General features: G+C 72.1%; 43 protein-coding genes and 1 tRNA gene (1 of these 44 running past the window's edge). 18 read left to right on the top strand and 26 right to left on the bottom strand.

Annotation, left to right across the window (positions count from 1 at the left end; translation table 11 throughout):
• Positions 1-308 precede the first annotated feature (308 nt).
• Positions 309-1,946: a PucR family transcriptional regulator gene (locus IE97_RS0100010; RefSeq protein ID WP_030147042.1), complete on the top strand. Its 1,638-nt coding sequence runs from the start codon at positions 309-311 to the stop codon at positions 1,944-1,946.
• Positions 1,947-1,959: 13 nt separating this feature from the next.
• Here IE97_RS0100010 and paaE read toward each other — a convergent pair whose 3' ends face one another.
• Genes paaE through paaA form a run of 5 tightly spaced genes read right to left on the bottom strand, consistent with a single transcriptional unit; the run spans position 1,960 to position 5,698 of the window.
• Positions 1,960-3,075 carry a 1,2-phenylacetyl-CoA epoxidase subunit PaaE gene (paaE, locus tag IE97_RS0100015; RefSeq protein ID WP_234310386.1) on the bottom strand — a complete coding sequence of 372 codons (1,116 nt, stop codon included), beginning with the start codon at positions 3,073-3,075 and terminating at the stop codon, positions 1,960-1,962.
• Positions 3,075-3,590 carry a 1,2-phenylacetyl-CoA epoxidase subunit PaaD gene (paaD, locus tag IE97_RS0100020; RefSeq protein WP_030147044.1) on the bottom strand — a complete coding sequence of 172 codons (516 nt, stop codon included), beginning with the start codon at positions 3,588-3,590 and terminating at the stop codon, positions 3,075-3,077. The genes paaE and paaD overlap by 1 nt, the downstream gene beginning before the upstream one ends.
• Positions 3,584-4,411 (bottom strand): 1,2-phenylacetyl-CoA epoxidase subunit PaaC, encoded by an 828-nt coding sequence (gene paaC, locus IE97_RS0100025; RefSeq protein WP_030147045.1) that lies wholly within the window; start codon positions 4,409-4,411, stop codon positions 3,584-3,586. The genes paaD and paaC overlap by 7 nt, the downstream gene beginning before the upstream one ends.
• A 10-nt stretch (positions 4,412-4,421) precedes the next feature.
• Positions 4,422-4,715: a 1,2-phenylacetyl-CoA epoxidase subunit PaaB gene (gene paaB / locus IE97_RS0100030; RefSeq protein WP_003988149.1), complete on the bottom strand. Its 294-nt coding sequence runs from the start codon at positions 4,713-4,715 to the stop codon at positions 4,422-4,424.
• Entirely contained in the window at positions 4,712-5,698 is a 987-nt protein-coding gene (paaA, locus tag IE97_RS0100035) for a 1,2-phenylacetyl-CoA epoxidase subunit PaaA (protein ID WP_030147046.1), read from the bottom strand. Before paaA ends, paaB begins: the two co-directional genes overlap by 4 nt.
• A gap of 162 nt (positions 5,699-5,860) precedes the next feature.
• On the opposite strand from paaA, the gene paaK reads away from it, so the two are divergent.
• Positions 5,861-7,204: a phenylacetate--CoA ligase PaaK gene (gene paaK, locus IE97_RS0100040; RefSeq protein WP_037843808.1), complete on the top strand. Its 1,344-nt coding sequence runs from the start codon at positions 5,861-5,863 to the stop codon at positions 7,202-7,204.
• 12 nt (positions 7,205-7,216) lie between these two features.
• Here paaK and IE97_RS0100045 read toward each other — a convergent pair whose 3' ends face one another.
• Positions 7,217-8,413 (bottom strand): PP2C family protein-serine/threonine phosphatase, encoded by a 1,197-nt coding sequence (locus IE97_RS0100045; protein WP_078603025.1) that lies wholly within the window; start codon positions 8,411-8,413, stop codon positions 7,217-7,219.
• Between the two features lie 116 nt (positions 8,414-8,529).
• Positions 8,530-9,288, bottom strand: coding sequence for an IclR family transcriptional regulator (locus IE97_RS0100050; protein ID WP_030147049.1), 759 nt, complete (start codon positions 9,286-9,288; stop codon positions 8,530-8,532).
• A 168-nt stretch (positions 9,289-9,456) separates the two neighbouring features.
• Between IE97_RS0100050 and IE97_RS0100055 the strand changes: the two genes are divergently transcribed.
• The 7 genes from IE97_RS0100055 to hypE are packed head-to-tail and all read left to right on the top strand — an operon-like array spanning position 9,457 to position 17,370.
• Entirely contained in the window at positions 9,457-11,199 is a 1,743-nt protein-coding gene (locus IE97_RS0100055) for an enoyl-CoA hydratase-related protein (protein ID WP_030147050.1), read from the top strand.
• Entirely contained in the window at positions 11,196-11,783 is a 588-nt protein-coding gene (locus IE97_RS0100060) for a hydrogenase maturation protease (protein WP_030147051.1), read from the top strand. The genes IE97_RS0100055 and IE97_RS0100060 overlap by 4 nt, the downstream gene beginning before the upstream one ends.
• A 38-nt stretch (positions 11,784-11,821) precedes the next feature.
• Positions 11,822-12,565 (top strand): hydrogenase nickel incorporation protein HypB, encoded by a 744-nt coding sequence (gene hypB, locus IE97_RS0100065; protein ID WP_030147052.1) that lies wholly within the window; start codon positions 11,822-11,824, stop codon positions 12,563-12,565.
• Positions 12,562-14,883 (top strand): carbamoyltransferase HypF, encoded by a 2,322-nt coding sequence (hypF, locus tag IE97_RS0100070; RefSeq protein WP_030147053.1) that lies wholly within the window; start codon positions 12,562-12,564, stop codon positions 14,881-14,883. Before hypB ends, hypF begins: the two co-directional genes overlap by 4 nt.
• Before the next feature lie 3 nt (positions 14,884-14,886).
• On the top strand, positions 14,887-15,168 hold the full coding sequence (locus IE97_RS0100075) for a HypC/HybG/HupF family hydrogenase formation chaperone (protein ID WP_030147054.1): 282 nt from the start codon (positions 14,887-14,889) through the stop codon (positions 15,166-15,168).
• Positions 15,165-16,307: a hydrogenase formation protein HypD gene (hypD, locus tag IE97_RS0100080; protein WP_030147055.1), complete on the top strand. Its 1,143-nt coding sequence runs from the start codon at positions 15,165-15,167 to the stop codon at positions 16,305-16,307. The genes IE97_RS0100075 and hypD overlap by 4 nt, the downstream gene beginning before the upstream one ends.
• Positions 16,300-17,370 carry a hydrogenase expression/formation protein HypE gene (gene hypE, locus IE97_RS0100085; RefSeq protein ID WP_030147056.1) on the top strand — a complete coding sequence of 357 codons (1,071 nt, stop codon included), beginning with the start codon at positions 16,300-16,302 and terminating at the stop codon, positions 17,368-17,370. Before hypD ends, hypE begins: the two co-directional genes overlap by 8 nt.
• Before the next feature lie 52 nt (positions 17,371-17,422).
• Here hypE and hypA read toward each other — a convergent pair whose 3' ends face one another.
• The 8 genes from hypA to IE97_RS0100125 form a co-directional block, all read right to left on the bottom strand.
• Positions 17,423-17,779 (bottom strand): hydrogenase maturation nickel metallochaperone HypA, encoded by a 357-nt coding sequence (gene hypA, locus IE97_RS0100090; RefSeq protein WP_003988170.1) that lies wholly within the window; start codon positions 17,777-17,779, stop codon positions 17,423-17,425.
• Positions 17,780-17,785: 6 nt separating this feature from the next.
• A complete protein-coding gene (locus IE97_RS41870; protein ID WP_030147057.1) occupies positions 17,786-17,983 on the bottom strand; it encodes a hypothetical protein in 198 nt (65 codons plus the stop codon).
• Between the two features lie 38 nt (positions 17,984-18,021).
• Positions 18,022-18,228: a hypothetical protein gene (locus IE97_RS0100100; protein WP_030147058.1), complete on the bottom strand. Its 207-nt coding sequence runs from the start codon at positions 18,226-18,228 to the stop codon at positions 18,022-18,024.
• A 42-nt stretch (positions 18,229-18,270) separates the two neighbouring features.
• Positions 18,271-18,867, bottom strand: coding sequence for a DUF5947 family protein (locus IE97_RS0100105; protein ID WP_030147059.1), 597 nt, complete (start codon positions 18,865-18,867; stop codon positions 18,271-18,273).
• Complete coding sequence (locus IE97_RS0100110; protein ID WP_030147060.1) at positions 18,864-19,406, bottom strand: NifU family protein; 543 nt, start codon at positions 19,404-19,406, stop codon at positions 18,864-18,866. Before IE97_RS0100110 ends, IE97_RS0100105 begins: the two co-directional genes overlap by 4 nt.
• Positions 19,399-21,192: a nickel-dependent hydrogenase large subunit gene (locus tag IE97_RS0100115; protein ID WP_030147061.1), complete on the bottom strand. Its 1,794-nt coding sequence runs from the start codon at positions 21,190-21,192 to the stop codon at positions 19,399-19,401. Before IE97_RS0100115 ends, IE97_RS0100110 begins: the two co-directional genes overlap by 8 nt.
• Positions 21,193-21,256: 64 nt before the next feature.
• Positions 21,257-22,345, bottom strand: a complete 1,089-nt coding sequence (locus tag IE97_RS0100120) for a hydrogenase expression protein HypE (protein WP_030147062.1) — start codon at positions 22,343-22,345, stop codon at positions 21,257-21,259.
• A 1-nt stretch (position 22,346) separates the two neighbouring features.
• Positions 22,347-23,942, bottom strand: coding sequence for a hypothetical protein (locus IE97_RS0100125; RefSeq protein WP_030147063.1), 1,596 nt, complete (start codon positions 23,940-23,942; stop codon positions 22,347-22,349).
• Between the two features lie 201 nt (positions 23,943-24,143).
• Between IE97_RS0100125 and IE97_RS0100130 the strand changes: the two genes are divergently transcribed.
• Positions 24,144-25,862 carry an NAD-dependent malic enzyme gene (locus IE97_RS0100130; RefSeq protein WP_051704804.1) on the top strand — a complete coding sequence of 573 codons (1,719 nt, stop codon included), beginning with the start codon at positions 24,144-24,146 and terminating at the stop codon, positions 25,860-25,862.
• Here the strand turns inward: IE97_RS0100130 and IE97_RS0100135 are convergent, their stop codons facing one another.
• Complete coding sequence (locus IE97_RS0100135; protein ID WP_030147065.1) at positions 25,863-26,075, bottom strand: MbtH family protein; 213 nt, start codon at positions 26,073-26,075, stop codon at positions 25,863-25,865.
• Positions 26,076-26,169: 94 nt separating this feature from the next.
• Between IE97_RS0100135 and IE97_RS0100140 the strand changes: the two genes are divergently transcribed.
• A complete protein-coding gene (locus IE97_RS0100140; protein ID WP_030147066.1) occupies positions 26,170-27,270 on the top strand; it encodes an alpha/beta hydrolase-fold protein in 1,101 nt (366 codons plus the stop codon).
• Positions 27,271-27,299: 29 nt separating this feature from the next.
• Here the strand turns inward: IE97_RS0100140 and selD are convergent, their stop codons facing one another.
• Positions 27,300-28,349 (bottom strand): selenide, water dikinase SelD, encoded by a 1,050-nt coding sequence (gene selD / locus IE97_RS0100145; protein ID WP_078603026.1) that lies wholly within the window; start codon positions 28,347-28,349, stop codon positions 27,300-27,302.
• 58 nt (positions 28,350-28,407) lie between these two features.
• On the opposite strand from selD, the gene IE97_RS0100150 reads away from it, so the two are divergent.
• The 6 genes from IE97_RS0100150 (at position 28,408) to nrfD (ending at position 36,961) form a co-directional block, all read left to right on the top strand.
• Positions 28,408-28,502 (top strand) — tRNA-Sec (locus tag IE97_RS0100150).
• A 23-nt stretch (positions 28,503-28,525) separates the two neighbouring features.
• On the top strand, positions 28,526-29,878 hold the full coding sequence (selA, locus tag IE97_RS0100155) for an L-seryl-tRNA(Sec) selenium transferase (protein ID WP_051704775.1): 1,353 nt from the start codon (positions 28,526-28,528) through the stop codon (positions 29,876-29,878).
• The gene (gene selB, locus IE97_RS0100160; protein WP_030147069.1) at positions 29,869-31,650 is read left to right on the top strand and encodes a selenocysteine-specific translation elongation factor; all 1,782 of its coding nucleotides are present in this window, start codon (positions 29,869-29,871) and stop codon (positions 31,648-31,650) included. The genes selA and selB overlap by 10 nt, the downstream gene beginning before the upstream one ends.
• 138 nt (positions 31,651-31,788) lie before the next feature.
• Complete coding sequence (fdh, locus tag IE97_RS0100170) at positions 31,789-35,091, top strand: formate dehydrogenase (protein WP_234331768.1); 3,303 nt, start codon at positions 31,789-31,791, stop codon at positions 35,089-35,091.
• Positions 35,088-36,002: a 4Fe-4S dicluster domain-containing protein gene (locus IE97_RS0100175; RefSeq protein ID WP_030147072.1), complete on the top strand. Its 915-nt coding sequence runs from the start codon at positions 35,088-35,090 to the stop codon at positions 36,000-36,002. Before fdh ends, IE97_RS0100175 begins: the two co-directional genes overlap by 4 nt.
• Positions 36,003-36,040: 38 nt before the next feature.
• A complete protein-coding gene (gene nrfD, locus IE97_RS0100180; RefSeq protein WP_078603028.1) occupies positions 36,041-36,961 on the top strand; it encodes an NrfD/PsrC family molybdoenzyme membrane anchor subunit in 921 nt (306 codons plus the stop codon).
• 22 nt (positions 36,962-36,983) lie between these two features.
• Here nrfD and IE97_RS0100185 read toward each other — a convergent pair whose 3' ends face one another.
• Positions 36,984-37,172 carry a hypothetical protein gene (locus IE97_RS0100185; protein ID WP_030147074.1) on the bottom strand — a complete coding sequence of 63 codons (189 nt, stop codon included), beginning with the start codon at positions 37,170-37,172 and terminating at the stop codon, positions 36,984-36,986.
• A 210-nt stretch (positions 37,173-37,382) separates the two neighbouring features.
• Between IE97_RS0100185 and IE97_RS0100190 the strand changes: the two genes are divergently transcribed.
• Positions 37,383-38,522, top strand: a complete 1,140-nt coding sequence (locus IE97_RS0100190; RefSeq protein ID WP_030147075.1) for a glutathione-independent formaldehyde dehydrogenase — start codon at positions 37,383-37,385, stop codon at positions 38,520-38,522.
• A 90-nt stretch (positions 38,523-38,612) separates the two neighbouring features.
• Here IE97_RS0100190 and IE97_RS0100195 read toward each other — a convergent pair whose 3' ends face one another.
• The 8 genes from IE97_RS0100195 to IE97_RS0100230 form a co-directional block, all read right to left on the bottom strand.
• Positions 38,613-40,313, bottom strand: a complete 1,701-nt coding sequence (locus IE97_RS0100195; protein WP_037843813.1) for an ABC transporter ATP-binding protein — start codon at positions 40,311-40,313, stop codon at positions 38,613-38,615.
• A complete protein-coding gene (locus IE97_RS0100200; RefSeq protein ID WP_030147077.1) occupies positions 40,300-51,222 on the bottom strand; it encodes a non-ribosomal peptide synthetase in 10,923 nt (3,640 codons plus the stop codon). Before IE97_RS0100200 ends, IE97_RS0100195 begins: the two co-directional genes overlap by 14 nt.
• A 58-nt stretch (positions 51,223-51,280) precedes the next feature.
• Positions 51,281-53,068, bottom strand: coding sequence for an ABC transporter ATP-binding protein (locus IE97_RS0100205; protein ID WP_030147078.1), 1,788 nt, complete (start codon positions 53,066-53,068; stop codon positions 51,281-51,283).
• Between the two features lie 2 nt (positions 53,069-53,070).
• Positions 53,071-54,129 carry an iron-siderophore ABC transporter substrate-binding protein gene (locus IE97_RS0100210; protein ID WP_030147079.1) on the bottom strand — a complete coding sequence of 353 codons (1,059 nt, stop codon included), beginning with the start codon at positions 54,127-54,129 and terminating at the stop codon, positions 53,071-53,073.
• 113 nt (positions 54,130-54,242) lie between these two features.
• Positions 54,243-55,085, bottom strand: coding sequence for an ABC transporter ATP-binding protein (locus IE97_RS0100215; protein ID WP_030147080.1), 843 nt, complete (start codon positions 55,083-55,085; stop codon positions 54,243-54,245).
• A gap of 39 nt (positions 55,086-55,124) precedes the next feature.
• Positions 55,125-56,207 (bottom strand): FecCD family ABC transporter permease, encoded by a 1,083-nt coding sequence (locus IE97_RS0100220; RefSeq protein ID WP_030147081.1) that lies wholly within the window; start codon positions 56,205-56,207, stop codon positions 55,125-55,127.
• Complete coding sequence (locus IE97_RS0100225; RefSeq protein WP_030147082.1) at positions 56,204-57,262, bottom strand: FecCD family ABC transporter permease; 1,059 nt, start codon at positions 57,260-57,262, stop codon at positions 56,204-56,206. Before IE97_RS0100225 ends, IE97_RS0100220 begins: the two co-directional genes overlap by 4 nt.
• Before the next feature lie 24 nt (positions 57,263-57,286).
• Positions 57,287-57,671, bottom strand: the final stretch of a protein-coding gene (locus IE97_RS0100230; protein ID WP_030147083.1) for a lysine N(6)-hydroxylase/L-ornithine N(5)-oxygenase family protein. The gene runs 983 nt beyond the window's last position; the window shows 385 of its 1,368 coding nt (coding positions 984-1,368); its start codon lies beyond the right edge, outside the window; its stop codon occupies positions 57,287-57,289.

Below are 57,671 nucleotides of genomic sequence, written 5' to 3' on the forward strand. Positions count from 1 at the left end.
GTCCTCATCGTAGAGGTGGATGCCTTCGCCCCGGACCGCGACCACGGGCGTGGCCTGGCGAAGGTGCGGCGACAGTGCGGTCATGTTCGTCTCCCGGCCGTTCGTCGAGGGCTGGTCAGGGTGGCTCCGGTATCCGAGCATCCGAGCCCTCGCGGAACGTGACAACGCGTGATCCGTCCAGCGGGACCGCGATGTTCGGACGTTGTGTCAGGCGGCGAACCCCTCGGGTACCGTCCGCCCCTCCCGTGGACAGCTCTTGCGCAGGTCAGCGCGGCTTGTCAGAGTGACCGGACGAGCAGGGAGACACCGTGAACGAACACCCCCCGGCGGACGACCGGGACTCCGCCCCGGCCGGTCGCGCGCCCACCGTCGCCGATGTCCTCGCCCTGCCCGTCCTGGCCGCCGGGCAGCCCCAGGTGATCACCGGGCTGGACCGCCTGGACCGGCCGGTGCGCTGGGTGCACATCACCGAGCTGACGGACCCCGCGTCCTTCCTCAAGGGCGGCGAGCTCGTGCTGACCACGGGCATGCCGCTGCCGGACGACGCCGCGGGTGTCCGCCGGTACGTCGACGAGCTCACCGACGTGGGAGCGGCCGCCCTGGTCATCGAGCTCGTACGGCGCTACCACCGCCCGCCCGACGCCCTCGTCCAGGCCTGCCGCGCCCGGCGCCTCCCCCTGGTCACCCTCGCCCGGGACGTCAACTTCCTGGAGGTCACCCAGGTCGTCCACGCCCTCATCCTCGGCAGCCAGGCCGACGCGATGCGCCGGACCCAGCGGATCCACGAGGCGTTCACCGCCCTGACCCTGCGCGGCGCGGGGCCGCAGGACGTGGTGCGCGCGGCGGCGGAGATGAGCGGCCGCACGGTCGTCCTGGAGAACCTGGTGCACCAGGCGCTGGTCTGCGAGCCGTCCGGGAGCACGGTCGAGGACGCCCTCGCCGGATGGGAGCGGCGCTCCCGGGCCACCGAACCCGGCGACCACACCGAGGTGGGCGGCCCGGAGGGCTGGCTCACCGCGCCCGTCACCTACCAGGGCGAACGCTGGGGCCGTCTGGTCATGCTCCGGCTCTCCGCGGGAGGGCCGGACTTCGGGCCGGAACACGTCACCGTCCTGGAGCGCACGGCGATGGCGCTGACCGTCGCCCGGCTCATCCACTCCACGCCCTGGGAGCACACGGCCCACCGCACCGCCCTGCGGGAACTGGCGGAGCAGCGCCGCCACTCCCCCGAGGACGCCCGCGCCCGCTGCGCCGCGCTGGGGCTGCCCACCGAGGACAGCCGGTTCGTGGCGATCCTGGTCGACCTGGGCCCGCAGGCGGCGGGCGGTGAGCTGGAGGCCCGGCTGCACCGGGATCTCCGGTCGGCGGGGGTCGCGGCACTCGTCGGCGAGCTCTCCCCCGGCCGTATCGGCGTCCTGCCGGCCCTGCGGCCCGCCCAGCCCTGGCGCCCCGTGGCCGAACGCCTGAGCCGCACCGCCCTGGGCCTGGACCCGGGGGCGATCGTGAGTGCCGGCTCGGAAGTGGCGGACCTCGCCGACACCGCGCGCTCCTTCCGGGAGGCGGCCCGTGTCCTGGAGGCCACCCCGCCCGGCCAGTCCCTCCCCGCCGACCGCTCCTTCCACGAACTGCCGGACGTCGACCTGCGCCGTCTGCTGTACGCCCTGCGCGAGGACACGCGGATCCAGGACTACACCGAGCGCCGGCTGGGCCGGCTCATCGAGCATGACACCCGGCACGGAACCGACCTGCTGACGACGCTCGGCCACTATCTCGACGCGGCCGGCAACAAGACCACCGCGGCCCGCCACGGCGGCCTGTCCAGGGAGACGATGTATCAGCGCCTGCGCACCATCGAGCGCCTCCTCGACACGGACCTCGAGTCCGGCGAAGGGCGCACGGAACTCCACGTCGCGCTCACGGCGTTGCGCGTCCTGCGAACCGGTTGAGTCCCGGCTCGGCTCAGGAGTCGAAGTCCACCGTCAGCGCGTCGGAGACCGGGAAGGACTGGCAGGTGAGGACGTAGCCCGCGTCGACCTCGGCAGGTTCCAGCGCGAAGTTGCGGCGCATGTCGGCCTTGCCGTCGGTGATCAGGGCACGGCAGGTGCCGCAGACGCCGCCCTTGCAGGCGAAGGGGAGGTCGGGGCGGGTCTGCTGGGCGCCTTCCAGGAGGGTGCGTTCCCGGGGCAGGGCGGAGGTGGTGGAACGGCCGTCGAGGGTGACCGTCACCTGGCTGACGGGTCCGGCGGGGCCGGTCTCGGTGTGCCGCACTTCGCGTACGGGCTCGTCGTCAGCGTAGAACAGCTCCTGGTGGACGCGGTCGGGGGGGACGCCGAGGCCGGTCAGGACCTGCTGGGCGGCGCGGACCATGCCGTGCGGCCCGCACAGCCACCAGTGGTCGGCGGACGGTACGTCGACGAGCGCGTCGACGAGTGCGGACAGCCGGTCGGCGTCGAGGCGGCCGGAGAGCACCTCGGCCTCGCGGGGCTCCCGGGAGAGGACGTGGGCGAGCTGGAAGCGCGTCGGGTAGAGGTCCTTGAGGTCGGCCAGTTCGTCGGCGAACATCACGGTGCCGGTGCGGCGGTTGCCGTAGAGGAGGGTGACCGTCGAGCGGGAGTCGGCGGCCAGGACGGACTCGGCGATGGAGACCATGGGCGTGATGCCGGAGCCGGCCGCGATGAGGACGTGGTGGCCGGGCGTACTGAGGTCGGGGGTGAAGGCGCCGGTGGGTGCCATCACCTCGACGGTGTCGCCGGGGCGCAGGTCGTGCACCAGCCAGGAGGAGAACAGTCCGCCGGGTACGACCCGGACGCCGATGCGCGGCGCCGCGCCGGCGGGTGAGCAGATCGAGTACGAGCGGCGCTCGTCCCGGCCGTCGATCTCGCGCCGCAGCGTGAGCGACTGGCCGGGCGCGAAGGCGAACTCCTCGGCCAGCTCGGCCGGGATGTCGAAGCTGACGGCTGCCGCGTCCTCGCACAGCGGCTGTACGGCGGCGACCCGCAGGGGGTGGAAGACCGGGCGTCGGCGGGTGCGTGCGCGTGCCGCCGCGGCGGGGGCCGGCTCCATCAGGTCCTCCATCAGATCTCCTTGAGGTGCTCGAACGGCTCGCGGCAGGCGAGGCAGCGCCACAGGGCCTTGCAGGACGTGGCGCCGAAGCGGGAGGTCTCCTCGGTGTCGGCGGAGCCGCAGCGGGGGCAGGGCACCGAACGGCGGGCCGGCGACAGCACCAGCGGAACCGGACCGGCGGCGCGCGGCTGCCTGGCGCCGGGCGGGGCGATGCCGTGCTCGGCGAGCTTGCGGCGGCCGTCCTCGGTGATCCAGTCGCTGGTCCACGGCGGGTCCAGGACGGTGCGGATCTCCACGCGCGCGTAGCCCGCGGCACGCAGCCGGGCGGCCACGCCGGCCCGCATCTCCGCCATCGCCGGGCATCCCGAGTAGGTCGGGGTGAGACGGGCGACGACCGTCCCGTCCGGGGCGAGGGACACCTCGCGCAGCACCCCGAGGTCGGCCAGGGTGAGCATGGGCAGCTCCGGGTCGGGCACCTGCTCGGCGATGCGCCGGGCCCGTCGGGCGTCCAGCAGCGTCGTCACCATGCCGCCTCCGGATGGGCGCGGGCCACGCCCTGCAACTCGGCCAGCAGCGGGGCGAGATGCTCGGTGTGGTCGCCGGTGCGGCCCGAGCCGGGCAGGGGACGGTAGACGGGCATGGGCAGGCCGGCGGCCTCGGTGACCTGGCGCAGCACGGCGACTACCTCGTCCCGCACGGCGTACGCGGTGAAGAGCTCGCCCAGGTAGGGGGCGACCTGCTCCTGCGCCTTGCGCATCCGGCGGTGCGACTCCTCGGTGCCGTCCCCCAGCCGCACCGCCCACTCGGCCGCGTACTGCCGGTGGTAGGCCAGTTCCTTCACGCCCTTGGCGGCGATCGCGGCGAGCACCGGGTCGCGGTGGGCGGTGAGCCGCTCGAAGTGCGCGAGGCGCCAGCTGGAGAACACCAGCAGCCGCACGACCGTGAAGGCGAAGTCCCCGTTGGGGAGTTCGGCCAGGCGTACGTTGCGGAAATCGCCGGGGTCACGGAAGTAGGCGTAGGCGTCCTCGTCGCGCCCGGTGCCGTCGGCCTGGCCCGCCCGGGAGTAGAGCATGCGGGCCTGGCCGAGCAGGTCGAGCCCGATGTTGGCCAGGGCCACCTCCTCCTCCAGCTCGGGAGCCCGGGTGGTCCACTCGGCCAGCCGCTGCGCCGAGACCAGGGCGTCGTCGGCGAGGGTGACGCACAGGGCGGCCAGTTCACCGGCGTCCACGCCGTCGGGCACGGCGGTGTCCACGCCGTGCAGGGGGTCCTCGAAGCCGGTGCCGTAGGCCCAGCGGGAGTCGTCCTCGTGTCCCTCGGCGAGGGTCAGGTAGACGTGGTCGTCGCTCATGCCCTCTCCTTCAGATGTGCGGGACGTCGTCGGGGATGTCGTAGAAGGTCGGGTGCCGGTAGACCTTGTCGGCGCTGGGCGCGAAGAAGGGGTCCTTCTCGTCGCGCGTGGAGGCGGCGATGTGCTCGGAGCGCACCACCCAGATGCTCACGCCCTCGTTGCGCCGGGTGTACAGGTCGCGGGCGTGGGTGAGCGCCATGCGGTCGTCGGCGGCGTGCAGGGAACCCACGTGGACGTGGTTCAGCCCGCGCTTGCCGCGCACGAACACCTCGTACAGCGGCCAGTTCTGCTTCTCGGCGGTCATGCCACCGCTCCCTTCTCCGCGCGGGCGGCCTGCTTGGCGGCGTGGGCGGTGGCCGCCTCACGCACCCAGGCGCCCTCCTCGTGGGCCGTACGGCGCCGTTCCATCCGCTCGGCGTTGCACGGACCGTCGCCCTTGATGACCCGCATCAGCTCGTCCCAGTCGGGGGTGCCGAAGTCGTGGTGCCCGCGCTCCTCGTTCCAGCGCAGCTCCGGGTCGGGCAGGGTGACGCCGAGCTTCTCGGCCTGCGGGACGGTCATGTCGACGAAGCGCTGCCGCAGTTCGTCGTTGCTGTGCCGCTTGATCTTCCAGGCCATGGACCGCGCGGAGTTCGGCGAGGCGTCGTCGGGCGGGCCGAACATCATCAGCGACGGCCACCACCAGCGGTTCACGGCGTCCTGCACCATCTCCCGCTGCTCGGGGGTGCCGCGCATCATGGTCATCAGCAGCTCGTAGCCCTGCCGCTGATGGAACGACTCCTCCTTGCAGATGCGCACCATGGCGCGGGCGTAGGGGCCGTAGGAGCTGCGGCACAGCGGTACCTGGTTGCAGATCGCCGCCCCGTCCACGAACCAGCCGATGACGCCGACGTCGGCGAAGCTCAGCGTGGGGTAGTTGAAGATCGACGAGTACTTCTGGCGGCCCTCGATCAGCCGGTCGGTCAGGTCCGCGCGGTCGGCGCCCAGCGTCTCCGCCGCCGAGTACAGGTACAGGCCGTGCCCGGCCTCGTCCTGGACCTTCGCGAACAGGATGGCCTTGCGGCGCAGCGACGGCGCCCGGGTGATCCACTCGCCCTCGGGCTGCATGCCGATGATCTCCGAGTGCGCGTGCTGGGCGATCTGCCGGATGAGCGTCTTGCGGTAGCCCTCCGGCATCCAGTCACGCGGCTCGATCCGCTGGTCCCGCGCGATCGTCGCGTCGAAGTGCTGCTGGAGAACCGGCTCCGTGCCGTCCGCCCCCGGGGGGGTGGAGTGTGTCGTGTCCATCCGTCCCACTTCCCAACCGACCATTCGTTCGGTCCATGGTATGACAACCCGACGCGCCTCGGTAAGACCCTCTGACCCTTGACAGGCGCCGAAGCGATTGGATTACCTGACGCGACAGAAGCTAACCGAATGGTCGGTCGGGCTACAAGGTGGTGCACACAAGTGATTCATACCGCTGGTGCCGCGTCGGCCGGGGAGCGGCGGGGCGAGCCTCTCCCCCAGGACCTGCTGGACGACGGTGAGCGCCTGACGCGCGAGGAACTGCGCGAACTCCAGCTCGACCGTCTGCGGCGGAGTCTGCGCCACGCCTACGACAACGTGGAGACGTACCGGAAGAAGTTCGACAAGGCCGGGGTGAGGCCGGAGGACTGCCGCACCCTGGAGGATCTGTCCCGCTTCCCCTTCACGACCAAGGCGGATCTGCGCGACACCTATCCCTTCGGCATGTTCGCGGTCCCCATGGATCAGGTCCGCCGGGTGCACGCCTCCAGCGGCACCACCGGCCGCCCCACGGTCGTCGGCTACACGGAGAGGGACCTGTCGATGTGGGCGGACCTCGTCGCCCGCTCGATCCGGGCCGCCGGCGGACGCCCCGGCCACAAGGTGCACATCTCCTACGGCTACGGCCTGTTCACCGGCGGCCTCGGCGCACACTACGGCGCGGAACGGGCGGGCTGTGTGGTGATCCCGGCCTCCGGCGGCATGACCGCGCGCCAGGTGCAGATCATCCAGGACTTCCGTCCCGAGATCATCATGGTCACCCCGTCCTACCTGCTCACGCTGCTCGACGAGTTCGAGCGGCAGGGCGTCGACCCGCGCTCCACCTCTCTGCGGGTGGGCGTCTTCGGCGCCGAGCCGTGGACGGAGGAGATGCGCCGTGAGATCGAGGAGCGGATGGACATCCACGCCGTCGACATATACGGCCTGTCGGAAGTGATCGGCCCGGGTGTCGCTCAGGAGTGCGTGGAGACCAAGGACGGCCTGCACGTGTGGGAGGACCACTTCTATCCCGAGATCGTCGACCCGGTCACCGGTGAGGTGCTGCCCGAGGGCGCGGAGGGCGAGCTGGTCTTCACGTCCCTGACCAAGGAGGCCCTGCCGGTCGTCCGCTACCGCACCCGCGATCTGACCCGGCTGCTGCCCGGCACGGCCCGGCCGGCCTTCCGCCGCATCCAGAAGATCACCGGCCGCTGCGACGACATGATCATCCTGCGCGGGGTGAACGTCTTCCCCAGCCAGATCGAGGAGATCGTGCTGCGCACGCCCGGTGTCGCCCCGCACTTCCAGATCCAGCTGACCCGGCGCGGCCGCATGGACCACATGACCGTCCGCGTCGAGCCCCGCCCGGACACGCCCGCCGGCCTGCGCGAGGCGGCGGCCAGAGCGATCGCGAAGGGCGTCAAGGACGGCGTCGGCGTGACGGTCGACGTGACGATCGTCGAACCGGAGACGCTGGAGCGCTCCCTCGGCAAGCTCAAGCGGGTCAAGGACCTGCGCGAGCAGTAGCAGCGGTCACGACTAGCGTGCCTCGGGGACCGCGGCGGGAGCGGTCACCTCGGACACCACGGCAGTCTCGGACGCGACCGGCTTCCGGATCAGCAGGAGCGCCGCGTCGTCGTGCAGCCGGCCCCCGACGTGGGCCAGCAGCTCGTCGTGGAGCGCGCTCAGGGTGCGCGCCGGTTCCCGGGTCACGTGGCGCTCCAGGCCTTCGGTGAGCGGATAGAAGGCGCGGCCGTGGTCGCGGGCCTCGGTGACACCGTCGGTGTAGAGCAGCAGCTGGTCGCCCTCGGCGAACGGAAGCTCCTGGAGGCCGGGCGAGTGACCGGCGAGGTCGCGCAGCCCGAGGGGCGGAGACGGCAGATCGGGCTCGACCGGCGTGACCGTCCCGGAGGCGCGCACCAGCAGCGGGGGCGCGTGCCCGCAGTTCACCACCTCCAGATGCCCGTCCGGCGGATACCCGGCGACCACGGCGGTGACGAAGTCGTCGTGGGCGAGGTTGCGCGCCAGACTGCGCTCGATCCTGTCGACCACGGCGAGCAGGTCGGGCTCGTCGTGGGCGGCCTCGCGGAAGACGCCCAGGACCAGCGCGGCGGTCCCCACGGCGGGCAGCCCCTTGCCGCGCACGTCGCCGACGATCAGCCGCACCCCGTGCGGCGTGGGTATCAGGGCGTAGAGGTCTCCGCCGATCCGGGCCTCGGCGGCCGCGGCGCTGTAGCGCACGGCCGCCTGGAAGGGACCGACGTGCGCCGGTACGGGCCGGAGCAGCGCGTGCTGGGCGGTCTCCGCGACCGAGCGGACGGCCGCGAGCACCCGTTCCCGGCGCCCGCGCAGGACGCTGGCCAGGCCGCTCGCGAGGGTGACGGCCACCAGGGCCGACAGTACAGCGGCCAGTTCACGGTCCGGGACGCCGTCCCGGACCCCGAGCAGCGCGCCCAGCACGGTGGCGAGGAGGCCGACACAGACGACACCGCGTGGCCCGTTGGTCGTGGCGGCCAGCGCGGGCCCGACCGCGAGCAGAGGCAGCCAGATCATCCCCGCTCCGCCGGCGAGGTCGACGAGCAGAACGGCGGTGACGATCAGTACGGGCAGGACAGGCGTGCCCGCGGCCAGCTGCGCGAGGGCGCGTCGGCGGGCCGAGGTCCTGGCACCGGCCACTCGGATGCTGGGCGGCCGCACAGGCCCGTGGTCGTCACCGAGGTCTCGCGCATGACTCATGTCCTTGTCCGTATCCCTCACCTGTACACGGGCGCGCGAGGCTTCGAGCACACCCCTGAAATGTCTGACATATCCAGAAAACGGGGTGAGCCGGGGCAGCCGCAAGGAGCGGGATTTCAGATAGTGAGCGAGAGGTTCCGGGTCACCCGGCTCGCGGTCGGGAGCAGCCGCTCACGGATCTCCGGCAGCCGGGAGAGCCGGTTCGCCGGCAGCGAGACGCCGAGGGAACCGATGGTGTCCCCGCTGTAGACGGGGACGGCGACACAGACCGTGCCGAGGGCGTACTCCTCGAGGTCCGTGACGGCCGGGGCCAGGGGCGGGGTCTCCAGGCGCCGGAGCAGTTCCGGCGGGCTGGTGATCGTGCGGGGGGTGAGGTCGGCGAGGTGATGGCGGGCGAGGTATTCCTTGCGGGCCTCGACGTCCATTTCGCGCAGCACGGACTTGCCGAGCGCGGTCGCGTGCCCCGCGTCCTCGAACCCCACCCACAGGTCGACGCGAGGGGTCCCCGGCCCGTCGACGATCTCCGCGACCCGGATCTCACCGTCCTCGTAGAAGGTCAGGTAGGCGGGGCTGGCCAGTTGGTCCCGCAGCGCGGCCAGCGTGGGCCGGACACGGCTGAGCAGCGCCTGGGCACGGCCCGTGCTGCGCAGCGTCTGGACCTTGTCGCCGAGGACGAAGCCCCCGTCGTCCAGTTTCCGCACGTACCCGTCGTGGACGAGCGTCCGGAGCAGGTGGTAGGCGGTTGCCAGGGGCAGGCCGGTCTCGCGTGCCAGTTGTTTCGCCGGCGCGCCGTTCTGGTGCGCGCTCACCGCCTCCAGCAGCCGCATGGCCCGCTGGACGGACGTGATGAGCGTAGGGCCTTCTTGCCCAGCCACAGGACCAGCCTGCGTCAGGCGTCCGGCGAGGGCAAGCGAACCCTACGGCTTCTTCACCGGGGTGCCGCTGACCGCGCCGCCGGACGAGTAGCCCGGAAGCGGATGACGGGCGCGAAACGCCGCGGTGGTTCTTCTCGGCCCTCTCCCCAACGGCGACCATGCCATGTCATGGACATCTTGCTCGTCGCCAGTGCGTTCAACAGCCTGTCCCAGCGTGTCTACGCCGAACTGTCGGACGAGGGGCACCGTGTGGACGTGGTGCTCGCCTCGCACGGCCCCGACGCGGTCCGGGCCGCTGTTCGGGAGGTACGGCCTGAACTGGTCGTCGCCCCGATGCTCAAGTCGGCCCTGCCGGAGGACGTGTGGCGTGAGCACGCCTGCCTGATCGTCCATCCGGGGCCACCCGGCGACCGGGGCCCGTCGTCCCTGGACTGGGCGATCGCCGAGGAGGCGCCCCAGTGGGGGGTGACGGTGCTTCAGGCCGAGGCGGCGATGGACGCCGGCGACATCTGGGCGGACGGGTCCTTCCCGGTGCCGCCCGTCGGCAAGAGCGACATGTACCGCAACGAGGTCTCCGACGCCGCCTCGGCCGCCGTCCTGCTGGCGGTGCGGCGGTTCGCCGACGGATCGTACAAGCCTCGCCCGCAGAGTGATCCCGGGATCGAGGTGGTGTGGCGCGACTTCTTCCGGCAGGAGCAGCGGCGGATCGACTGGGAGAACGACAGCACCCGTACGGTGCTGCGCAAGCTCCGCGGGGCCGACTCCCAACCGGGAGTGCGGGACGAACTCTGCGGCCGGGAGGTCTTCCTGCACGGCGGGCATCCCGAGGACCGGCTGCGGGGGGAGCCCGGGGAGCTGCTCGCGACCCGGTCCGGCGCGGTGTGCCGGGCCACCCGGGACGGAGCCGTGTGGATTCCGGAACTGCGCCCGCGCAAGAACTCCGGAGACCCGGCCCCGTTCCGCCGTCCGGCGGCCTCGGTGCTCGCCGGCTTCCCCGCCCCGCCCGGATCCCACGGCATGCCGGGTTCCAGCGACCGCCCGTACTGGCTGCCCGAGATCGCCGCCCCGCTCGAACTGCCCCCGGACCGCACCACCTGGGCCGACATCCGCTACCGGCAGCGGGGCGACATCGGCTTCCTGACCTTCTCGTTCCCCGGCGGGGCGATGAGCACCACCCACTGCCGCAGGCTGCTCGCCGGCTACCGGTACGCGCTCAGCCGGCCCACGTCGGTGCTGGTGCTCGGCGGCGCCCGTGATTTCTTCTCCAACGGCATCCATCTCAACGTCATCGAGGCGTCGAGTGACCCGGCGGGCGAGTCCTGGTCCAACCTCAACGCCATGAACGACCTGGTGGAGGCGGTGCTGCGCACCACCGACCGGCTGGTGGTCGCGGCCGTCGGCGGCAACGCGGCGGCCGGCGGCGTCATGCTCGCCCTGGCCGCCGACGAGGTCTGGTGCCGCACGGGCAGCGTCCTCAACCCGCACTACCGGAACATGGGCCTGTACGGGTCGGAGTACTGGACGTACTCGCTGCCCCGGCGGGTGGGCGCGGAGACGGCCGAGCGGCTGACGACCGAGGCCCTGCCGGTGAGCGCCGCGACCGCCGAACGGATCGGACTCGTGGACCGTCTGGTACCGGTCCCGGCCCAGGAGTTCCCGGACGAGGTCGAGCGCCTGGCCGCCGGGCTCGCCGACGACCCGGATCTCACCCAGCGGATCACCGCCAAGGCCACGGCACGTCACGCGGACGAGCTCCAGCGGCCCCTCGCCGAGTACCGACGGACCGAACTCGCCCGTATGCGAGCCATCTTCTTCGACCCGCAGGCGCCGTACCACGCGCTGCGCTCGGCCTTCGTCCGCAAGCTTCTGGCCGGCTCCGCCAGGCCGCTGGCCGCCGGAGACGCGCTGTGAGCGCGCGGCTGCTGATCGCGGGCGTCGGCAACATCTTCCTCGCGGACGACGCCTTCGGCCCCGAGGTCATCCGTGCCCTGGAGCGGCGCCCGCTGCCGCCCGAGGTACGGGTGCGGGACTTCGGCATCCGCGGGATGGACCTCGCGTACGCACTGCTCGACGGCTACGACACGGCCGTCCTGGTCGACGCGGCCGTGCGGGGACACGAGCCGGGCACCCTGTCACTCGTCGAGCCCGGACTCCCCGACCGGGCCGCGGGGGGCGCCCCGCCCGAGGCGCACGGCATGGACCCGGCGAAGGTCCTGGCCCTCGCGGCCCACCTGGGTGATGAGCCGCTCCCCCGTGTCCTCGTCCTCGCCTGCGAGCCCGAGCTGCGGGCGCCCGCCGACGAGGACATCGCCCCGGGCATCAGCGCGACCGTGCGCGAGGCGGTCGGGCGGGCGGTCACGGCCCTGCACACGATGGTCCCGGTGCTGCTCGCCGACCCGGCCGCCACGCCCCCGTTGCGCCGCCCGGACGAATCCGCCGCCCCCTCCCCGGCCGGGCTGCCGGGCACGGTGGGCGACGGCGCCGAGGATCGGTAGCGGAACGATTTCCCTACCGACCCCGAGGAGCGGCGCCCATGTGTGAGTCCATGGACGAGGTCACTCAGGCCGTCCTGGCGAGGAACGACGGCCTGGCCGCGGACCTGCGTGACGAGCTCGCCCGGCGCGGGGTGAGCGTGGCCAACCTGCTGTCCAGCCCGGGCAGCGGCAAGACGGAACTGCTCGGGCGGGTGCTGGCCAGGGCTGTGCAGCGGGGCCTTCCGGTGGCCGCGCTCACCGCCGACCTGGCGACGGAGAACGACGCCCACCGGCTGGCCCGTTCGGGAGCTCCGGTGAAGCAGCTGCTCACCGACGGGCTGTGCCACCTGGAGGCGCGGCAGCTGCGCGGGCACGTGGAGAGCTGGCTGCCCGAGGACACCTCGCTGCTCTTCATCGAGAACGTCGGCAATCTCGTCTGCCCGGCGTCCTACGACCTCGGGGAGAGCCTGCGGATCGTGCTCATGGCGGTGACGGAGGGCGAGGACAAGCCGCTGAAGTACCCCACGGCCTTCGGCTCCGCCCATCTGGTGGTGCTGACCAAGACGGACCTGGCCGGGCCCGCCGGATTCGACGAGGCCGCCTTCGACGCACACGTCCAACGGGTCAACCCGGGGGTAGAGGTCCTGCGGTCCTGCGCCCGTACCGGCGCCGGCGTCGACGCCCTGCTGGAGCGGGTGCTCGCCGTACGGGACGGTGCTCCGGTTCACCGTCCTCCTCTGGCACCCCGGCCGCACACCCACACCCACACCCACGAGGACGCCGAAGCCGGCCTCGTCCCGTGACGGCGCCCGTCACACCGGCGGTACGCCGCCGCGTCACCGTGCGCGGTACGGTGCAGGGCGTGGGCTTCCGCCCGTATGTGCACCGCCTGGCCACGGAGCTCGCGCTCTCCGGGTTCGTGAGCAACACGGCGAGCGGGGTCGTCATCGAGGTGGAAGGCCCGCCCGAGGGTGTCGCCGGTTTCTGCGACCGGCTGGCGGCCGAGCCGCCGCCACTGGCCACCGTCACCGGCATCGGGTTCGAGGACCTGCCCGTCATCGGTGCCGACGACACCTTCAGCATCCGCTCCACCGACCGCTCCCCCGGCCGCACCCTCCTCCCGCCGGACACGGCGACCTGCGCGGACTGCCTGCGGGAGCTGAGCGATCCGGCGGACCGTCGGCACCGGCACCCGTTCGTCACCTGCACGCACTGCGGGCCGCGCTTCACGATCGCCACGGGCATGCCCTACGACCGGGCGGTCACGACCATGGCCGACTTCCCGATGTGCGCCGACTGCGCCCGGGAGTACGGCGACCCCGGCGACCGGCGCTTCCACGCCCAGCCCGTGGCCTGCCCCGGCTGCGGCCCCCGGCTCCGCCTGGTGCCCGCCTCCGGCAGCGGTGTCCGCCCGGCGCGGGACGCCGAGGCCCTGACCACGGCGCGGGCGCTGCTGACCGCCGGGCGGATCGTCGCGGTCAAGGGCCTCGGCGGTTACCACCTGGCGTGCGACGCCACCGACGCACGGGCCGTCGACGCGCTGCGCGCCCGCAAGGCCCGCGGCGGCAAACCGTTCGCGGTGATGTGCGCGGACCTCGACACCGTACGGCGGCTCGCGGTGCTCTCCGCGCCCGAGGAGGCCGCCCTCACCAGCCCCCGGCGCCCCATCGTCCTGCTGCGCCGGCGCGCGGACGGGGCGGGCCTCGCGCCCGGCGTCTGCCCCGGCAGTCCGCACCTCGGTGTGATGCTGCCCTACACCCCCGTGCACACCCTGCTGTTCGGCCTGCCCGGCGATCCGCCCGGGCCGCGCGTGCTGGTCATGACGAGCGGCAACCGCTCGGGGGAACCGATCGTCACGGACGACGACGAGGCCCTGACCCGGCTGGCCGGGCTGGCCGACGCCTGGCTCGCCCACGACCGGCCCATCGCCTCGCCCTGCGACGACTCCCTGCTGCGGGTGCGCCCCGACGGCACCGAGCAGGTGCTGCGCCGGTCCCGTGGGTACGTGCCCCGCCCGTTGCGGCTGCCGGTCCCGGTGCGGCCCGCGCTCGCCGTGGGCGGCGACCTGAAGCACGCGCTGTGCCTCGGGGAGGGCGATCACGCCTGGTTCGGTCCGCACATCGGCGACATGGGCGATCTGACGACCCTGGAGGCGGCCGGGCGGGCGGCGGCGCACCTGCGGTCCCTGACCGGCGTCAGCCCCGAGCTCGTCGCCGCCGACCGGCATCCCGGCTACCACTCGGCGAAGTGGGCCGCCCGGTTGACCGAACGCCCCCCTGTGCTGGTCCAGCACCACCACGCGCACGTCGCCGCCACGATGGCCGAGCACGGCCACGACGGGACGGCGCCCGTGCTCGGCGTCGCCTTCGACGGCACGGGGTACGGCGACGACGGCACCGTCTGGGGCGGTGAGCTCCTGCTCGCCGACTACACCGGCCACATCCGCCTGGCCCACCTCACCCCCGCCCCGCTGCCCGGCGGCGACGCGGGCGTGGCCAACCCGTGCCGCCTGGCCCTGGCCCGGCTGTGGTCGGCGGGCCTGCCGTGGGATCCGGACCTGCCCTGTGTCGCCGCCTGCGCACCCGAGGAACTGGGCATTCTCGAGAGACAGTTGACGCGAGGTGTGGCCTGCGTGGCGACCTCCAGCATGGGGCGGCTCTTCGACGCCGTGTCCTCGCTCGTCGGCGTGTGCCATCGCGCGGAGTACGAGGCGCAGGCCGCCCTGGAGCTGGAGGCCGCCGCGACGGCCGCCTGGGACGCCGACACCTCGGCGTACGGCTTCCGCTTCGCCGCCGGTACGTACGACCCGGCCCCGGTGCTGCGGGATCTGGTCACCGATCTGCGGCACGGCACGCCGGCTCCGGTGCTCGCCGCCCGCTTCCACCGTGCCGTGGCACGGGCCGTCGCGGAGATCTGCGGACGGGCACGCCGGGACACCGGTCTGTCCGTCGTCGCCCTCAGCGGCGGGGTGTTCGCCAACGCGCTGCTGGAGGAGGAGTGCGCGCGCCTGCTGTCGCGGGACGGCTTCGCGGTGCTCCGCCACGGCGAAGTCCCCCCGAACGACGGCGGACTGTCCCTCGGCCAGCTGGTGGTCGCGGCGCACCTACGACAAGAGGAGTGACTCATGTGTTTGGCAGTGCCCGGCAAGGTCGTGGCCATCGACGACAGCGCGGACCCGCTCACCGGGCTGGTCGACTTCGGCGGAGTGCAGAAACAGGCGTGCCTGGAGTACGTGCCCGACGTGCGGGTGGGTGAGTACGTCATCGTGCACGTCGGGTTCGCTCTGCAGCGCCTCGACGAGGAGTCGGCCCTGGCCTCGCTGCAGCTGTTCGAGGAACTGGGGCTGCTGGAGGAGGAGTTCGGCGACGCCTGGGAGCAGGCGGCGAAGGAGGCGGGAACGACGTGAAGTACCTCGACGAGTTCAACGACCCGGATCTGGCCCGGCGGCTGCTGGACGAGATCCGTGCCACCGCGACCCGGCCGTGGGCCCTGATGGAGGTGTGCGGCGGGCAGACCCACTCGATCATTCGGCACGGCATCGACCAACTGCTGCCCGAGCAGGTGGAGTTGATCCACGGCCCCGGCTGCCCTGTCTGTGTCACGCCGCTGGAGGTCATCGACAAGGCGCTGGAGATCGCCTCGCGGCCCGAGGTGATCTTCTGTTCCTTCGGGGACATGCTGCGGGTGCCGGGCACCGGCCGCGACCTGTTCCGGGTCAAGGGTGAGGGCGGTGACGTACGCGTGGTGTACTCGCCGCTCGACGCCCTGGAGCTGGCCCGCCGCCACCCCGACCGGGAGGTGGTGTTCTTCGCGATCGGCTTCGAGACCACCGCCCCGGCCAACGCGATGGCCGTGCACCAGGCGCGCCGCCTCGGGCTGGGCAACTTCAGCCTGCTGGTGTCGCATGTGCGGGTGCCCCCGGCCGTCGAGGCGATCATGACGGCGCCGCAGTGCCGGGTGCAGGGGTTCCTGGCCGCCGGGCACGTGTGCAGCGTGATGGGCACGGCGGAGTACCCGGAGCTGACCGAGCGGTTCAAGGTGCCGATGGTGGTGACCGGGTTCGAGCCGCTGGACATCCTGGAGGGTATCCGCCGGGCGGTCCGGCAGCTGGAGCGCGGAGAGCACAAGGTGGAGAACGCCTATCCGCGTGCCGTGCGTGAGGAGGGCAATCCGGCGGCCGTGCGCATGATCGAGGAGGTGTTCGAGGTCACCGACCGGAACTGGCGCGGGATCGGGCGGATCCCGGCCAGTGGCTGGCGGCTGAGCGACGCCTTCCGCGCGTACGACGCCGAGCACCGCTTCGACGTCACCGGGATCCGCACCGAGGAGCCCGCCGAGTGCCGCAGCGGCGAGGTGCTGCAGGGTCTGATCAGGCCGACCGAGTGCGCCGCGTTCGGCACCACCTGCACCCCGCGCACGCCGCTCGGAGCCACCATGGTCTCCAGCGAGGGCGCCTGCGCGGCCTACTACCTGTACCGCCGGATGAACGCCCCTACGCCGCAGGCCGGACGGGCCGCGCGGGAGGAGATGAACCCCGTTGCCTGAACAACTCACCGAGGTCGTCGACCCGGCCGGCTGGACCTGCCCCGCCCCGCTGCGCGACCAGCCGGTCGTGGTGATGGGACACGGCGGCGGGGGCGCGCTGTCGGCCGAGCTGATCGAGCAGGTCTTCACCCCCGCCTACGGAAACCCCATCCTCGCCGGTCTCGCCGACTCCGCCGTACTCGAACTGGGCGGCGCGCGGCTCGCCTTCTCCACCGACTCCTACGTCGTCCGGCCGCTGTTCTTCCCCGGCGGCAGCCTGGGCGACCTGGCGGTCAACGGCACGGTCAACGACCTGGCGATGAGTGGTGCCCGGCCGGCGTATCTGTCCGCCGCCTTCGTCCTGGAAGAGGGCGTGGAGCTGACGGTCGTGGAGCGGATCGCACGCGCCATGGGGGCGGCGGCCGAGGCCGCCGGGGTCACCATCGCCACGGGTGACACCAAGGTGGTGGAGTCCGGGCACGGCGACGGGGTGTACGTCACCACCGCCGGTGTCGGGCTGGTCCCGGACGGGGTGGACATCCGGCCGCAGCGTGCGCGGCCCGGTGACGCCGTGATCGTCAGCGGGCCGATCGGCCTGCACGGGGTGGCGATCATGAGCGTCCGTGAGGGGCTGGAGTTCGGGGTCGAGGTCGCCAGTGACACCGCGCCGCTGGCGGATCTGGTGGGCGCGATGCTGGCCGTCACGCCCGACGTGCATGTGCTGCGCGACCCGACCAGGGGTGGTCTGGCCGCGTCCCTCAACGAGATCGCCCGTGCCTCCGGGACCGGGGTGCGGCTGCAGGAACGTGCCATTCCGGTGCCGGACGCGGTGGCGAACGCCTGCGGGTTCCTCGGTCTGGATCCGCTGTACGTCGCCAACGAGGGCCGGCTGGTCGCGTTCGTGCCCCCGTCGGCGGCGGACGAGGTCCTCGCGGCGATGCGCGCCCATCCGCAGGGCTCCGGGGCCACGGTGATCGGCGAGTGCGTCGCCGAGCATCCCGGCATGGTCGTGGTCGCCACCGGCCTCGGCGGCACGCGGGTCGTGGACCTGCCGCTCGGCGAGCAGTTGCCGCGCATCTGCTGAACCGCGGGCACGCGAAGGGGCCCCGCCGGCGGGTCGGCGGGGCCCCTTCGCGCTACGCCGGGGCCGGTGACGGCTCGATCCCGGCGATCTCCAGCTCCCGGCCGCTGCGCAGGTCGCTGGAGGGCTGGTCGCAGCGCGGGCACCAGAAGAACGGGGGCATGCCCACCGGGAACTCCTCGGCGCACGGGCCGCACCAGGCCTGCGCGGGGACCTGCTCGACCACGAGCCGGGCCCCGGCCAGGGCGGTGCCGTCGCGGGCCACCTCGAAGGCGAAGCCCAGGGCGTCGGGGACGACGCCCGCCAGCTCGCCGACCCGGACGGTCACGGCCGAGACCGCCTCGGTCCCGTCCGCCCGGGCCAGCTCGTCGGCGCGCTCGATGATCGCGGTCGCGATCGACAGCTCGTGCACGGGCTGTCACGGGTAGCGGCGACCGGCGCGGAACCCGCCGGCCATCCGCCAGATCCGCACTTCGCGCCTCAGGCTGGGCAGCTCCCAGGCCAGGAATGCCAGGGCCACACCGCCCACCAGGGCGGCCTCGGTCATCAGCACCCGCTGCCCGTTCATCCCGCCCCGCCTGCGCGCGACGGGTCTGCGTACTCGTTGGACCTTCATTGCGGCGACTCCCTGCTTGGTCTGTCTCGTCACGGCCTTCATCCCGGCGAGATGTTCGGCATGGACTCCACGAGGGCGTCATGCCGCTTCCAGTGGATCCCCGTGGAGCGGCGCGCGTCGGCGGTGCCGTCCGGGTGGTGCCCCTTCTGCTTCTCGTACCGTCCCCTGTTGCCCTGGTGCATGCCGACGACGTGCCCGGGGGTGTCGGGCTTCGCCTGGGGCCGGCCCACTCTGATGTTGCCCATGGGGTGCTCTCCTTCCTCGCCTCCGACCTGCGGAGTGCGTGCTCATGGCCGCTCTGTGAGGTCCTCGAAGAACCGCTCGACGGCCGGCCAGACCCGGCCGCCGCCGGACAGGCCGCGCCATTCCCGGCGTACGACGGCGACCATCCGGTAGCAGTCGTCGATCGGCACGATCCAGTGCTGGTCGAGGCCGTGGACGGTGTTCACCAGCAGGGCCTCCACCTCGGGTTCCACGCCCGCGAGCTGCGGACACGTCCCGGCCAGCTGCTTCCAGGCCGCCGCCTCCACCTCCCACCGCATGGCGCCCGCGGGGCTCGGACCCTCGGCGGTGACCGTGCCGTCCGCCCGGGGCACGAAGAACACCAGGCCGACCGGCACGCCCAGCACGGCCGTGTCCAGGTGGGGCAGCCGGACCCGGCGCCGGGGCACGAGCCGGTAGTGGCCGTCGCCCGCCCCGGCCCCGGCGAACAGCACGGAGCAGGGGCCGCACACGCAGCACACCTCCTCCCGCCCGGTGTCGTACAGATGGGCGTGCTCGTCGGCGACCGGCGCGGCGCACAGGTCGCACGCCTCCGCCTCGGCCGCCGCCGGGCGGTCGGCCGAGGAGCGGATGAGTCGGGCCAGTGCCCCGTCGGTGGTCACCGTGCGCCCCGGTGCGTCAGCGTCGTCAGCGGCACGAACGCGGGTGCCGGCGTGGTCGGGAGGGGTTCCACCGCCGTCAGCTCCGGCGCCACGGCGAGCACGGCCTCCCGGACCGCGTCGGTGACCTGTGAGGCCCCGTCGCCGCAGCCGGATCCGCACCCGCCACCGGACGTCATGCGCACGCGGCCGACCTGCCCTTCCACCCCGGCCCACTCCACGTCGCCGCCCCGCTCCTGCACGGCGGGCCGCAACCGCTCGACCGCGCGGGCCGCCCGGCGTTCGGCGGGTTCGGGGTGGATGTCGTGCAGCACCATCAGGTGCCCCAGCAGCTCGTCGTCGGCGAGGCGCTCGGCCAGCTGCCCGTCGGCGTGGTCCAGGACGCGGGCCAGGGCCTCGCCGTAGACCTCGGTCAGCAGCCGGACCGTCTCGGTGGCGGGCCCGGGGACGGGCTCCAGCCCTTCCAGCAGCTCGTCGAGCCGCGCGAGCCGGGCCTCGACGTCCGGGTCCGCCAGCCGTGCCGGGGCGGCGGCCTCAGCCATGGTTCGCCCCGTAGGTCGGCGAGTGCAGGGTGGTCAGCGTCTTGCCCTTGCCGACGTACATGTGCACACCGCACGGCAGGCAGGGGTCGAAGCTGCGGACCGTGCGCATGATGTCGATGCCCTTGAAGTCGTCCGGCCCGTTCTCCTCGAAGATGGGCTGGCCCTGGACGGCGTCCTCGTACGGGCCGGGGGTGCCGTACATGTCGCGGGGGCTGGCGTTCCACGGGGTGGGCGGGTACGGGTGGTAGTTGGCGATCTTCTTGTCCTTGATCACCAGGTGGTGGGAGAGGACACCGCGCACCGCCTCGTGGAAGCCGCAGCCGATCGCCTCGTCGGGCACCTCGTAGTTCTCGAACACCTTGGTCTCGCCCGCCCGCACGAGGCCCATGGCCTCTTCGACGAACTGCAGGGCCATCGCGGCCGCGTAGGCCACGAAGTACGGCCGGGCGCGGTCGCGTTCGATGGTGTTGCTCCACTGCGGGATGCGCCACTCGAAGGTCGTCTCCGGCAGCGTCTCGCCCTTGGGCAGGGAGATGCGCACGCTGTGGCCGGTGGCCTTGACGTACGGGGTGTCGACGAGGCCGCTCAGCGCGGTCGACCAGAGCCGGGCGAGCGGGCCGCCGCCGGTGTCGAGGGCGAGGTGGTCCCCGGTGCGCGGGTCGAGCCAGCGGGGGCTCATGACCCAGCTGTACTTGTCGCCGAAGTCGCGCTTCTGCGGCACCGGGACGGTGGTCTGGTTCCACGGGTGGCGCATGTCGACGGGGTTGCCGAGCGGGTCGTGGGTGACGAAGGGCTGCTCGTTGACCCAGTCCTCGTAGTACGAACTGCCCAGCATGATGCGCAGGCCGAGGTTGATGTCGATGAGGTTGTTGGTGACGAGCTCGCCGTCGACGATGATGCCCGGGGTGACGTACATCTGCTTGCCCCAGGTGTTCATCGTCTCGTAGCGGTAGTCGACGGTCATGGGGTCCTGGAAGGCGCCCCAGCAGCCCAGCAGGACGCGGCGGCGGCCGACCTCCTCGTAGCCGGGCAGCGCCTCGTAGAAGAAGTCGAAGACGTCGTCGTTCAGGGCGACGGCCTTCTTCACGAAGTCGATGACCCGCATCAGCCGGCTGAGGTAGTCGGTGAAGGTGGTCGGCTGCGGCATCGTGCCGACGCCGCCGGGGTACAGCGTGGACGGGTGGACGTGCCGCCCCTCCATGAGGCAGAACATCTCGCGGGTGATACGGCTGACCTTCAGGGCCTCTTTGTAGACCTCCCCCTCGAAGGGGTTGAAGGCCCGCATGATGTCGGCGATCGTGCGATAGCCGTGGATGTCGCCGCGGGGTGCCGAGGTGCTCTCGGCGCGGGCCAGCACACCGGGGTTGGTGGACTTGACCATCGCCTCGCAGAAGTCCACGAAGACCAGGTTGTCCTGGAAGATCGTGTGGTCGAAGAGGTACTCGGCCGCCTCGCCGAGGTTGACGATGTAGTCGGCCAGCGGGGGCGGCTTGACGCCGTAGGCCATCTGCTGGGCGTAGTCCGAGCAGGTGGTGTGGTTGTCGCCGCAGATGCCGCAGATCCGGGACGTGATGAAGCCGGCGTCGCGCGGGTCCTTGCCCTTCATGAACACCGAGTAGCCGCGGAACAGCGACGAGGTGCTGTGGCATTCCACGACTTCCCGGTTGGCGAAGTCGATCTTCGTGTAGATGCCCAGGTTCCCGATGATCCGGGTGATCGGATCCCAGGACATGTCCACGAGTTGTGGCGGCTTGCGCTCCGTGGGCCGGGCCTCGGTGGTGGTCATCGGCGGTTCTGCCCCTCGCTGTCGGTGTTCGGTCGGTGGGTGGTGAGGTGCGTGCGGGACGTCATCAGGGCCTCCAGCGCGGGTCGTAGCCGCTGGTCAGCTTGCGCTTGTTGTGGCGCCACCTGGGCTCGTGGTTGACCAGCTCGTTGGTCATGCCGCGCAGGCGGCGGATGACGGCGCCGTAGGGCTTGATGGCCAGGGACGACAGGGTGCCTCCGGGCGGCTCGTCCATGAACGGCATGAACGCGTCGGGGAAGCCGGGCATGGTGCACCCGATACAGATGCCGCCCACGTTCGGGCAGCCGCCGATGCCGGCCATCCAGCCGCGTTTGGGCACGTTGCAGTTGACGACCGGTCCCCAGCAGCCCGTCTTGACCAGGCACTTGGGTGAGTTGTAGTCCTTGGCGAAGCCGGCCTGCTCGTAGTAGGAGCCGCGGTCGCAGCCCTCGTGGACCGTCTTCCCGAACAGCCACTGCGGGCGCAGCATGTGGTCCAGCGGGGGCGGGGGCGCGGAACCGGCCGCGTGGTAGAGGACCCAGACGAGGGTCTCCATGAAGTTCTCGGGCTGGATCGGGCAGCCGGGCACGTTGACGACCGGCAGGCCGCCCTGGGAGGTGTAGTCCCAGCCCAGGTAGTCGGCGAGACCCATGCAGCCGGTCGGGTTGCCGGCCATGGCGTGGATGCCGCCGAAGGTGGCGCAGGTGCCCGCGGCCACCACCGCCCAGGCCTTGGGGGCCAGTTGGTCGATCCACCAGTTCAGGGTCTGCGGTTCGCCGGTCTCCGGGTCGTTGCCGAAGGACGTCCAGTAGCCGTCGCCCTCGATGATGTTCTGGTTGGGGATCGAGCCCTCGATGACGAGGATGAACGGCTCCAGGTCGCCGCGCGCGGCGGCCCGGTAGGGAGCGAGGAAGTCCTCGCCGCCCAGGCTCGGGGAGAGCACCTTGTTGACCAGGTTCACCTTCGGCAGGCCCGGGATCAGGCCGAGCACCAGGTCCTCGATGGACGGCTGGCCCGCGGCCGTGAGGGAGACGGTGTCACCGTCGCAGCTCATGCCTTCGGAGATCCAGAGGATCGTGATCTCGTCGAAGCCCTGCCGGTCCTCTGCGCGGCTGGGTTCCTTGCTGACTTCTTCGGTACTGCTGTGCGTTGTCATGTCACTCGGCCTCCGCTGCGGGGGTCTCGGAGTCGGTCGTGTGCCGCGTCTTCGCCGCGGCGGGAGCCGGTGCCGACGGCTCGTCCGGGTCTCCGGCGGGCTCGAGCGGTTCGAGCTCGTCGGGCCGGAAGTAGTGGAAGCGTCCGTACCAGGTGTGCAGTTCGGACGCGGGATCGTCGTCGAGGGTGACGGCCAGACGCACGCTGCCGTCCACGTCGTGGAAGACGGCGGCGACTTCGGCGGTGCGGCCGGCCAGGAACATGTCCTGGGCGTCGGCACCCCGCCCGCGGGGGCGGAGCCGGACGCGGCCGCCGCGGCCCAGGGGCACGCCGTCCACGAGCACGGTGTCGGTGGCCGGGGACAGGTCGTCGTCGGCGCCTTCCTGCCACCAGGCGGGGCGTGCGCCGGCCGGCGGTGTCCCGGCCGGAGTCTGCGGCGTATCGGCCGGAGTCTGCGGCGTATCGGCCAGGGCCGGCCGGGTGGCCGGTGCCAGCGAACGGACGGCGCCGTGCAGCCGTTCGAAGATTTCCCGTGGCATGGTGTCGACCCGGTCGAGGATCGCGGCCGCGCGCGCGTCGGTGGCCCGCGCTTCGCGCTTCTCCTCGTCGGTCAGCAGCATCGTGCGCAGCGTGAGGATCTCGTCGATCTCCGCGGCGTCGTGCAGGTCGCCGGGGCTTTCGGGGGCCACTTGGGGGTGGTCGGGCAGGATGATCGGTGCGGACAGCAGGATCCGCGCGTCGTCGTCTTCCCCGCCGAGGACCGGGAAGGTGAACTCGTTCCGGCACGAGCGGGCGAGTGTACGCAGGTCCGCCGGCGGATCGATCAGCGAGACGAACTCGACGCCCTCGCCGCCGATGAGGGTGTGGGTGGCGATGAGGGCACGGCGCATGGCCTCATCGCGCGCGGTCCGCGGCTGCGGTGCGGGCCCGCTGTTCGTGGTGCGTACACGCAGCCGGCACAGGTCGTCCGTCAGCCGCTCCGCGGTGATGGTGGTCTCGGCCCTTACCTCGTCACGGCGGCGCACGATCCGCCCGGCGCCTTCGGGAAGTGGCTCGGTGTCCACGCCGGCCGCGGCGCCCACCGGAACGGTGCGTCCGCCCCGCAGGAGTTCGTCGAGGGGTACTTCGGCCTCGTGTTCCCGTGGCACGGCCTCGTCGAAGCTCAGATGCGTCGTGCCGTCGCCGGTGCTCAGCGACTCGACGGCGTGGTGCCGGCCGTCCGGGCCGGTCTCCTCCACCTGCTTGCGCTGCATCTGGAGGTACCGGACCCGCACTCGTACGGACGCGTCGCCGCGCCGCCGGATCCGCAGCAGGCATTCGGTCTGCTGGTACCAGGAGTCGGCGGAGCCGGACACACCCGGGGCGACAGGGCCGTCGGACTCCACCCAGTCACGGGGGAACAGCACCCCGAACTGCCATCGGACACGGTTCTTGGCGGAGGAGCGGCGGTAGGGGTAGAGGAGGTAGCCCTCGTAGAGGACGGCGTCGGCGACGGCGCTCATCTGCGCGAAGGCGTCCGGTGACCGGTCACCCGGCAGTTCCGCGCCGCCTCTCGCGGCAGCGCACGCCGTGCCGCCCTCGGCCGGTCCACCCGCCATCGCGCCTCCTCGTCCAGGTGTGCACGCGCATCCCTTCCACCAAGGTCACACCGTTCACCCACCGTCGCCTCCTGCGGCGCAGCGTCATTGGGCCGTTCGGGGTTGTCGCGGTGCGGGAGCGACGGAGCGGGACTCATCGGTGACCTCCGGATGGCACAGGTCACCCGCACGAACGGGCGGGCCCAGGGAACACGTCACACCATGGATCAGCCGACGAACCACCACCCCCGTACGACCACCAGCCCCGCCGTCACGACCCTGGCCGACCCGCTGGTCAACAAGGGCACCGCCTTCAGCCGTCAGGAGCGTGCCGAGCTCGGTCTCGACGGGCTGCTGCCGCCCGCCGTGGAGACCCTGGACGAGCAGGTCGCCCGCGCCTACGAGGCCTTCCGCGGCTATGACAAGCCTCTCAACCGGCATATCTACCTGCGCCAGTTGCAGGACACGAACGAGGTGCTCTTCTACCGTCTGGTCACCGAGCACCTGGAGGAGCTGCTGCCCGTCGTCTACACGCCGACGGTGGGCGAGGCGTGCCGGCGTTTCAGCGAGATCTACCGGCGGCCGCGGGGGCTGTTCCTGACGTGGGAGGACCGGCACCGCTTCCGGGACATCCTGCGCAACCGCCCGCACGGGCGTCAGGACGTGGACGTCATCGTCGTCACGGACGGACAGCGCATCCTCGGCCTGGGCGACCAGGGCGTCGGCGGCATGGGCATCCCCATCGGCAAGCTCAGCCTCTACACGGCGATCGGCGGCATCCGCCCCGCCCGCACCCTGCCGATCCTGCTGGACGTCGGCACGGACAACGAGGAACTGCTCGCCAACCCGCGCTATCTGGGCCGGCGTGAGCACAGGCTGACCGGTGCCGAGTACGACGAGATGATCGAGGCGTTCGTGTCGGCGGTCGAGGCGGAGCTGCCGGGCACGCTGCTGCAGTGGGAGGACTTCGCCACCGCCCACGCCCAGCCGATCCTCGCCCGCTACCGGGACCGGCTGCTCACCTTCAACGACGACATCCAGGGCACCGCGGCCGTCACGCTCGGCGCCCTGTCCACCGCGGCCGACGTGGCCGGCACCCCGCTGTCCGAGCAGCGCCTGGTGATCCTGGGCGCGGGATCGGCGGCCATCGGTGTCGCCGAGATGATCCGTACGGCCATGATCGACGAGGGCCTGCCGGAGGACGAGGCCACGGCACGGTTCTGGATCCTCGACGTGGACGGCCTGCTGGTGCGGTCACGCGACGAACTGACGCCGCAGCAGCGGAGGTTCGCACGCGACGACAGCGAGGTGGCCGACTGGGACGGCACCGGCCTCGCGGAGGTGGTGCGCCGGGTGGAGCCGACGGCGCTGATCGGGCTGTCGACGGCTCATGGGGCGTTCACCGAGGAGATCGTGCGGCAGATGGCCTCCACCTGCGAACGGCCCGTCATCTTCCCGCTCTCCAACCCCACCTCCCACTCCGAGGCCGAGCCCGCGGACCTCACCCGCTGGACCGACGGCCGGGCACTGATCGCCACCGGCTCGCCCTTCCCTCCGCTGACGGTGGACGGGCGCGAGGTGCCGGTGGCGCAGTCGAACAACGTGTACGTCTTCCCGGCCATGGGGCTCGCGGTGACGGCCGGCCGGGCCACGCGTGTCACCGACCGCATGCTGGTGGCCGCCGCCCGTGCCGTCGCGGAGTGCGCGGTAAGGGCGGCCGACGGTGAGGACGGCCCGGTGCCGCTGCTGCCGCCGCTCACCGGGATGCGGGACGCGGCCCGGGAGATCGCCCTGGCGGCGGCTCTCGCCGCGGTCGAGGACGGGGTCGCTCCGCGGGCCACGGAGGAGGAGCTGCGCGGGGCGATCGCGAAGGCACAGTGGACGCCCCGTTACGAGGACAGCCCCGTGAGTTACGAGGACAGCCCCGCGTCAGCGACGTGATCAGCCGTCGGTGGACGCCGAGAGGGAACGGGGACGCAGGTCGGTCCAGTGGGACTCGACGTACTCCAGGCACGCCTGCCGGGTGTTCTCGTCGAACACGACCGTCCAGCCCCCTGGCACCTCGGCGAAGGACGGCCAGAGGGAGTGCTGGCCCTCGTCGTTCACCAGGACCAGGAACCGGCCTCCGTCGTCGTCGAAGGGGTTGGTGCTCATGCTCAGTGCCTCCTCATGACGTCAACGTTAGGTTAGCCTGGCCTAATTGACAGGAGCTTAGCCGTCGCCGCTCCCCTGCCACAAGGAGACGTTCATGCGCCTGGTCACCGCCGACACGGAGAACGCCTTCGCCGCGTTCGGACTGCCCGGCGCACCCGGCACCGACGCGTTCTGGAAAGCGGTGCGGGGGCCCGTGCCGGCACCTGCCGACGGCGGCGGCTGGGTGACCCTGTTCCTGTGGCGCGGCCGCGCGGCGAGCATCGACTTCGAGAGCTGGTCGGAGCCGGTGCCCCTGTGCCGCTGGGGCCACACGGACTGCTGGTACGCCGAGGTCCGGATGCCCGCGCGGCTGCGGGTGACCTACCGGTTCCTGACGGGTGACGGGGCGTACGCCGACCCGTTCAACCCCGTCGGCGCGGGCGCTGACCGGTCCATCGCCGCGACCCCGGACGCCCCGGCCCAGCCGCACTGGCCCGTCGTCGGCGCGGACGACGCCCTGCCGCTCCCCCGCACCCGGATCCGCTGGGCCAGTGAACGGCTCGGCGGGCGGCGCAGCGTGCGCGTGCACCCGGCCGGCGGTGGCGGACCGGTGGTCCTGCTGCTCGACGGGGACGACTGGCTGTATCTGCACCCGGCCATGACGGCGTTCGACTCGGCCGTCGCCGGCGGCGAGATGCCCCCCGTCACCCTCGTCTTCCTCCCGGCCAAGGACCGGGAGGCCGAGTTCGCGTGCAGGCCCGGGCTGTGGGAGGCGGTCAGGGACGAGCTGCTTCCGCTGGTGGCGGAATCCGGTGTGTCCGCCGACCCGGACCGGCTGGTCGTCGCCGGACAGAGCCTCGGCGGGCTGAGCGCGATGTACGCGGCGCTGGAGTTCCCGGACCTGGTGTCCCGCGTCGCCTGCCAGTCGGGGTCGTTCTGGTGGACGCCCGGCGCCATGGGCCGGCCGGACCCCTTGGACGGCCCGGTCGGCGGCACCATCGCCGCGCGCCTGCGGGAGCACCGTGGACTGTCCGGTCTGCGGGTCGCCTTCGACGTCGGGGAGCACGAGAGGCGGATGCTGCCCCACTGCGAACTGATCGAGTCCCTCACCGCACAGGCCGGCGCGACCGTACGGGTCTCGCGGTCGGCCTCCGGCCACGACCGGGCGGGCTGGCGGCACGCCCTGCTCAGGGATGTCGCCTGGGCTCTCGCCTGAGCCTCCCGGTGGCGGACGGAATCAGCTGGTCAGCGCACGACGAGAACGTGGTCCCCGCGGGGCACCAGTTCCCCCACGACCGGCGCGCCGGGGATCTCACCAGCCACCAGCAGCCCGCCGGAGGTCTGCGCGTCGGCGAGCAGCAGCGCCTCCTCCTCGGTCACCACGGACAGGTCGCTGTGGGCGCGTACCCAGTCCAGGTTGCGCCGGGTGCCGCCGCTGACATGGCCCTCGCGCAGGGCCTGACGTGCGCCGTCGAGGTAGGGCACCGCGGCTGAGTCGATCACGGCGGTGACCCCGCCGGCCCGGGCCAGCTTGAAGGCATGGCCGAGCAGCCCGAAGCCGGTGACGTCGGTCGCGCAGGTGACACCGGCGGCCAGTGCCGCCTCGGCGGCCTCCCGGTTGAGCCGGGTCATGGCCGCGACGGCGTGCGGGAACACCTCGCCGGTGGCCTTGTGCTTGCTGTTGAGGACCCCTGTGCCGAGCGGTTTGCTCAGCGACAGCGGCACCCCGGGTTCCCCCGCGTCGGCGCGCAGGACGCGGTCGGGATCGACGATGCCGGTCACGGCCATTCCGTACTTGGGTTCGGGATCGTCCACGCTGTGGCCGCCCGCCACATGGCAGCCGGCCTCCGCGGCCACCTCCAGACCGCCGCGCAGCACCTGGCGGGCCAGCTCGAAGGGCAGCACGCCGCGCGGCCAGGCCAGCAGGTTCAGCGCGACCAGCGGACGCCCTCCCGTGGCGTAGACGTCCGACAGGGCGTTCGCCGCGGCAATCCGCCCCCAGTCGTACGGGTCGTCGACCACCGGTGTGAAGAAGTCGGTGGTGGCCAGCACCGCCGGGCCGTCGTGCAGCCGCACCACCGTGGCGTCGTCGCCCTCGTCGAGCCCGACGACCAGTTCTCCGGCGGGGTCACGGACCGGCACGCCGTCGCCCAGACCGCGCAACACCTCCTCCAGTTCGCCTGGCGGGATCTTGCAGGCGCAGCCGCCGCCGTGCGCGTACTGGGTGAGCCGGACGCGGTTCCCGGTACTCGTGGTGCTCACAGCCACCTGGGTGCCCACCGTGCCGGCCCGCATTCCTCGTACGGCGCGTTTGCGAAGACGACCGCGAGGTGAGATGACCGTGTTTGTACGAGGAGGCGTATCCGGCCTGGTGACCGGCGCGGTCTTCAAAACCGTCGGACGGCAGGAGCTGCCGTCGGCGGGTTCGATTCCCGTCCGCCTCCGCCACCCCGGGCCCGGGAGGTGCCGCGATGAGCGATTCCCGGCGCCGCATCCCCAGCACCGACTCCCTGCTGGCCGAGCCGCGGCTGGCCAAGGCGACGCGGACGCTGGGGCGCCCGCTGGTGAAGGCGGCCATCACCCAGGCACAGCACAGGGCCAGAGCGGGTGAGATCGCCCCGGAGGACGTGGCCGAGGCGGCTGTGGAGAACCTCCCGGAGCGGGCCGGCAGCCTTCGGCCGGTGATCAACGCCACCGGCGTGCTGGTGCACACCAACCTCGGCCGGGCGCCGCTGTCGGACGCCGCCCAGGAGGCGGTGCGGGCCGCGGCCGGCTGCACCGACGTCGAGTTCGATCTGGTGACGGGCCGCCGGGCCCGACGCGGGCGAGGGGTGATCGCCGCACTGTCCGAGGCCGTGCCCGACGCCGGGGCGGTGCACGTGGTGAACAACAACGCGGCCGCGCTGCTGCTGTGCGCCGTCGCGCTGGCCGGCGACCGGGAGATCGTGATCAGCCGCGGCGAGCTGGTCGAGATCGGCGACGGCTTCCGCATCCCCGAACTGCTGGCGAGCACCGGCTCCCGGCTGCGCGAGGTGGGCACCACCAACCGCACCCGGGTGCGGGACTACGCCGAGGCCATCGGTCCCGCCACCGCCTTCCTGCTCAAGGTGCACCCGTCCAACTTCCGGGTGACCGGTTTCACGGCCGCCGCCGGTGTCGCCGAGCTGGCCGCGCTCGGACCACCCGTGGTCGTGGACATCGGTTCCGGTCTGCTGGCGCCGCATCCGCTGCTGCCCGGCGAACCGGACGCCGCCACCGCCCTGCGGGCGGGTGCCGCGTTGGTGACCGCCAGCGGTGACAAGCTGCTCGGCGGCCCGCAGGCCGGGCTGCTGCTCGGCGACGCCGAGATCGTGGAGCGGCTGCGCCGGCATCCCGCGGCTCGGGCGCTGCGGGTGGACAAGCTGACCCTCGCCGCGCTGGAGGCGACGTTGCGCGGCCCGGAGCCGCCGGTGCGCGTCGCACTCGCCGCCGCCGAGAGCGACCTGTGCGACCGCGCGTCCGCGCTGGTGCGGCGGCTGCGGGACGAGCACGTCCGGGCCGAGGTCGTGCACACCGCCGCTGTGGTGGGAGGGGGCGGCGCGCCGGGGGTGCGGCTGCCCAGCACGGCTGTCGGCCTGCCCGAGGAGTTCGGCCGCCTGCTGCGCACCGGAACGGTCGCCGTGGTGGGCCGGGTGGAACACGGCCGATGCCTGCTGGACCTGCGTACCGTCGCGCAGGCCGATGACCTGGCCGTGCTGGACGCGGTGCTTGCGGCTCATCAGCCGGCTCGGCCGTCGGAGGATCGGCCGGAGGGCGGCGACGGAGGCGACGCGTCGTGCACGTGATCGCCACCGCCGGCCATGTCGACCACGGCAAGTCCACTCTGGTCCGGCTGCTCACCGGGATGGAGCCGGACCGCTGGAAGGAGGAGCGCGACCGCGGCCTGACCATCGACCTGGGATTCGGCTGGACCACCCTGCCGGGCGGCGAACAGGTCGCGTTCGTGGACGTTCCCGGTCACGAACGGTTCGTGCCCAACATGCTCGCGGGTGTCGGCCCGGTTCCCGCCGTGCTGTTCGTGGTGGCCGCCGACGAGGGGTGGATGCCGCAGTCCACCGAGCACCTCCAGGCGCTGGACGCGCTGGGTGTCCGGCACGGGCTGCTCGCCGTCACTCGATGTGATCTGGCGGACCCGGAGCCGGCCAGGGAGCAGGCTCTCGCCCGGGTCGCGCGCACCAGCCTCGGGGCGGTCGACTCGGTGGCGGTGAGCGGGCGGACCGGCGAAGGCATGGGCCGGCTGCGCGCCGCACTGGCCCGGCTGGTGGCCACCTTGCCGCCGGCCGATCCCGGGGCCGACGTCCGGCTCTGGGTGGACCGTGCGTTCAGCGTCACCGGTGCGGGCACCGTGGTGACCGGCACCCTGGCAGCCGGCACCCTGCGGGTGGGGGACCCGCTGGTGGTCGCCTCCACCGGTGCGGCGACGCGGGTACGGGGCCTGCAGACCCTGGGCCAGGACGCCGGCGCGGTACGCGCGGTGGCCCGGGTCGCGGTCAACCTGCGCGGTGTGGCACGCTCCGCCCTCACTCGCGGTGATGCGCTGCTCACGCCGGACAGGTGGCTGACCACGGGCGAGATCGATGTGGCACTTCGGGGCGACGACAGTGGTGAACTGCCCCGCGAGCTCGTGCTGCACATCGGATCCGCCGCGGTCCCTGTCCGGGTCAGGCCCCTGGGCCCGGACACCGCCAGGCTCCGGCCGGCCCGGCCGTTGCCGCTGCGGACCGGTGACCGGGCGTTGCTGCGCGACGCGGGACGGCACCGAGTCGCGGCGGGTGTCGACGTGCTCGACGTGTGTCCGCCCGCACTGGTCCGCCGGGGGGCCGCGCGGCGCCGCGGGGCGGAGCTGGCCGCCCTGGCCGGGCCGCGGCCGCTCCCCCTGGCCGACGCGGTGCTGCGTCGCCGCGGGTTCGCCACCGCCGGGGAGCTGCGCGCGATGGGACTGCCGGTGGTGGGCGAGCCGGTGGGTGAGGGCTGGCACGTGCACCCCGGGGTGTGGCTCGAGCTGACCGGCGAACTGCGCCGGCTGGTCGACGGCTGGCACGTCGACCACGCGCTGGAGCCGGGCGTCCCGGTGGACGCGGTGCGGCAACGGCTGCGGCTGCCCGGGACCTGGGTGGTGAAACCGCTTGCCGAGGCCGCCTCGCTCGTGGTGGTGGACGGGCGGGTCTGCGCGCCCGCCCGGCGCGCGGCGCTGCCCGCATCGGTCGAGGCGGCGGTGGCGGAACTGACCGCCGAGCTGCGCCGGACTCCGTTCGCGGCGCCGGACGCCGGCCGGCTGGCGGCGCTGCGGCTCGGCGCCAGGGAGCTGGCCGCGGCGGTGCGGGCCGGTCGTCTGCTCAAGGTGGCCGACGGTGTCTTCCTGCTTCCCGGGTGCGAGCGGCGGGCCGGTGAGGTTCTCTCCGGACTCCGCCAGCCGTTCACCCTCAGCCAGGCCCGTCAGGCCCTGGGCACCACACGGCGGGTGGCGGTGCCACTGCTGGAGCTGCTGGACCGCCGGGGGATCACCGAGCGGCTCCCGGACAGCACCCGCCGGGTCCGCGCCGGCCGAACGAATTGATCCGTCTTACGGTCTTACCGCCGGGGGACACGGTCCCCGGACGGAACGGCGGGGCAGCCCTGCCCGGGACCGCGTGCGCCCCCGGGCACCGAGCGTTACGTTGGTCGGGCGGAGTACGGCGCGAGGCGGGAGATCGCCATGGGCCTGAGGCAGTGGATCGAGGGCTGGCCGGTGTACCGGCAGCTCGCCGGTGACGACGACCTCGGCCGAGGCGCGGCGGCGCGCTCCCCGCACACCGAGCGGCTGCGGGCCCGCACCGAGCAGGCCGACCGCGTCGTACCTTCCGTGTGCCCCTACTGCGCCGTGGGCTGCGGTCAGCGGGTCTACGTGAAGGACGAGCAGGTCGTCCAGATCGAGGGCGACCCCGACTCGCCCGTCTCGCGCGGCCGGCTGTGTCCGAAGGGTTCGGCGAGCAAGCAACTGGTGACCGGTCCCGGCCGGGTTTACACGGTGCTTCACCGGCGTGGGCACGGCACGGAGTGGGAGCGGCTTCCGCTCGACCGGGCCATGGACATGATCGCCGACCGGGTGATCGAGACCCGTCGGCGGACCTGGCAGGACTCGTTCCACGGCGCCCCGGTCCGGCGCACGCTCGGCATCGCCAGTCTCGGCGGAGCGACGCTGGACAACGAAGAGAACTACCTGATGAAGAAGCTCTACACGGCGCTGGGAGCGATCCAGATCGAGAACCAGGCCCGCATTTGACACTCCTCCACCGTTCCCGGTCTGGGAACCTCGTTCGGTCGTGGCGGAGCCACGACGTTCCAGCAGGACCTCGTCAACGCGGACTGCATCCTCATCGAGGGCTCGAACATGGCGGAGTGTCATCCGGTCGGATTCCAGTGGGTGATGGAGGCCAAGCGGCGAGGCGCGACGATCATTCACATCGACCCCAGGTTCACGCGGACCAGCGCGGTGGCCGACCTTTACGTGCCGTTGCGGGCCGGGACGGACATCGCGTTCCTCGGCGCCCTGGTCAACCACGTGCTGACCAACGAGAAGGATTTCCGCGAGTACGTGGTGGCGTACACCAACGCGGCGGCGATCCTTCGGGAGGACTTCGCCGACACGGAGGACCTCGACGGGCTGTTCTCCGGTTTCGACCCGGACGGCGGCTTCTACGACCCCACCACGTGGATGTACGAGGGCGCGGAACAGGCAGCGGCCGCCGGCGCCCGGGAGCGCTGGGCGGCCCGTGACGACATGACGCCGGCCGGGCAGCACGGGGGTGAGGAGCACCGGCAGACCGCCCGTGCGGAGACCTACGGCAGCGGCGGCCCCGCCCTGGGCGCCACCCCACGGACCGATCCGACACTGCGGCACCCGCGGTGCGTCTACCAGGTGCTCAAGCGGCACTTCTCCCGCTACACGCCGGAGATGGTCGAGGACGTCTGCGGCGTGCCGAGGGATCTGTTCGAGAAGGTGGCGGAGGCGATCACCGCCAACTCCGGCCGCGAGCGCACCACCGCGCTGTGCTACTCGGTCGGCTGGACCCAGCACACGGTGGGGGCCCAGTACATCCGCACCGCGGCCGTCCTGCAGGCGCTGCTGGGCAACATCGGCAGGCCGGGAGGCGGCATCCTCGCCCTGCGCGGGCACGCCAGCATCCAGGGCTCCACGGACATCCCGACGCTGTTCGACCTGCTGCCCGGCTACATCCCGATGCCGCACGCGCACCAGCACCAGGACCTCGACGGGTTCGTGGCCGCGGACGCCGCGACGACGGGTTTCTGGGGCAACATGCGCGCGTACGTCGTCAGCCTGCTCAAGGCCTGGTGGGGCGAGGCGGCCACCGCCGAGAACGACTTCCGCTTCGATTGGCTGCCACGCCTGACCGGGGACCACGGCTCCTACCAGACGGTGCTGAACCAGATGGCAGGAGAGTGCAGGGGCTACTTCCTCGTCGGGGAGAACCCCGCGGTCGGCTCCGCCAACGCCAAACTGCAACGGCTCGGGATGGCCAACCTGGACTGGCTCGTGGTGCGGGACCTGCGGCTCATCGAGAGCGCCACGTTCTGGAAGGACGGTCCGGAGATCGAGACCGGCGAACTGCGCACCGAGGAGATCCCGACCGAGGTGTTCTTCATGCCGGCCGCCGCGCACACGGAGAAGGACGGCAGTTTCACCAACACGCAGCGGCTGGTGCAGTGGCACCACGCGGCCGTCGAACCGCCGGGCGACGCGCGCAGTGACCTGTGGTTCTACTACCACCTCGGCCGCATCATCCGCGAGAAGCTCGCCCGGTCCACCGATCCGCGCGACCGCCCGCTGCTCGCCCTGACCTGGGACTACCCCACCGAGGGACCGCTGGACGAACCGAGCGCCGACGCGGTGCTCGCCGAGATCAACGGCTACGGCCCCGCCGGGCCGCTGTCGACGTCCACCCAGCTGAAGGACGACGGCTCCACCGCCTGCGGGACCTGGATCTACTGCGGGATCCGCGCCGGAGGACACAACCAGGCGGCCAACCGCCGGCCCCGCGGCGAGCAGAGCTGGGTCGCCGCCGACTGGGCCTGGGCATGGCCCGCCAACCGCCGCATCCTCTACAACCGGGCATCGGCCGACCCGGAGGGCAGGCCCTGGAGCGACCGAAAGCGGTATGTGTGGTGGGACGCCGAGCAGCGCCGGTGGACCGGCGAGGACGTCCCGGACTTCGAGGCCGACAAGCCGCCGGACTACCGGCCGCCACCGGGCGCCCGGGCGCAGGCCGCGCTGGCCGGAACCGACCCCTTCGTCATGCAGAGCGACGGACGGGCCTGGCTGTTCGCCCCGGCCGGACTGGCGGACGGCCCGCTGCCCGTGCACTACGAGCCGTTCGAGTCACCGGTGGACAACCCGCTGTACCGGCAGCAGACCAACCCGGCGCTCCAGGCGTACGACCGCCGGGACAACCGCTACAACCCTAGTCGCAGCGAGGTGTTCCCCTACGTGTTCACCACCTACCGGCTCACCGAGCACCACACGGCGGGCGGCATGAGCCGTACCCTGCCCTATCTGTCCGAGCTGCAGCCGGAGTTCTTCTGCGAGGTCTCCCCCGAGCTGGCGGCGGAACGAGGCCTGGAGCACCGGGGCTGGGCCACCATCGTCACGGCGCGCACGGCGATCGAGGCGAGGGTGCTGGTGACCGACCGGATCAAGCCCTTGCGGGTGCGGGGCCGGGTCATCCACCAGGTGGGACTTCCGTACCACTGGGGCCCCAACGGCCTGTCCACCGGGGACGCGGCGAACGAGCTGCTGTCCGTGGTGCTCGACCCGAACGTGCACATCCAGGAGTCCAAGGCGGCGACCTGCGACATCCGCCCGGGCCGGCGCCCTCGCGGTCCGGACCTGCCGGCCTTTGTGGCGCGCTACCGGCAGCGCGCGGGCATCCCCGAGGACGCCCGGCCCCCGGGGACCTCCGAGAACGCGGGACCGGGTGCGGGAGGAGACGCGCAGCCATGACGACCGACGCCAACCGCTTGTCCGGCCCGCTGGCCGACCCCAGCGCGGACGCCGGCTACCCGGAGCCGCATCCGCCGCGGATGGGGTTCTTCACCGACACGTCGATATGCATCGGCTGCAAGGCGTGCCAGGTGGCGTGCAAGGAGTGGAATCTCCTCCCGACCGAGCCGGACGGTCCGGACCTGCTCGGGGACTCGTTCGACAACACGGGCGCGTTGTCGGCCGACACGTGGCGGCACGTGGCGTTCATCGAGCAGACGGTGCCCGCGCGGCAGCCGGTCGATCTGGGCATGCCGGCCCTCGGCCCCCCGGAGCCGGACGCGGCCGGGGAGTCCGGGGAGGCCGGCCTGCGCTGGCTGATGTCGAGCGACGTGTGCAAGCACTGCACCCACGCGGCCTGCCTGGACGTGTGCCCCACCGGGTCGTTGTTCCGTACCGAGTTCGGCACCGTCGTGGTGCAGGAGGACATCTGCAACGGCTGCGGCTACTGCGTGAGCGCCTGCCCGTACGGAGTGCTCGACCTGCGGCCGGGTGACGGCCGTGCGTTCAAGTGCACCCTCTGCTACGACCGTCTCGGCGCCGGCCAGGAACCTGCCTGCGCCCAGGCCTGTCCGACCGATTCGATCCAGTTCGGTCCGCTGGAGGAACTGCGCGAGCGGGCTGATGGGCGGGTGGCCCAGTTGCACGAGCGCGGGGTGCCGGAGGCGCGGCTGTACGGCCGGGACCCGCAGGACGGCGTGGGCGGCGACGGGGCGTTCTTCCTGCTGCTGGACGAACCGGAGGTGTACGGACTGCCGCCGGACCCGGTGGTCACCACCCGTGACCTGCCGTCGATGTGGCGGCACGCGGCGGTGGCGGCCCTCGGTGTGGCGGCGAGCGTGGCGCTGTCCTTCGCCGGGCGGCGCCGGTGACCGCGGGGCGGGCGAGGAGCAGAGGTGAGGAGGAGGCTGTGACACCACGTGGCCGTCGAGAGGGCGCCTTGGTGCCCGATGCGGAGTTCCGTTCCTACTACGGCCGTCCGATTCTCAAGCGTCCCACCTGGAAGGTGCCGGACGTGCCGGGATACCTGTTCCTGGGCGGGACGGCGGGAGCGTCGGCGACCATGGCCGTCTTCGCCGACCTGACCACGCGCCCGGAGCTGGCCGGGGTGGGTCGGCGTGTGGCCGCGGGGGGTGCGCTCGCCAGCGTGGCCGCGTTGGTTCATGACCTCGGCCGGCCCGGGCGCTTCCTCAACATGCTCCGGGTGTTCAAACCGACCTCCCCGCTGTCGGTGGGGTCCTGGATCATCGGACCGTTCTCCGCGCTGGCCACCGCGTCGGCGGTCGCCGAGCTCACCGGGAGGTTCCCGCGGCTGGGCCGGCTGGCGGGCCTCGGCTCGGGCGTGCTCGGGCCGGCGATGTGCACGTACACCGCCGTTCTGCTCGCCGACACCGCGGTGCCGGCGTGGCACGAGGCCTATCCCGAGCTGCCCGTCGTCTTCGGCGGCAGCGCGCTGGCCTGTGGTGCCGGAGCCGCGCTGTGCGTGCCCGGCGTCGACCACCGGCCACCCACCCGGATGGGCCTGCTGGGCGCCGGGATGGAGATCGCCGCCCTGCGCCGGATCGCGCAGCGGCTCGGGCTGGTCGGTGAACCGTACGTCAGGGGCCGGCCGGGGCGGCTGCTGAAGCTGAGCGAGGCCCTGACCGCGGCGGGGGCGGGGCTCTCACTGCTCGGCCGTCGCAGCCCCGTGGCGCCGGCCCTGGCCGGCACGGCGTACCTGGCGGCGGGCCTGTGCACGCGGTTCGGCGTCTTCGAGGCGGGCATCGCGTCCGCTGAGGACCCCAGGTACGTGGTGCTCCCGCAGCGGCAGCGCGATGAGGCGCGGCCCTGAAGGACGCGCCGCCGTCGGCATGTCACCCCTCCGCGGAGTCCTCCGGCCGGATGTCCGCGAACTCCCACCAGGCGAGCGGCAGCCAGTCTCCGTCGACGAAGCCGTCGACGGAGCCTCCGCTGCCGCGTATGGCCACGCGGGTCCCCACCGGATACGTGGTGCCGGACAGGCCGCAGACCGGGACGAGCAGTGAGCCTAGACGTCGTGACAAGACAGTCGATCCTTCCGAAGAGCACGAACAGGCCGAACAGGCCCCTGGGTGCAAATCGTCGCATCATGCACCAGTCTGGACTATGAGGCACAACACACAAGAGACCGGCCGAGCTGCGGGCCGGGGCCTTCACCGCGACGCAGGCAGCGGGTTCCGGTACTGCCGCTCCAAAGCGTTATGTATCCATTACGGGCAGTGGAGGTGCTCAGGATGAGGGCTGTTGTGTACAAGGGACCGTTCGAAGTAGCGATCGAGCAGGTGGACAATCCCAGGATCCAGCACCCGAACGACGTGATCGTCCGAGTCACGTCCACCGCGATATGCGGCTCGGACCTGCACATGTACGAGGGCCGCACCGCCGCCGAGCCGGGCATCGTGTTCGGTCACGAGAACCTCGGTGTCGTCGAGGAGGCCGGCGAGGGCGTGACCTCGCTCAGCCGCGGTGACCGGGTGGTCATGCCCTTCAACGTGGCTTGCGGCTTCTGCAAGAACTGCACGGCGGGCTTCACGGGTTTCTGTCTGACGGTGAACCCGGGCTTCGCGGGCGGCGCCTACGGCTATGTCGCGATGGGCCCGTTCGTGGGCGGCCAGGCCGAGTACGTACGGGTGCCCTACGCCGACTTCAACTGTCTGAAGCTGCCGGAGGGCACCGAGAAGGAGACCGACTTCGTCCTGCTCGCGGACATCTTCCCGACCGGCTATCACGGCAACGAACTGGCCGACGTGCGTCCCGGCGAGAGCGTCGCGGTGTACGGCGGCGGTCCGGTCGGCCTGATGGCGGCCTACTCGGCGATGCTGCGCGGTGCGAGCAAGGTGTTCGTCGTCGACAGGGTGGCGGAGCGGCTGCAGAAGGCCGAGGAGATCGGGGCCGTAGCGGTCAACTTCACCGAGGGCGACGCGGCGCAGCAGATCAAGGAACACACCGGAGGAGAAGGCACCGACAAGGGCATCGACGCCGTCGGCTACCAGGCCCAGGCGTCCGGCGAGGACCGCGAGGAGCCGGCGATCGTGCTGAACTCCCTCGTCGAGACGGTCCGGCCGACGGGCGCTCTCGGCATACCGGGGCTGTACGTCCCGCGCGATCCGGGCGGGCCGGACGAGCAGGCCAAGCAGGGCATGCTGCTGGTCTCCATCGGACGCGCCTTCGAGAAGGGGCTGCGGCTGGGCACCGGTCAGTGCAACGTCAAGCGCTACAACCGCCAGCTGCGTGACCTGATCATCGAGGGCCGCGCGACGCCCAGCTTCGTGGTGTCGCACGAGCTGCCTCTCGACCAGGCGCCCACGGCGTACGACAAGTTCGACAAGCGGATCGAGGGCTACACCAAGGTCGTACTCCACCCGCACGAGTGAGGACTGACTTTCCTCGCTCACCCCGCAGGATCGAGGCCCCCTCGCCGCGTCGATGACGACAGCGAGGGGGCCTCGCCACGGCGCGGACCGTCACCGCGCCACCGCCTGGCAGTAGTCCTCGTCGGTGGCGAGGAGGTTCCGGTGCGTGTCCTCGGTCGTGATGACTCCGTCGTCGAGTACGAGGACGCGGTCGGCCGCGTCCAGGAGGGCCGGGCTGCTGGTGATCACGACGGTGGTGCGGCCGCGGCGCAGCTTCGCGACACCCCGCGCGATGAGCTGTTCGGTGACGGCGTCGACGGCGGTCGTCGGATCGTGCAGGACGAGGATGTCGGTGTCGGCCGCCAACGCCCGGGCCAGGGAAAGCCGTTGACGCTGCCCGCCGGAGAGGTTCGCGCCCCGGTCGCGGACACCGTGGTCGAGTCCGTCCCGGTGGAGAGCGACGACATCCGTCAGCATGGACGCCTCCACGGCCTCGGGGAGTGTCCGGCTGGTGCCTGACGGGTCGATGTTCGTGCGGAGGGTGCCCGCGAAGATCTCGCCGTCGTACGGGTTCACCAGCATGTGCGCGCGAACCGCCTCGACCGCCAGGTCCCCGAGCGGCCGGCCACTGACCCGCACGACGCCCTCGTACGCGTCGGGCGGGACGTTCAGGGACAGGATCGCCGCGAGGTCGGCCGCCGCACGCGGCTGGTAGGCGGCGATCGCCACGAACTCCCCTGCGGACACCTGGAACTTGAGGTTGCGCAGGGTGCCGTACCGGACGCAGTCGAGTTCCAGGTCCCCGCCCGCGGCGGGGTGTTCCGTCCCTGGGGTGGTGACCGGTGGAGCGGTCAGGACCAGTGCCATCCGCGCGGCCGAGGCCCGGGCGATCATCACGTATTTCGGCATCTCCGAGAACAGCCTGAGCGGTTCCATGATGAACTGCGCCAGTCCCACGGCCATGACGAGTTCCCCGATGCTGATCTGCCCGTCGAACGCCAGCCAGCCCGCCGTCAGGGTCACGGCGCCCGCTAGCACCGCGTTGAGGGCCAGCGCGGCCCCCGCGTAGGCGCCGTTCACCTTGGCGACGGTGATCGCCTGCAGCTTCGCCTCCGTGCTGGCCTTCCGGTAGGACCGGAACGCGGCGTGGTTGCCGCCGAAGCCGTGCAGCGGGCGCAGGCCGGTGATCAGGTCGGCGACCTTCGCGCCGGCCCGGGCGACCCGCGCCTGCTGTTCCTGCGTGCTGGAACCGATCCGCCTGGACAGCACGCTGAGGACCGACATGATCGCGCCGGTGCCCACGATCACCAGCAGGCCGAGCCGGACGTCGGCCAGGCCCAGCGCGACCGCCGCCACGGCCACCGCGACCAGCGAGCTGATGAGCAGAGGCACCACCTCGATGATGTCGGCGGTCTGGTCGGCGTCCTCGGTGGCGATGGTCAGCACCTCACCGGACTTGAGGTCGACGTCCCTGGCCACCGGCTGGAGTCCGCAGGCCGCGACCTTCACCCGCCAGCGGTGCGCCTCGGTCGTGTTGGCCTTCTGCAGGACGCGCATCCCGAACCGCCACGACAGCGACACGGTCGTGATGATCACGGCCAGAGCGGCGATGGACAGGCCGAGCGATCCGAGGCCGCGGTCCCGCATCGTGTGCTCGACGATCAGGCCGAGCGCGATCGGGAAGGCCGTCTCACCCGCCTGGTACAGGCCCATGAGGACGGTGCCCCACACCATGGCGCCGAGATTGCGGCGCAGAGCGGTCCGGAGGATGTCGGACCCCGGGCGGGGCCGCTGCGTGTCAGGAGTTGTCATCGAGGTGTCGGGCAATCGCTTCCGGGGTTCGCAGGGTGAACAGGTCTCGGATGGTGATCACCGGACCGTACTCGCGGCGGAGCAGTCCGATGAGACGTACCGCCAGCATGGAGTGCCCTCCCAGGGACACGAAGTCGCTCACCGCGCTCACCTCGTCGTCGTCCAGGTCCAGTGCCTCGGCGAAGAACTCGCACACCACGGTCTCGGTCTCGGTTTCCGGGCCCCGCTCCCCCGCCGTGGTGAGCGCACCCAGCGGCTTGGCCTCCGGCAGCGCCTTGGTGTCAGCCTTCCCGTTCACCGTCAGCGGGATGCTGTCGACCTGGGCGTAGTGCGTGGGGCGCAGGAAGTCCGGCAGCCCGGCGCCCACCTCGGCGGCCACCGTCGCCAGGTCCGCGCCGTCGAGCACGAGGTAGGCGGCCAGCCGGTGGGCGCCGTCGACCTGCGGGTCGGGCTGGGCGACCGCGGCGACGAACCGCACCGCCGGGTGCGCCTCGAACACGGCCTCGACCTCGCCGAGTTCGACGCGGTGTCCCCGGATCTTGACCTGCTGGTCGGTGCGGCCCAGGTAGGTCAGGTTCCCGTCGGGCCGGCGCAGGACCAGGTCCCCGGTCCGGTACATGCGCTCGCCGGGTTCGCCGAACGGGCAGGCGACGAAGCGGTGCGCGGTCTGGGCGGGTTGCCCGAGATAGCCGCGGGCGATGCCGGTGCCCGACACGTACAGCTCTCCGGGTACGCCGTCCGGCAGGGGCCGCAGCCACGGGTCGAGTACGTACACGTCCGTGTTGTCGATCGCCACGCCCACCACGGGGTCCTGGCACTCGAAGGTGCCGACGCCGAGGGTGTTGATGGTGTATTCGGTGGGGCCGTACAGGTTGTAGCCGGCCGTGCCCTCGGTCTGGGCGAGCCGCTGCCACAGCGTCGGGGTGACGGCCTCGCCACCGAGGAGGACCAGTGCGGGCCGCCGCGCCGGGTTGTCCAGCAGCCCCTCGGCGACGAGCTGTTGCGCGTAGGTCGGCGTCACGTTGATGACGTCGATGGCGTGTTCCAGGCAGTACTCGACCAACCGGGGCGCGTCACGCCGCAGCTCCTCGTCACAGATGTGCACCTCGTGGCCGTCGGCGAGCCACAGCAGTTCCTCCCACGACATGTCGAACGCGAACGACACGGTGTGCGCGATCCGGAAGACGCGGTGGCCGTGCTCGGCAAGCACCGGCTCGAAGATGCGGCGCTGGTGGTTGATCAGCATGTTGGTGAGTCCGGCGTACTCGGTCACCACGCCCTTGGGCCTGCCGGTCGATCCGGAGGTGTAGATCGTGTAGGCGGGGTGCCGCAGCCGGTGCGGGTCGTCCGGCGCGAACGACACGAACGGTTCGGCCGCCGGGAGGGGCCGGTCCAGTTCGATCAGCTCGCCGGTCAGCCGCGGGGACACCGCGCTCACCGTGAGGATCACGTCGGGGCGGGCGTCCTCGACGATGGCGGCGATCCGCTCGTCCGGGTGGTCCAGCTCCAGCGGTACGTACGCGGCGCCGACACGCAGCACGGCGAACAGCGCCACGATCGAGTCGAGGGAACGCGGGATGGCGAGACCCACGGTCGTCTCGGGGCCGATACCGCGCCTGGCCAGCACACCCGCCACCGCGCGGCTGCGGTCCCGGAGCCCGGCGAAGGTCATGGCCGAGCCGTGGGCGACCAGCGCGACTCGCTCGGGGGCGCGGTCGGCCGCCTGGTCGAACCGGTCGACGACGGTGTCCGTGCCGATGTCCGTCCGCTCGCCCGGCGAGGGCTCCGGTCCGAGCCCGGGCAGCGCGCCGACCGGTCCGGTCGACCGTGCGAGGTTTTCGAGCACGCGCAGGTAGTCGTCCAGGAGGTGGCGGGCGTTCCCGGTGTCCTCGTCGCGGTACTCGAGCTTGACGGTGAGCCGGTCGCCCGGGGTGACGACCCAGGTGAACGGATAGTGGGTGGAGTCGTCGGCCTGGACCGAGGTGATGCCGTGCCGGGCGTTCATCTCGGCGAAGGCGTCCATGTCCAGGAAGTTCTGGAGGACGAAGAGGTTGTCGAACAGCGTGTCGTGCCCACTGGCCCGCTGGATCTCGCCGAGCCCCAGGTGCTCGTGCTCCATCGCCTCGACCCTGGCCGTCTGCACGGCCGACAGGTACTCACGGACCGTGTCGTCCGGCCGTGGCCGCGTCCACATGGGCACGGTGTTCAGCAGTACCCCGACGATGCCGGACAGCCCCTCGCCCTCCCGGCCGGAGACGGTCACACCGAACACCGCGTCACCGCGGCCCGTGCGGGCGCCCAGCAGCAGGCCGAACGCGCCGGTCAGTACCGTGTTCAGCGTGACGCCGTGCGCCCTGGCCGCTTCCCGCAGCAGGTCGGACTGCTCGACGGACAGCGTGTGCACGAGCGCGCGCGGCAGGTCGTCCGAGAGGGCCGGCGCCGGCCCCGCGAGCAGCGTCGGGCCGGGGAGGCCGGCGAGGTGCTCCGCCCAGAACCGTTCCGATACGGCGGGATCCTTGGCCTGGAGCGCCCGCGCATGATCCTCGAAGCCCGGCGTGGCCGGGGTCGGAGCCGGCAACTCGCCCGCGAGCACGGCCTGATAGGCGTCGAACAGGTCCCGCAGCACGATCTCGCGGGACCAGCCGTCCCACAGCAGCAGGTGATAGCTGAGCAGCAGGCCGTCGCGGTCGTCGGGCAGGCGCACCACGGTCATCCGGATCAGCGGCGGCTCTCCCGGATCGAATCCCGTGTCGCGGTCGCGGACGCGCAGGGCGTCGACCTCCGCCTTCGTGGACAGGGCGATCGTACGGACGCCGACCCGACGGCCCGCAGCGAGCACCTGGACCGGGCTTCCGTCGCCGTCGGTGGTGAAGCCGGCGCCCACGACCGGATGCCGGGCCATCACGTACGCCATCGCCTCGGCCAGGGCGTCGGTGTCCAGCCGCCGGTCGAAGGTGAACCAGCTCTGCGCGACGTAGTGTCCGGCCGTGCCGGCCATCTGGGCCTGGAAGAACAGGCCTCGCTGCAGCGGGGTGACGGGTGCCGTGCGCTCGGCCGTCGCGGCGGCGTCCGCGATGCCGTGCAGTGCGCCGAGCCAGTGCTCGGTGATCTCGTCGGGGACGCCCTCGGCGAGGGTGAACGCCGCGTGCAGGCTGCCGGTGGCCTCGTCCAGCCAGGTGTTGACCTCGACGGCGTACGGGCTGCCCTGGTCGCCGCCGGTGATCCGCAGGGCCTGGGACTCGCTGCCCCGGCCGAGGTGGTTGAACAGAACCTGCGGGCGGGCGGTCAGCAGCGGGGCCGTCTGTGGGTTGAGGTACCGGAGCCCGCCGTAGGCGACGTGTGCGCGCTCGTCCGGCTGGCGGTCGGCGATCTCGCGGGCCGCCGCGACGGGGTCGGTGTGCGCGGTGAGCCGTACGGGCGCGATGGCGGTGAACCAGCCGACCGTACGGGTGTAGTCGTGGTGTTCGAGGGCCGGGACCCGGCCGTGTCGCTCCAGTTCGATCGCGAGGTCGGTGGGCGTCGGCTGGATGCGGGTCAGCGCGGTGCGCAGGGCTCCGCACAGCAACTCGGTGAGACCGATGCCGAGTGCGCTGGGCGCGGTCCGGGAAACGCGATCGCTGACCTCGGGCGCGAGGACGACCGTGGTCTCACGCAGTCCGCCGACGGCGGGCAGCAGCGGGGGCGCCTGGAGAGTGGTGATCCAGTGCCCGAGCCCGTCACTCGCGTGGGCGGTCTGCGACGTCAGAGCATCGGCGTACTCGGCGTAGGACGTGGTCGGCGGCGCCAGGGGCTCCCCGCGCAGGGCGGTGGCCAGGTCGTCCAGCAGGACCAGCCAGGACACCGAGTCGACGGCCAGGTGGTGCACGGTGACCACCAGGGTCCGGGTCGGCTCCAGCCACGAGAACGCGATGACGTCCCCGGACTCGGGGTCGAGGCGTCCTGCGGCCTCGTTCGCCGCCGTCGTGGCATCGGTGGTGTCCGGCCGTACGACGGTGACAGGGTGGGCGGGTTCGGTGCGCAGCGTCCACACGCCGTGCTCGACGCGCAGCCGCAGCCGGAGCGTCGGGTGCGCGGCCACGACGGCGTTCGCCGCGCGCTCGGCGTCGGCGAATCCGGTGCCCTCAGGGGCCTGCAGCGCCCTGGCCTGGGCGAACCGGGCGAGGGATCCGCCCAGTTCGCGTTGGCGCAGGATGATCGGCGTGAGGGACAGCGGGCCGTCCTCGCGATGAGCGGGGGCCGCGGGCCGGGGTGTGCTTGTCGCCAGGTGCTCGGCGAGGGCGCGCGGTGTCTTGAGCAGGAACACGTCCCGGGGTGCGATCGGCAGTCCCTGCGCCCGGGCCCGGTTGATCAGGGTGATGGCGACGATGCTGTCGCCTCCGGCGCGGAAGAAGTCGGTGTCGGCGTTCACGGCGGTGCCGGGCAGCGTCTCGGTGAAAATCCTGGTGAGTGCGGCTACCGTCGCGGTTTCGTCCGCGGGTGCGTCGTGGCTTGTCGCGCCCCGCGGCGGAGCCGCGGTCACATACGGTCCGGCGCCCCTGAGGGTGCGTTCTCCCAAGGCCTTCCGGTCCAGCTTGCCGTTGACCGTCAGGGGTAGGGCGTCGAGCGTGAGCACCCTGCCCGGGATCATGTGTGCGGGCAGCTTGGACGACAGGCGGTCCGTGAGGTCGGTGGGCACGCTGCCCACCACGTGCGCGATCAGGTGATCCCCGGTGTCCGCCACCGTGACGGCCACGTCGACCACACCGTCCAGTTCCCTGATCGCGGACTCGACTTCGCCCAACTCTATGCGGAAACCCTTGAGTTGAACCTGGTCATCGGCACGGCCGGCGAACTCCAGCTCGCCGCCGAGGGTCCGCCGGGCGAGGTCGCCCGTGTGGTACATGCGGGAGCCGTCGCCCGCGAACGGGTTCGCCACGAACCGGCTCGCGGTGAGCCCCGGCCTGCCCAGGTAGCCGAGTGACACCTGGTCGCCGGCGACGTAGATGGCGCCGACCCGGCCCGGCGGCACCGGCCGTAGCCGCTCGTCGAGCAGGTAGGTGACCAGGCCGGGTATCGGGCCCCCGATCGGGCTGACGTCGTCGCCGGAGTCGAAGTCCTCGTCGGTCAGCACCCGGTGGGTGACGTGGACGGTGGTCTCGGTGATGCCGTACATGTTGACCAGTTCGGGCGAGGCGCTGCCGTGCCGCTCGACCCAGCCGCGCAGCCGCCCGAGGTCCAGCGTCTCGCCGCCGAAGATGATCCGGCGCAGTGCGGGCAGCGGCTCACCGGAGTGCCGGTCGGCCTCGATGAACTGGTAGAACGCCGACGGGGTCTGGTTGAGCACGGTCACCCCGCGCTCGCGGACCAGCCGGTGGAAGTCCACCGGGGAGCGGGTCAGGCCGTACTCCGGAACCAGCAGCTCACCGCCGTACGCCAGGGCGCCCCACAGCTCCCAGACCGCGAAGTCGAAGGAGAAGGAGTGGAACTGGACCCACACGTCGTGCGGTCCGAAGTCCATGTCCGGCTGGGTGTTGGCGAGCAGCGTCACCACACTGGAGTGCGGGACGACGACACCCTTGGGCCGGCCGGTCGATCCGGATGTGTAGATCACGTAGGCCGGGTCGTGCCAACTCGTTTCGGGCTCAGGGGACTCCCCGGCCGACACCTCGTCGCCCTGCACGAGCACCCGGGCCGCAACACCCGCCCTGGCCAGCAGCTCCGTGAAGCGGTCCCGCTGCTCGCGGTCGACGAGGACGACCTGCGGAGCGGCGTCGGCGAGGATGTACTCCAGCCGTTCGTCCGGGTACGCCAGGTCCAGCGGCACATACGCGCCGCCCGCGCTGACGACGGCGACCAGGGCGACGACCTGCTCCAGGGAGCGCGGTACGGCGACGGCGACCCGCTTGCCCGGCCCGACACCGGCCGTGCGCAGGGTGGCCGCCAGGTCGCTTTTCGCAGCGGCGAGTTCGCCGTACGTCAGGCTCCGGGTGCCGCCGTCGAGTCCGCACTGCGTGACGGCGGTGGCCGCCGGGTCGCGGCGCGCTGCGGCGTCGAACAGTGCGCCCAAGGTCGTCGGCGTGATCCGCGCGGGGAGCCGCTCGCTCTCGGACGCCAGGTCGTCGACCAGGGCGTCCGGCCGCGTGAGCAGGTTCGTGAGCGTCACGGAGAACGTGCGCAGGAGCGCCCGGGCGCTCGCCTCCCGCAGCAGCGCACCGTCGTAGATCAGGTTGAAGCGGGGGCGGCCGTCGACCGCGCGCTCCACGGCCAGGGTCAGCGGGTAGTGGGGCGCGCCCTCGTTCACGATGTCCGTGATGACCAGGGTGTCGCCGGGCCGCCGCAGACCGGCGGCATCGGTCGCGACGTCGAACACCACCAGGGTGTCGAACAACGGGCCGGCGTCGGCCTGACGGCCGATCCTCGCCAGTGAGACGTGCTGGTGTGGCAGCACGGCGCTCTGATGTTCCCGTACCGAGGCGAGCAGCTCTCCCGCCGTGGTCGTGCCGGCCCAGCCGGCCCGCACGGGGATGGTGTTGATGAAGAGGCCCACCATGTCCTCGATGCCGGGCACGTCGGCGTCGCGCCCGGACACCGTCGAACCGAACACCACGTCCCTGCTGTGCAGGATGCCGCCCAGGGTCACCGCCCAGGCGCTGTGCACGGCGGCACTCAGGGGAACGCCGGCCGAGCGGGCGGCGGCGTCGAGCCCGGCCTCCGCTACGACGGCGGTCTCGGTGAACCGGTCGGACGGGGTGTGCCCCTCGGCGACCAGCGAGGGGCCGGGCAGCTCGGCGAGTTGCTCGCGCCAGACGCGGTCACTCTCGTCGTCGTCCCGTCCGGCGAGCCAGCCGACGTAGTCGGAGAAGCCGCCGACCGGGTACACGGTCCCCGGCGCGTGATACTCGGTCAGCAGCGCGCGGAGCATCGGCGGCACCGACCAGCCGTCGGCGATGATGTGGTGCACGGTCTGCACCAGGACGCTACGGCCGGAGCCCGCGCGGACGAGGGTGTACCGCATCAGCGGGCCGGTGGACAGGTCGAACCCGGCGCGGCGGTCCCGCTCGGCCAGGTCGCGTATCTCCGCGTCGGTGAGGCCGGGGCGGTCCACCGTGGTGAAGGGGGCCTCCACACCGTTCTCCAGCACGGAGACCACTCGGCCGTCGGTGAGGGCCACGAAGCGGGCGGCGAGGTTCGGGTACAGCGTGAGCAGGCGGGTGGCCGCCGCCGCCAGCCGGTCGGCGTCCACCTCGCCCTCCAGGGTGAGGAGTTGCTGCTCGACGTAGGCGCCCGCGGAGTCGTCGTCGAAGACCGAGTGGAAGTACAGGCCCTCCTGCAGCGGGGTCAGCGGCAGGATGTCCCGCAGCGCCGGGCCGTCCAGGCCGTCGACGTCGGACTGGGTGAGCGGCACCAGGGGGAAGTCGCTGGGCGAGTGGCCGCCCCGGTCGAGCGCGGCCAGTCCGGCGAGGGCCGCCCGGAAGTACTCGCCGAGGGTCGTGATGTCCTCGTCGGTGAACATGCCGTCCGGCCAGGAGATGGTGGTGACCAGTTCGTACGCGCCGGTGGCGGCGGGTTCGGCGATGGCGTTGAACTCCAGGGGGCGCGGCAGGCGCATCCGCGGATCGCGCTTCTCGCCCAGCTGCCCGGTGGTGCGGGCGAGTTGCCAGTCCCCCGCGGCGCCCGCGTCGAAGCGACCAAGGTAGTTGAAGAGGACCTGTGGGGCGGGCGCGTCGAACGCGGTATGGGTCAGGTAGCGCAGGGCGCCGTAGGAGACGCCGTTGTCCGGCACGTCGGCGAGGTCTTCCTTGACCCTCTTGAGCGCGCTGGTCAGGTACGCGGGATCCGTGAAGTCGGCCGCCGCGCCGGGGTCCACGAGCACCGGGAACAGGGTGGTGAACCAGCCCACGGTCCGGGACAGTTCCGGCTCGAAGCCGGCGGAGCCCGCCACGAACTGTCCTTCACGGCCATGGCCCTCGAGTTCGATGTGGGCGAACGTCTGGTCCTGACCGAGGTCGCGGCGCCGGCGGGCGAGGGCGACGGCGAGCGCGGTCAGCAGGACGTCGCCCACGCCCGTGTGGAACTTCGCGGGGACCTCGCCCAGCAGCGCGGCCGTGACCTCCGGGCCGACCGAGACGGTCCGCGTCCGCTCCCGCGCGACCGTGTCGGCCGGGGACAGGGCGCGCCTGCCGACCGGTCCGTCCTCCCCCGGCAGGGGGCGCCAGTAGTAGGAAGCGTCCGCGTCGAACGCCGCACGCTCCAGCAGCTGCGTCCAGCGCCGGAACGACGTGCCCACCGGGGGCGGCTCGACCGGCATGCCCGAGGTGAACTGCCGCCACGCCGTGGCCAGGTCCTCCATCAGGATCCGCCAGGACACGCCGTCGATCACCACGTGGTGGGCGACCAGGACGAGCTGCCGTGCCTCGCGGCGCCAGACGGCCCGCAGCATCGCGCCGTCGGCCGGGTCGAGCCCGTCGGTGGCGAGGGCGACGCACTCGTCGAGCGGCCGGTCGCTCTCCTGCCACGAAGCGGTGGCCCGGTCGGCCTCCGGTATGTCGAAGCTCCAGCGGTCGCCGCGCACCAGCCTGGCGCGGAGCATGTCGTGCCGCCGGACCAGGGCGGTGAGGATCTCGTCGAGGGCGTCGGCGCTCAGGTCCGCCGGGGTGTTCAGCACGACCGACTGCACGAAACCGTCGATCGCGTCCGTGGTCTCGCCGAGCCACTGCACGATGGGCGAGCCGACGACGGGGCCCGTGGCGACGTCGCGGTGGTCCACGGGGGAGACGTTGTCCCGGCTCGCCACCGCCGCCAGCGCCCGCACGGTGCTGTGGGTGAAGATCTGCCGTGCCGTGACGTGCAGACCGGCCTCGCGCAGCGCGCTCAGCAGCGAGATCGCCAGGATGCTGTCTCCACCGAGCTGGAAGAAGTCCTGGTCGGTCCCGACCTCTTCGAGCCGCAGCACCGTCGCGACGGCGGCGCACACCGCGCGCTCGTTCTCGGTCGTGGGCCGGGTCAGCTCGCCCGTCCGCGTCGTGGGCTCGGGCAGGGCGTTCCGGTCGAGCTTGCCGTTCGCGGTGAGCGGGAACTCCGTCATGACCACGATGTGGGCGGGCACCATGTACTCGACCATGTGCTCGCCGGCCCACGCCTTGACCTCGTCGGCTCGCAGCTCCTCGTGCCCGGCGGCCGGGATGACGTATCCCACGAGGTAGGTGCCGCCCGCCGTGTTCTTCTTCGCGACGACGCAGGTGTGCCGTACCCCGGGGTGCTCGGCGAGACCGGCCTCGACGTCCTCGATCTCCAGCCGCATACCGCGGATCTTGACCTGGTTGTCGGCCCGACCGAGGAAGTCCAGCGACCCGTCCGGGGCGAACCGCGCGAGGTCACCGGTGCGGTACAGCCGGGAGCCGTCGTCGGCGAAGGGATTGGCGACGAACCGGGAGGCCGTCAGGCCGGGGGCGTTCACGTACCCGCGCCCCAGGAGGAATCCGCCCACGTAGAGTTCGCCGCCGACGCCGACCGGGACCGGGCGCAACTCGTCGTCCAGTACGTAGAGCTGGGTGTTCGGGTTGGCCTTGCCGATCGACGTCGACAGGCGTTCGGCCACGCCCCGGTAGATGACGTGCGAGACGCCGATGGTCGTCTCGGCCGGGCCGTAGCCGTGGTACATGGGGATGTCGAGCTTGGCGCGGAAGCGTTCGTACAACTCCGGGGTCAGTACCTCGCCGCCGCACCACACGTGCCGCAGGCTGTCCAGCTTCCCGGAGTCGCCAGCGATCTCCAGCAGCACGTCCAGCATGGACGACACCAGGTACGTGAAGGTGACGCGCTGGTCGGCGATCACGCTCAGCAGGTGGTGCGGGTCGCGTTCACCGCCGGGCCGCAGCACCACCAGCCGGCCGCCGCTCACCAGGGGCAGGAAGATCTCGTTGATGGAGATGTCGAAGGACAGCGGCGCCTTGAACAGCGACGCGTCGTCGTGGCCGAAGCCCAGGATCTCGTCGACCTGCCACAGCAGGCGCTCGCTGATCGCCTCGTGCCGGATCATCGCGCCCTTGGGCCGCCCGGTCGAACCGGACGTGAAGATCACGTATGCCAGGGCGTCGCCGCGGACGGTGACCTCGGGCCCCTCGGCGGGACAGGAGCCGAACCTCCAGTCGTCCAGGTCGACGCCCACGGCTTCCGGTTCGGCCGGGTCGTGCTCGCCCGAGTCGTTGAGCTGCACCACGACCCGGGCGTCCTCGATGACGACGGCCCGGCGCGGGGCGGGCCACTGCGGGTCGAGCGGCACGAAGGCGCAGCCGGCCTGGAGGACGCCGAGCAACCCGATCACCATGTCGGCGGAGCGGCCGAGTGAGATGCCCACGACCTGTTCGGCGGTGAGTCCACGTTCGGCCAGATGGTACGCCAGCTGCCCGGAGAGCTCAGCCACCTGACGGTAGGTCAGCGTCCGTCGTTCGTCGACGACGGCGACGGCGTCCGGCCTGTTCCGTGCCTGCTCGCGGAAGAGCTCCACGATGGTCGGGCGGACCCGGTCGGCGTGGGTGTCGTTCCATTCGGCCAGGGCCGCGAGCCTCGCCGTCACACTGGACGGACCGATGGTCCCGAGGGGCCGGTCCGGGAAGTCGGCCAGGTCGTCCAGCGCGAGCTGTGCGTCGGCGGGCACGACTCCGTCCGGGACGGCGATGCTCCGGCCGTCCGCGCCGACCTGCCACCCTCCGGGCAGGCCCCCACCGTTGTCGACCCAGCCGAGGACTTCGGTGAAGAGGGTGCCGGGCGTGAGGTCGATGCCGTCGGGGCCGGTGCCCGTCGCCCAGTACGACAGTCCGATGGCGCATGCTTCGGCGATGGTGCGGTCGGCGTGGTCGCCGACGCGCCGGCGTACGGCGGCCAGTTGTGCGGGGGACAGCAGTACGTGACGAGCGGTCGATTCCGTCATCGAGACTCCGCGTTCCTTTCACCGTACGAAAGTCGGCCTCACTCACATCAGGGGTTGATCAGCTGCCCTCTCGCCAGGCCCGCCACAGTCGTGCGTACCGGCCGCCCAGGGCCAGCAGTTCGTCGTGCGTTCCCTCCTCCACCACGCGTCCAGCGTCCAGCACCGCGATCCGGTCCGCCGCCATCGCCTGGGTCAGCCGGTGCGCGACGAACAACGTGGTGCGGCCCGAGCACGCGGCCAGCACGGCCCGCTCCAGCTCGGCGGCGCCCTCGCTGCCCGCTTCCGCCGTCGACTCGTCGAGCACCACGACCGGCGAACGGCCCAGCACCAGCCGGGCGAGGGCGATCTGGGCGACCTTGGTGACGTCCAGGCGCTCCCCGCCCTCGCCGACGGGGGTGTTCAGCCCGTCGGGCAGCGCATCGACCCACCCGTCGGCGCCGACCGTGCGCAGCGCGTCCATCAGCTCGGCGTCCGTCGCGTCCGGTGCGGCCAGCCGCAGGTCTTCGGCGAGCGGCCCGGAGAACACATGGGTCTCCTGCGTCAGGATGCTGACCAAGGAGCGGGCTCCGGCCTCGTCCAGAGAGGCGAGGTCCGTCGACCCGATCCGCACCGACCCGGCTTGCGGCGTCCCGATGCCCGCGACCAGCGCGGCCAGTGTCGTCTTGCCCGCACCCGTCGCCCCGACCAGCGCGAGCGAACCGCCGGCGGGGATCGTCAGGCTGACGTCCCGCAGTACCGGCTCCTCGGCGTCGGGATAGCGGAACGTCAGCCCCTCGACGGTCACCGGATACGGCCCGGTGTGCGGCGACTCGACGGCCGTGTCCCCCACCAGCCGGTCCTCCGTGGGCTCCGCCAGCACCCCGACGAGCCGGGTCAGGCTCGCACCCGACTTCTGTGCCTCGTCGAAGGTGAACATGATGGCGCCGAGCGGGACGAACAGCCGGTGGAACAGCAGCGGGGCCGCCGACACCTCACCCAGGCTGGCGGCATCGGCCTCCAGCAGCGCGTAGCCGACGACGAGGATCAGGACCAGCCCGATGAACTCGGCGCGGTTCTCCCGGCCGACGAACCGGCCGAAGAAGCGGAACACCTCGATGCCGAGGTCGCGCACCCGCCACGACTCCTGGGTGACCTTGTCGCGGAAGGCACCCTCGAGTCGGTACGCCCGGACCGTGTCGATGCCGTTCAGGCCGCTGATCAGGGCCTGTGCCCGGTCGGCCTGGGCGGCCCGCTGCTTCCGGTAGAGCGGGGCGGACCGGGGGAGGTACCAGCGCAGGGCCAGCGCGTAGGCGGGCAGCGCCCCGGCACCGGCCAGGCCGAGCCGCCAGTCCAGTCCGAACATGCCGAACGTGGCGATGACGACCAGCACACCCGCCGAGAACACCGTGGGGATGGCCGTACGGATGCCCTTGGAGATGACGGCCACGTCGTCACCGACCCGGGACAGCACGTCTCCCCGGCCGACCTGCTCGATCCGTGCGCTCGGCATGCCGAGCACCGCCCGGACGGCACCTTCGCGCAGCCGGGCGAGCAGGTCCGCGCCGAGGCGCCCGATCAGGTAGGTCGACACCGCGGTGGCCGCCGCGCCGAGCAGCGCGGCGGCCACCATCAGCGCCCCGATCGTGACCAGGATCGAGCGCGCTTCGCCCTCGACCACTCCGTCGACCACGCGGCCGAGCAGGAGCACGGGAAGGACCTGGAGCGCCGCCCCGGCCACGGTGGTGAGCACGGTGGCGACCGTCAGCCAGGACACGTCGCGGCAGTGCGCCGCGACCCATCGGCCGGCCTCGCGTCCGGTCGCCGTGCGCAGGGCCGCCGGGACGACGCGCGTGTCGGTGGTGCTCACACCTACCCGGCCGACTTGACGAGCTCGTCGATCGCGTACGGCATGGAGAGCAGCGTGCCCTGGGAGATGGCCGCGCCGACCGCCGGTCCCTCGCTGTCCAGCAGGTACGACACCTTGCCCTTCTTGACCGCGTCCAGGTTGGCGAACAGCTTGAACTTCTTCAGTGCTTCCGTGTCCGCCTTGTCGTTGATGACGAAGATGCGGTCGACGTCGACCAGGTCGACGCGTTCGGGTGAGAGCTTGGTGTAGAAGTCACCGCCCGCGACCTTGTCGATCTCGGTCTGGTACTTGAAGCCGATGCCCGACACCAGCCGCCCGCGCACGTCGGTGGAGGTGAACGGCGCCACCGAGTCCTCGTACCAGGACAGCGCGACGGCGGTATCCTTCCCGAACTCGGGGTTGGCCTTCTTCGCCTCGTCGAGCCGGCCCTCGACGTCCGCGATCATCTTCTCGCCCTCGTCGGCCTTGCCGAGGGCCTTGGCGATCTGCAGCGCGTTGTCCTGCCAGGGCGCGCTGAACGGTTCCTTCTCCGCCTTGGTGCGGCCCACTGTCGGAGCGATCTTGGAGAGCTTGTCGTAGGCGGCCCGGTCGACCTCGGAGTAGACCGCGATGATCAAGTCGGGGCGCAGGGCGGCGATCTTCTCGTAGTTGGGGCCGGAGTCACCGTTCTTCATGATGACCTCAGGCTTGGTGTCGCCCCACTTGTCCTTCACCCAGGGCCACTGGGTGTTGATGTCGGGGCTCTTGCCCGCCGGGTTCGGGTACTGGTCGGTCATGCCGACCGGCTTGACACCGAACGCCAGGACGGTCTGGTCGTCCGTGTAGCCGACGGTGACGACCCGCTCGGGAGCCTTGGTGACCTCCGTGGATCCGAATGCGTGCTCCACCGTGACCGGGAATACGCCGGCGGCAGCGGTCGAGTCGGTGTCGCTCGCGTTGTCCGCCGAGTCCGCCGAGCCGGAGCCGCAGCCCGCGAGGAGGCCGACGCCGAGTGTCGCGGCGGACAGTACGGCCGCCGTCCGCCGCCACGGCTTCGTCCGGGGCGTTCTGTTGAGGAGCATCCGCTTTCCCCTTGCTTTCGCGCTTTCCACTGCGCCCCCCGTCGAAGGGCAGGCAAACCTTAGCGTGAGCAGATGAGGTTAGCCTAGCCTAACTATCCCAACTTCATCGGAATTTATGAGAGTTGGACGTGAGTGCGTCCGATCGGCACGATGAGCGGACGGTCACTCACCGGATCGTCGATCACCTCGGCGCGCAGCCCGAACGCCTCGTGCAGCAACTCGGCGGTGACCACGTCACGTGGGTGTCCTTGCGCCAGGATCGAACCGGCCCTCATCACAACGAGGTTGTCGCTGTAGCGCACGGCCAGGTTGAGGTCGTGCAGCACCATGACCACGGTGCAGCCCGACTCGTGCAGGTCGTCCACCAGGTCGAGCACGTCGATCGCGTGCGCCAGGTCCAGGTAGGTGGTCGGCTCGTCCAGCAGCAGCAGGTCCGTGCCCTGGGCCAGCGTCATGGAGATCCAGACCCGTTGACGCTGTCCGCCGGACAGGGAGTCCACCGGGCGGTCGGCCAGGTCCAGGACCCCGGTCATCGCCAGCGCCCGCTCCACGACGGCGGCGTCGTCCGAGGACCACTGCCGCAGCCAGCTCTGGTGCGGATGGCGTCCCCTGGCGACCAGGTCGGACACCGTCAGCCCTTCCGGCGCGACCGGAGCCTGCGGCAGCAGGCCGAGCTTCTTCGCCACGTCCCTGGTCCGGAGCCGGCCGATGTCGTCACCGTCAAGTACGACCGTCCCCCTGGTCGGCTTCAGCAGCCGCGACAGCGTCCGCAACAGGGTCGATTTCCCGCAGCCGTTGGGACCGATGATCGTGGTGACGACCCCGGACGGGATCGCCACGTCGAGATCCTCGATGACCGTCCGGGCGCCGTACCCGACCGTGACGCCCTCCGCTGCCAGCCGTGCGGCGTCGACGACTTCCGGCTCGATCTCGGTTGTTGTGTGCTGAGCGCCCACAAGTCCCCCTCCGTTCATGCTTCCTGACCTTTGCACCGGCTATCTGAGGTTCGCCCGCACCAGCAGATAGACGAGGAAGGGGCCGCCGATCGCGGCGGTGACCACACCGACCGGGAGTCCGATCGGCAGCGCCGTGCGCGCGAGCAGGTCCGCGCCGATCAGCAACAGGGCTCCCACCACACCGGAGGCCACCATGGGCGGTGTCGGGCACCTCGCCAGCCGCATGGCCACCTGCGGCGCCACCAGCGCGACGAACGGAACCGGACCCGCGGCGCTCACCGCCACACCGGCCAGCAGGACCGCGCACAGCAACAGGACCGCACGCACCCGCGTGTACCGGACGCCGAGCCCCGCGGCGACGTCGTCCCCGAGATGCATCGGCTTGAACTGGAAGGCGGCGCACGCCACGACGACCAGGAGGACGAGCGTGCCCCAGAGCGCGATGCGGACCTCGTCCCACGACCGGTCGTCCAGCGAGCCGACCAGCCACGCCTGGGCGCGGGCGACATCCCTGATGTCGGCCGTGACCAGCAGCCAGGTCGTGATCGCCTCCATCACCGCACTCACCGAGATGCCGATGAGGATGAGCCGGAACCCGTCGATCCCGCGCCGCCACGCCAGGAAGTACACCAGCAGGCCAGTACCGAGTCCGCCTGCGAGCGCCGCCGCGGACAGACCCACGGAGCTGACGATCGCCGCGGCGGTCCCGCCCGAGACCGTCACCAGGAACACCGCGGTGGCGCTGGCGCCGTTGGTGATCCCCAGGATGTCCGGGCTGGCCAGCGGATTGCGCGCGACGGACTGCGTGATCGCCCCGGACACCCCCAGCGCCACCCCCACGACGAGCCCGGCCAGGGCACGCGGCATCCGCAGGTCCATGATGACGAACTCGTCGACCTGCTCGCCCCTGCCGAGGAGCGTGGCGATCACCTGGGACAGTCCGATGGGGAAGTCACCGACGCCGATCGACAGACAGAACAGCAGGAAGGCCGCCACCGCGAGCAGCAGCGTGACGAGGACGATCCAGGGCCGCCAGACGAACGACACACCCGCGAACCGCAGGCCCGGCGCCACCGAAGTCTTCACGTCCGCCCCGTTCGGCCGCACACCCGTCCCGTTCATGCGTTCTTGAACTTTCCACGCCACACCAGCCCCGCGAAGAACGGAGCGCCGAGAAGAGCGACGAGGACACCCGCGTCCAGCTCGCTCGGCCGCACCACCAGGCGGCCGACGATGTCACAGACCAGCAGCACGACGGCTCCGAGCAGACCGGCGTACGGCACCAGCCAGCGGTAGTCCGGCCCGGTCAGGTAGCGGGCCACATGGGCCACCATGAGCCCGAGGAACGCGATGGGGCCGCACGCCGCGGTGGCCGCGCCCGCCAGCAGCGTGATGGCGGTGATGCCGACGGTCCGGCTCAGCGCGATGTTGACCCCGAGGCCCCGCGCCACGTCGTCACCCATGGTGAGCAGGTTGATGGCGGGCAGTGTGGTCAGTGCCAGCACCAGCCCGGCCACGATGAATCCGGTCACCGGCCAGATGACGTCGAAGCCGACACCGGCCACGGAGCCCGCGTTCCAGAACCGCAGCGCGTTCAGCGACTCCTTGTCCGACAGCGCGACCGCGGTGGTCATCGCCGCGAGGAACACGGCGATGCCCTGACCGGCGAGGGCGAGCGTCAGCGGGTTGCCGGCTCCCCTGCCGACGCTCGCCAGCCCGAACACGACGACACCCGCGGCCGCGGCCCCCAGGAAGGCGAACCAGACGTACTGGAAGGGGTCGGTGAGCCCGAACAGGGCGATCACCGACACCACGGCGAACGAGGCGCCGGTGTTCACGCCCAGCAGGCCCGTGTCGGCGATCGGGTTGCGGGTGTATCCCTGGATCAACGCCCCGCCGACGCCCAGGGCGATGCCCGCCACCACCGCGAGCACCGTCCGGGGCACCCGCACGGTCTGCACGATGAGCCTGATCTCGGTGAGCCGCTGGTCGGAGTCCGGCGCCGCGAACAGCCCGTGCCACACCTCGGCGGGGCTCAACGCGCGCGCACCGACGGCCAACGACACCGCCGCCGCGATCACGAGGATCACCAGCAGCGTGCCCATACCCACAACCCGCCGCCGCCGGGCCGGTGTTGAGCCCCCGAGCGCGGGGCGCTCCACTGCAGTCGTGCCCATGTCGACGTACGTTATCCCTTTGGTTCAGGAGGGCGGACCAACGGGCGGTGCCGCCGCTCCGTCGGCGACCGTGCGGGCCTCGTCGGAGGCGGACTTGAGGCCCCGGTCGAGCAGCGAGTCCAGGATCTCGCCGACCCTGATGGCCGTGTTGGACAGCAGGGACGACGTGATGCCGTGGGTGTGCTCCGTGCCGCCCTGCAGATAGATGCCGCAGCGCAGACCGGGCTCGGTCGCGATGCGGTAGTCGCGCTCGACGCGGACCCGGCCCTCGTCGTCGCGGAGGCAGTGGTCGGCGACCTCACCGAGGATGCCGAGGGGGTCGGCGGGGCTGTAGCCGGTGGCGAACACCACGACGTCCGCGTCGAGTGGTGTCTCGTCGCCCGTGACGAGGGACGTCACGGTGGCACGG

Source organism: Streptomyces sp. NRRL S-455, from assembly GCF_000717875.1.
GTDB lineage: Bacteria > Actinomycetota > Actinomycetes > Streptomycetales > Streptomycetaceae > Streptomyces.

What these genes read in the sequence shown, in the direction of transcription:
- paaA (WP_030147046.1), bottom strand. Translation starts at nt 5,698, where the DNA reads ATGGACACGACACACTCCACCCCCCCGGGGGCGGACGGCACGGAGCCG.
- IE97_RS0100225 (WP_030147082.1), bottom strand. Translation starts at nt 57,262, where the DNA reads ATGGGCACGACTGCAGTGGAGCGCCCCGCGCTCGGGGGCTCAACACCG.
- IE97_RS0100125 (WP_030147063.1), bottom strand. Translation starts at nt 23,942, where the DNA reads ATGGCGGGTGGACCGGCCGAGGGCGGCACGGCGTGCGCTGCCGCGAGA.
- IE97_RS0100120 (WP_030147062.1), bottom strand. Translation starts at nt 22,345, where the DNA reads ATGACAACGCACAGCAGTACCGAAGAAGTCAGCAAGGAACCCAGCCGC.
- IE97_RS0100210 (WP_030147079.1), bottom strand. Translation starts at nt 54,129, where the DNA reads ATGCTCCTCAACAGAACGCCCCGGACGAAGCCGTGGCGGCGGACGGCG.
- IE97_RS41870 (WP_030147057.1), bottom strand. Translation starts at nt 17,983, where the DNA reads ATGAAGGTCCAACGAGTACGCAGACCCGTCGCGCGCAGGCGGGGCGGG.
- IE97_RS0100140 (WP_030147066.1), top strand. Translation starts at nt 26,170, where the DNA reads ATGCGCCTGGTCACCGCCGACACGGAGAACGCCTTCGCCGCGTTCGGA.
- selD (WP_078603026.1), bottom strand. Translation starts at nt 28,349, where the DNA reads ATGCGGGCCGGCACGGTGGGCACCCAGGTGGCTGTGAGCACCACGAGT.
- IE97_RS0100200 (WP_030147077.1), bottom strand. Translation starts at nt 51,222, where the DNA reads ATGACGGAATCGACCGCTCGTCACGTACTGCTGTCCCCCGCACAACTG.
- IE97_RS0100190 (WP_030147075.1), top strand. Translation starts at nt 37,383, where the DNA reads ATGAGGGCTGTTGTGTACAAGGGACCGTTCGAAGTAGCGATCGAGCAG.
- IE97_RS0100175 (WP_030147072.1), top strand. Translation starts at nt 35,088, where the DNA reads ATGACGACCGACGCCAACCGCTTGTCCGGCCCGCTGGCCGACCCCAGC.
- IE97_RS0100110 (WP_030147060.1), bottom strand. Translation starts at nt 19,406, where the DNA reads ATGGCTGAGGCCGCCGCCCCGGCACGGCTGGCGGACCCGGACGTCGAG.
- IE97_RS0100220 (WP_030147081.1), bottom strand. Translation starts at nt 56,207, where the DNA reads ATGAACGGGACGGGTGTGCGGCCGAACGGGGCGGACGTGAAGACTTCG.
- IE97_RS0100135 (WP_030147065.1), bottom strand. Translation starts at nt 26,075, where the DNA reads ATGAGCACCAACCCCTTCGACGACGACGGAGGCCGGTTCCTGGTCCTG.
- hypB (WP_030147052.1), top strand. Translation starts at nt 11,822, where the DNA reads ATGTGTGAGTCCATGGACGAGGTCACTCAGGCCGTCCTGGCGAGGAAC.
- selA (WP_051704775.1), top strand. Translation starts at nt 28,526, where the DNA reads ATGAGCGATTCCCGGCGCCGCATCCCCAGCACCGACTCCCTGCTGGCC.
- paaB (WP_003988149.1), bottom strand. Translation starts at nt 4,715, where the DNA reads ATGACCGCCGAGAAGCAGAACTGGCCGCTGTACGAGGTGTTCGTGCGC.
- IE97_RS0100045 (WP_078603025.1), bottom strand. Translation starts at nt 8,413, where the DNA reads ATGAGTCATGCGCGAGACCTCGGTGACGACCACGGGCCTGTGCGGCCG.
- IE97_RS0100055 (WP_030147050.1), top strand. Translation starts at nt 9,457, where the DNA reads ATGGACATCTTGCTCGTCGCCAGTGCGTTCAACAGCCTGTCCCAGCGT.
- IE97_RS0100195 (WP_037843813.1), bottom strand. Translation starts at nt 40,313, where the DNA reads ATGACAACTCCTGACACGCAGCGGCCCCGCCCGGGGTCCGACATCCTC.
- paaE (WP_234310386.1), bottom strand. Translation starts at nt 3,075, where the DNA reads ATGGAGGACCTGATGGAGCCGGCCCCCGCCGCGGCGGCACGCGCACGC.
- IE97_RS0100075 (WP_030147054.1), top strand. Translation starts at nt 14,887, where the DNA reads ATGTGTTTGGCAGTGCCCGGCAAGGTCGTGGCCATCGACGACAGCGCG.
- IE97_RS0100100 (WP_030147058.1), bottom strand. Translation starts at nt 18,228, where the DNA reads ATGGGCAACATCAGAGTGGGCCGGCCCCAGGCGAAGCCCGACACCCCC.
- paaD (WP_030147044.1), bottom strand. Translation starts at nt 3,590, where the DNA reads ATGGTGACGACGCTGCTGGACGCCCGACGGGCCCGGCGCATCGCCGAG.
- paaC (WP_030147045.1), bottom strand. Translation starts at nt 4,411, where the DNA reads ATGAGCGACGACCACGTCTACCTGACCCTCGCCGAGGGACACGAGGAC.
- IE97_RS0100115 (WP_030147061.1), bottom strand. Translation starts at nt 21,192, where the DNA reads ATGACCACCACCGAGGCCCGGCCCACGGAGCGCAAGCCGCCACAACTC.
- IE97_RS0100130 (WP_051704804.1), top strand. Translation starts at nt 24,144, where the DNA reads ATGGATCAGCCGACGAACCACCACCCCCGTACGACCACCAGCCCCGCC.